The 57,671-nt window shown below is 27.8% G+C and carries 61 protein-coding genes (1 of these 61 running past the window's edge); 28 read left to right on the top strand and 33 right to left on the bottom strand.

Annotated features, from left to right (window positions below; genetic code table 11):
• The first annotated feature begins 174 nt into the window (after positions 1–174).
• Entirely contained in the window at positions 175–1,536 is a 1,362-nt protein-coding gene (locus ABJG40_RS03000; RefSeq protein WP_348023101.1) for a polysaccharide lyase family 7 protein, read from the top strand.
• A 141-nt stretch (positions 1,537–1,677) separates the two neighbouring features.
• Here ABJG40_RS03000 and ABJG40_RS03005 read toward each other — a convergent pair whose 3' ends face one another.
• The 7 genes from ABJG40_RS03005 to ABJG40_RS03035 are packed head-to-tail and all read right to left on the bottom strand — an operon-like array spanning position 1,678 to position 5,552.
• Positions 1,678–2,433: a LytTR family DNA-binding domain-containing protein gene (locus tag ABJG40_RS03005; RefSeq protein ID WP_348023102.1), complete on the bottom strand. Its 756-nt coding sequence runs from the start codon at positions 2,431–2,433 to the stop codon at positions 1,678–1,680.
• A 37-nt stretch (positions 2,434–2,470) separates the two neighbouring features.
• The gene (locus ABJG40_RS03010) at positions 2,471–2,785 is read right to left on the bottom strand and encodes a 2TM domain-containing protein (RefSeq protein ID WP_348023103.1); all 315 of its coding nucleotides are present in this window, start codon (positions 2,783–2,785) and stop codon (positions 2,471–2,473) included.
• Complete coding sequence (locus ABJG40_RS03015) at positions 2,785–3,123, bottom strand: 2TM domain-containing protein (protein WP_348023104.1); 339 nt, start codon at positions 3,121–3,123, stop codon at positions 2,785–2,787. Before ABJG40_RS03015 ends, ABJG40_RS03010 begins: the two co-directional genes overlap by 1 nt.
• The gene (locus tag ABJG40_RS03020; RefSeq protein WP_348023105.1) at positions 3,113–3,439 is read right to left on the bottom strand and encodes a 2TM domain-containing protein; all 327 of its coding nucleotides are present in this window, start codon (positions 3,437–3,439) and stop codon (positions 3,113–3,115) included. The genes ABJG40_RS03015 and ABJG40_RS03020 overlap by 11 nt, the downstream gene beginning before the upstream one ends.
• Positions 3,423–3,746: a 2TM domain-containing protein gene (locus ABJG40_RS03025; protein WP_348023106.1), complete on the bottom strand. Its 324-nt coding sequence runs from the start codon at positions 3,744–3,746 to the stop codon at positions 3,423–3,425. Before ABJG40_RS03025 ends, ABJG40_RS03020 begins: the two co-directional genes overlap by 17 nt.
• The gene (locus ABJG40_RS03030) at positions 3,746–5,107 is read right to left on the bottom strand and encodes a 2TM domain-containing protein (RefSeq protein ID WP_348023107.1); all 1,362 of its coding nucleotides are present in this window, start codon (positions 5,105–5,107) and stop codon (positions 3,746–3,748) included. Before ABJG40_RS03030 ends, ABJG40_RS03025 begins: the two co-directional genes overlap by 1 nt.
• A gap of 31 nt (positions 5,108–5,138) precedes the next feature.
• Positions 5,139–5,552 (bottom strand): DUF2141 domain-containing protein, encoded by a 414-nt coding sequence (locus tag ABJG40_RS03035; RefSeq protein ID WP_348023108.1) that lies wholly within the window; start codon positions 5,550–5,552, stop codon positions 5,139–5,141.
• Between the two features lie 603 nt (positions 5,553–6,155).
• Here ABJG40_RS03035 and ABJG40_RS03040 point away from each other — a divergent pair.
• From ABJG40_RS03040 to argH, 11 genes are all read left to right on the top strand, one after another.
• The gene (locus ABJG40_RS03040; RefSeq protein ID WP_348023109.1) at positions 6,156–6,776 is read left to right on the top strand and encodes a GNAT family N-acetyltransferase; all 621 of its coding nucleotides are present in this window, start codon (positions 6,156–6,158) and stop codon (positions 6,774–6,776) included.
• A 4-nt stretch (positions 6,777–6,780) separates the two neighbouring features.
• Positions 6,781–7,956 (top strand): argininosuccinate synthase domain-containing protein, encoded by a 1,176-nt coding sequence (locus ABJG40_RS03045; RefSeq protein WP_348023110.1) that lies wholly within the window; start codon positions 6,781–6,783, stop codon positions 7,954–7,956.
• Between the two features lie 2 nt (positions 7,957–7,958).
• A complete protein-coding gene (gene argC / locus ABJG40_RS03050) occupies positions 7,959–8,936 on the top strand; it encodes an N-acetyl-gamma-glutamyl-phosphate reductase (protein WP_348023111.1) in 978 nt (325 codons plus the stop codon).
• 105 nt (positions 8,937–9,041) lie between these two features.
• Positions 9,042–9,833 (top strand): pyrroline-5-carboxylate reductase, encoded by a 792-nt coding sequence (gene proC / locus ABJG40_RS03055; protein WP_348023112.1) that lies wholly within the window; start codon positions 9,042–9,044, stop codon positions 9,831–9,833.
• A 4-nt stretch (positions 9,834–9,837) separates the two neighbouring features.
• Positions 9,838–10,968 (top strand): aminotransferase class III-fold pyridoxal phosphate-dependent enzyme, encoded by a 1,131-nt coding sequence (locus ABJG40_RS03060; RefSeq protein WP_348023113.1) that lies wholly within the window; start codon positions 9,838–9,840, stop codon positions 10,966–10,968.
• Between the two features lie 12 nt (positions 10,969–10,980).
• Positions 10,981–12,174 (top strand): glutamate-5-semialdehyde dehydrogenase, encoded by a 1,194-nt coding sequence (locus tag ABJG40_RS03065; protein ID WP_348023114.1) that lies wholly within the window; start codon positions 10,981–10,983, stop codon positions 12,172–12,174.
• Position 12,175: 1 nt separating this feature from the next.
• The gene (proB, locus tag ABJG40_RS03070) at positions 12,176–12,940 is read left to right on the top strand and encodes a glutamate 5-kinase (RefSeq protein ID WP_348023115.1); all 765 of its coding nucleotides are present in this window, start codon (positions 12,176–12,178) and stop codon (positions 12,938–12,940) included.
• Positions 12,941–12,985: 45 nt separating this feature from the next.
• Positions 12,986–13,924 carry an N-acetylornithine carbamoyltransferase gene (locus ABJG40_RS03075; RefSeq protein ID WP_348023116.1) on the top strand — a complete coding sequence of 313 codons (939 nt, stop codon included), beginning with the start codon at positions 12,986–12,988 and terminating at the stop codon, positions 13,922–13,924.
• A gap of 39 nt (positions 13,925–13,963) precedes the next feature.
• The gene (gene argB, locus ABJG40_RS03080) at positions 13,964–14,740 is read left to right on the top strand and encodes an acetylglutamate kinase (RefSeq protein WP_348023117.1); all 777 of its coding nucleotides are present in this window, start codon (positions 13,964–13,966) and stop codon (positions 14,738–14,740) included.
• Positions 14,741–14,742: 2 nt separating this feature from the next.
• Positions 14,743–15,810 (top strand): M20 family metallo-hydrolase, encoded by a 1,068-nt coding sequence (locus ABJG40_RS03085; protein ID WP_348023179.1) that lies wholly within the window; start codon positions 14,743–14,745, stop codon positions 15,808–15,810.
• A gap of 115 nt (positions 15,811–15,925) precedes the next feature.
• Positions 15,926–17,203 carry an argininosuccinate lyase gene (gene argH / locus ABJG40_RS03090; RefSeq protein WP_348023118.1) on the top strand — a complete coding sequence of 426 codons (1,278 nt, stop codon included), beginning with the start codon at positions 15,926–15,928 and terminating at the stop codon, positions 17,201–17,203.
• A 28-nt stretch (positions 17,204–17,231) separates the two neighbouring features.
• On the opposite strand, the gene ABJG40_RS03095 is transcribed toward argH, so the two are convergent.
• The 14 genes from ABJG40_RS03095 to ABJG40_RS03160 are packed head-to-tail and all read right to left on the bottom strand — an operon-like array spanning position 17,232 to position 27,966.
• Positions 17,232–18,527 (bottom strand): deoxyribodipyrimidine photo-lyase, encoded by a 1,296-nt coding sequence (locus tag ABJG40_RS03095; protein WP_348023119.1) that lies wholly within the window; start codon positions 18,525–18,527, stop codon positions 17,232–17,234.
• Positions 18,520–19,002, bottom strand: coding sequence for an SRPBCC family protein (locus tag ABJG40_RS03100; RefSeq protein ID WP_348023120.1), 483 nt, complete (start codon positions 19,000–19,002; stop codon positions 18,520–18,522). The genes ABJG40_RS03095 and ABJG40_RS03100 overlap by 8 nt, the downstream gene beginning before the upstream one ends.
• Positions 18,999–19,487, bottom strand: coding sequence for a CIA30 family protein (locus ABJG40_RS03105; RefSeq protein WP_348023121.1), 489 nt, complete (start codon positions 19,485–19,487; stop codon positions 18,999–19,001). The genes ABJG40_RS03100 and ABJG40_RS03105 overlap by 4 nt, the downstream gene beginning before the upstream one ends.
• A 38-nt stretch (positions 19,488–19,525) precedes the next feature.
• Positions 19,526–20,203, bottom strand: coding sequence for an SDR family oxidoreductase (locus tag ABJG40_RS03110; protein ID WP_348023122.1), 678 nt, complete (start codon positions 20,201–20,203; stop codon positions 19,526–19,528).
• 13 nt (positions 20,204–20,216) lie between these two features.
• Positions 20,217–20,483 carry a TIGR03643 family protein gene (locus ABJG40_RS03115; RefSeq protein ID WP_348023123.1) on the bottom strand — a complete coding sequence of 89 codons (267 nt, stop codon included), beginning with the start codon at positions 20,481–20,483 and terminating at the stop codon, positions 20,217–20,219.
• 31 nt (positions 20,484–20,514) lie between these two features.
• On the bottom strand, positions 20,515–21,126 hold the full coding sequence (locus tag ABJG40_RS03120; protein ID WP_348023124.1) for a flavin reductase: 612 nt from the start codon (positions 21,124–21,126) through the stop codon (positions 20,515–20,517).
• Positions 21,126–22,436, bottom strand: a complete 1,311-nt coding sequence (locus ABJG40_RS03125; protein WP_348023125.1) for a lipopolysaccharide core heptose(II) kinase RfaY — start codon at positions 22,434–22,436, stop codon at positions 21,126–21,128. The genes ABJG40_RS03120 and ABJG40_RS03125 overlap by 1 nt, the downstream gene beginning before the upstream one ends.
• The gene (locus tag ABJG40_RS03130) at positions 22,433–23,089 is read right to left on the bottom strand and encodes a TetR family transcriptional regulator C-terminal domain-containing protein (protein WP_348023126.1); all 657 of its coding nucleotides are present in this window, start codon (positions 23,087–23,089) and stop codon (positions 22,433–22,435) included. The genes ABJG40_RS03125 and ABJG40_RS03130 overlap by 4 nt, the downstream gene beginning before the upstream one ends.
• A 5-nt stretch (positions 23,090–23,094) precedes the next feature.
• On the bottom strand, positions 23,095–23,568 hold the full coding sequence (locus ABJG40_RS03135) for a TspO/MBR family protein (protein WP_348023127.1): 474 nt from the start codon (positions 23,566–23,568) through the stop codon (positions 23,095–23,097).
• Positions 23,561–24,256 (bottom strand): lycopene cyclase domain-containing protein, encoded by a 696-nt coding sequence (locus ABJG40_RS03140; protein WP_348023128.1) that lies wholly within the window; start codon positions 24,254–24,256, stop codon positions 23,561–23,563. The genes ABJG40_RS03135 and ABJG40_RS03140 overlap by 8 nt, the downstream gene beginning before the upstream one ends.
• On the bottom strand, positions 24,253–24,699 hold the full coding sequence (locus ABJG40_RS03145) for a carotene hydroxylase (protein ID WP_348023129.1): 447 nt from the start codon (positions 24,697–24,699) through the stop codon (positions 24,253–24,255). The genes ABJG40_RS03140 and ABJG40_RS03145 overlap by 4 nt, the downstream gene beginning before the upstream one ends.
• Complete coding sequence (locus tag ABJG40_RS03150; RefSeq protein WP_348023130.1) at positions 24,699–25,541, bottom strand: phytoene/squalene synthase family protein; 843 nt, start codon at positions 25,539–25,541, stop codon at positions 24,699–24,701. Before ABJG40_RS03150 ends, ABJG40_RS03145 begins: the two co-directional genes overlap by 1 nt.
• 1 nt (position 25,542) lies before the next feature.
• The gene (crtI, locus tag ABJG40_RS03155) at positions 25,543–27,012 is read right to left on the bottom strand and encodes a phytoene desaturase family protein (protein ID WP_348023131.1); all 1,470 of its coding nucleotides are present in this window, start codon (positions 27,010–27,012) and stop codon (positions 25,543–25,545) included.
• A 60-nt stretch (positions 27,013–27,072) separates the two neighbouring features.
• The gene (locus tag ABJG40_RS03160) at positions 27,073–27,966 is read right to left on the bottom strand and encodes a MerR family transcriptional regulator (protein WP_348023133.1); all 894 of its coding nucleotides are present in this window, start codon (positions 27,964–27,966) and stop codon (positions 27,073–27,075) included.
• 119 nt (positions 27,967–28,085) lie between these two features.
• Here ABJG40_RS03160 and ABJG40_RS03165 point away from each other — a divergent pair, with 119 nt between their 5' ends.
• The 3 genes from ABJG40_RS03165 to ABJG40_RS03175 are packed head-to-tail and all read left to right on the top strand — an operon-like array spanning position 28,086 to position 29,699.
• On the top strand, positions 28,086–28,580 hold the full coding sequence (locus tag ABJG40_RS03165) for an RNA polymerase sigma factor (RefSeq protein ID WP_348023134.1): 495 nt from the start codon (positions 28,086–28,088) through the stop codon (positions 28,578–28,580).
• 3 nt (positions 28,581–28,583) lie between these two features.
• Entirely contained in the window at positions 28,584–29,198 is a 615-nt protein-coding gene (locus tag ABJG40_RS03170) for a hypothetical protein (protein ID WP_348023135.1), read from the top strand.
• 12 nt (positions 29,199–29,210) lie between these two features.
• Entirely contained in the window at positions 29,211–29,699 is a 489-nt protein-coding gene (locus tag ABJG40_RS03175) for a hypothetical protein (RefSeq protein WP_348023136.1), read from the top strand.
• On the opposite strand, the gene ABJG40_RS03180 is transcribed toward ABJG40_RS03175, so the two are convergent.
• Together ABJG40_RS03180 and ABJG40_RS03185 are read right to left on the bottom strand one after the other, a co-directional pair.
• On the bottom strand, positions 29,696–30,715 hold the full coding sequence (locus ABJG40_RS03180) for a GntG family PLP-dependent aldolase (RefSeq protein ID WP_348023137.1): 1,020 nt from the start codon (positions 30,713–30,715) through the stop codon (positions 29,696–29,698). The genes ABJG40_RS03175 and ABJG40_RS03180 overlap by 4 nt on opposite strands.
• Before the next feature lie 58 nt (positions 30,716–30,773).
• Positions 30,774–33,194, bottom strand: a complete 2,421-nt coding sequence (locus tag ABJG40_RS03185; protein ID WP_348023138.1) for a zinc-dependent metalloprotease — start codon at positions 33,192–33,194, stop codon at positions 30,774–30,776.
• Between the two features lie 87 nt (positions 33,195–33,281).
• Here ABJG40_RS03185 and prfB point away from each other — a divergent pair, with 87 nt between their 5' ends.
• The 3 genes from prfB to ABJG40_RS03200 all read left to right on the top strand — a co-directional run bounded on the left by prfB (position 33,282) and on the right by ABJG40_RS03200 (position 37,312).
• On the top strand, positions 33,282–34,382 hold the full coding sequence (gene prfB, locus ABJG40_RS03190) for a peptide chain release factor 2 (protein ID WP_348023139.1): 1,101 nt from the start codon (positions 33,282–33,284) through the stop codon (positions 34,380–34,382).
• Positions 34,383–34,411: 29 nt separating this feature from the next.
• Positions 34,412–34,753, top strand: coding sequence for an arsenate reductase (glutaredoxin) (arsC, locus tag ABJG40_RS03195; RefSeq protein WP_348023140.1), 342 nt, complete (start codon positions 34,412–34,414; stop codon positions 34,751–34,753).
• A gap of 99 nt (positions 34,754–34,852) precedes the next feature.
• A complete protein-coding gene (locus ABJG40_RS03200) occupies positions 34,853–37,312 on the top strand; it encodes a TonB-dependent receptor (protein WP_348023141.1) in 2,460 nt (819 codons plus the stop codon).
• A 136-nt stretch (positions 37,313–37,448) separates the two neighbouring features.
• Here ABJG40_RS03200 and ABJG40_RS03205 read toward each other — a convergent pair whose 3' ends face one another.
• Positions 37,449–37,622, bottom strand: coding sequence for a hypothetical protein (locus ABJG40_RS03205; protein ID WP_036821348.1), 174 nt, complete (start codon positions 37,620–37,622; stop codon positions 37,449–37,451).
• A gap of 161 nt (positions 37,623–37,783) precedes the next feature.
• Between ABJG40_RS03205 and fumC the strand changes: the two genes are divergently transcribed.
• Both fumC and ABJG40_RS03215 read left to right on the top strand, forming a co-directional pair.
• Positions 37,784–39,181 carry a class II fumarate hydratase gene (fumC, locus tag ABJG40_RS03210; RefSeq protein WP_348023142.1) on the top strand — a complete coding sequence of 466 codons (1,398 nt, stop codon included), beginning with the start codon at positions 37,784–37,786 and terminating at the stop codon, positions 39,179–39,181.
• 90 nt (positions 39,182–39,271) lie between these two features.
• Positions 39,272–39,745 (top strand): nucleoside deaminase, encoded by a 474-nt coding sequence (locus ABJG40_RS03215; protein ID WP_348023180.1) that lies wholly within the window; start codon positions 39,272–39,274, stop codon positions 39,743–39,745.
• Positions 39,746–39,785: 40 nt separating this feature from the next.
• Here the strand turns inward: ABJG40_RS03215 and ABJG40_RS03220 are convergent, their stop codons facing one another.
• The 3 genes from ABJG40_RS03220 to ABJG40_RS03230 all read right to left on the bottom strand — a co-directional run bounded on the left by ABJG40_RS03220 (position 39,786) and on the right by ABJG40_RS03230 (position 43,635).
• Positions 39,786–40,295: a DinB family protein gene (locus ABJG40_RS03220; protein ID WP_348023143.1), complete on the bottom strand. Its 510-nt coding sequence runs from the start codon at positions 40,293–40,295 to the stop codon at positions 39,786–39,788.
• Between the two features lie 65 nt (positions 40,296–40,360).
• Positions 40,361–42,838: a polysaccharide biosynthesis tyrosine autokinase gene (locus ABJG40_RS03225; protein WP_348023144.1), complete on the bottom strand. Its 2,478-nt coding sequence runs from the start codon at positions 42,836–42,838 to the stop codon at positions 40,361–40,363.
• Positions 42,839–42,843: 5 nt separating this feature from the next.
• Positions 42,844–43,635 (bottom strand): polysaccharide biosynthesis/export family protein, encoded by a 792-nt coding sequence (locus tag ABJG40_RS03230; protein WP_348023145.1) that lies wholly within the window; start codon positions 43,633–43,635, stop codon positions 42,844–42,846.
• 86 nt (positions 43,636–43,721) lie between these two features.
• On the opposite strand from ABJG40_RS03230, the gene ABJG40_RS03235 reads away from it, so the two are divergent.
• From ABJG40_RS03235 to secA, 4 genes are all read left to right on the top strand, one after another.
• Positions 43,722–44,498: a class I SAM-dependent methyltransferase gene (locus ABJG40_RS03235; RefSeq protein WP_348023146.1), complete on the top strand. Its 777-nt coding sequence runs from the start codon at positions 43,722–43,724 to the stop codon at positions 44,496–44,498.
• A gap of 57 nt (positions 44,499–44,555) precedes the next feature.
• Entirely contained in the window at positions 44,556–45,128 is a 573-nt protein-coding gene (locus ABJG40_RS03240) for a cob(I)yrinic acid a,c-diamide adenosyltransferase (protein ID WP_348023147.1), read from the top strand.
• Between the two features lie 171 nt (positions 45,129–45,299).
• Complete coding sequence (locus ABJG40_RS03245; protein ID WP_065318236.1) at positions 45,300–45,521, top strand: DUF2795 domain-containing protein; 222 nt, start codon at positions 45,300–45,302, stop codon at positions 45,519–45,521.
• Positions 45,522–45,669: 148 nt separating this feature from the next.
• Positions 45,670–49,011 carry a preprotein translocase subunit SecA gene (gene secA, locus ABJG40_RS03250; RefSeq protein ID WP_348023148.1) on the top strand — a complete coding sequence of 1,114 codons (3,342 nt, stop codon included), beginning with the start codon at positions 45,670–45,672 and terminating at the stop codon, positions 49,009–49,011.
• Between the two features lie 75 nt (positions 49,012–49,086).
• Here secA and folE read toward each other — a convergent pair whose 3' ends face one another.
• The 5 genes from folE to nadC all read right to left on the bottom strand — a co-directional run bounded on the left by folE (position 49,087) and on the right by nadC (position 53,724).
• Complete coding sequence (folE, locus tag ABJG40_RS03255) at positions 49,087–49,776, bottom strand: GTP cyclohydrolase I FolE (protein WP_348023149.1); 690 nt, start codon at positions 49,774–49,776, stop codon at positions 49,087–49,089.
• A gap of 85 nt (positions 49,777–49,861) precedes the next feature.
• Complete coding sequence (gene hisS / locus ABJG40_RS03260) at positions 49,862–51,229, bottom strand: histidine--tRNA ligase (protein ID WP_348023150.1); 1,368 nt, start codon at positions 51,227–51,229, stop codon at positions 49,862–49,864.
• Positions 51,230–51,350: 121 nt separating this feature from the next.
• Positions 51,351–52,289 carry a YihY/virulence factor BrkB family protein gene (locus ABJG40_RS03265; RefSeq protein ID WP_348023151.1) on the bottom strand — a complete coding sequence of 313 codons (939 nt, stop codon included), beginning with the start codon at positions 52,287–52,289 and terminating at the stop codon, positions 51,351–51,353.
• A 2-nt stretch (positions 52,290–52,291) separates the two neighbouring features.
• Positions 52,292–52,864: a pentapeptide repeat-containing protein gene (locus tag ABJG40_RS03270; RefSeq protein WP_348023152.1), complete on the bottom strand. Its 573-nt coding sequence runs from the start codon at positions 52,862–52,864 to the stop codon at positions 52,292–52,294.
• Complete coding sequence (nadC, locus tag ABJG40_RS03275) at positions 52,864–53,724, bottom strand: carboxylating nicotinate-nucleotide diphosphorylase (RefSeq protein ID WP_348023153.1); 861 nt, start codon at positions 53,722–53,724, stop codon at positions 52,864–52,866. Before nadC ends, ABJG40_RS03270 begins: the two co-directional genes overlap by 1 nt.
• A 62-nt stretch (positions 53,725–53,786) precedes the next feature.
• Between nadC and rlmH the strand changes: the two genes are divergently transcribed.
• Entirely contained in the window at positions 53,787–54,260 is a 474-nt protein-coding gene (gene rlmH, locus ABJG40_RS03280; RefSeq protein ID WP_348023154.1) for a 23S rRNA (pseudouridine(1915)-N(3))-methyltransferase RlmH, read from the top strand.
• A gap of 36 nt (positions 54,261–54,296) precedes the next feature.
• On the opposite strand, the gene ABJG40_RS03285 is transcribed toward rlmH, so the two are convergent.
• Entirely contained in the window at positions 54,297–55,088 is a 792-nt protein-coding gene (locus ABJG40_RS03285) for a helix-turn-helix transcriptional regulator (protein ID WP_348023155.1), read from the bottom strand.
• A gap of 225 nt (positions 55,089–55,313) precedes the next feature.
• On the opposite strand from ABJG40_RS03285, the gene ABJG40_RS03290 reads away from it, so the two are divergent.
• The 3 genes from ABJG40_RS03290 to ABJG40_RS03300 form a co-directional block, all read left to right on the top strand.
• On the top strand, positions 55,314–55,889 hold the full coding sequence (locus ABJG40_RS03290) for a non-canonical purine NTP diphosphatase (RefSeq protein ID WP_348023156.1): 576 nt from the start codon (positions 55,314–55,316) through the stop codon (positions 55,887–55,889).
• 75 nt (positions 55,890–55,964) lie between these two features.
• Positions 55,965–56,993: an iron ABC transporter permease gene (locus ABJG40_RS03295; protein WP_348023157.1), complete on the top strand. Its 1,029-nt coding sequence runs from the start codon at positions 55,965–55,967 to the stop codon at positions 56,991–56,993.
• A gap of 286 nt (positions 56,994–57,279) precedes the next feature.
• Positions 57,280–57,671 carry the 5' portion of an ABC transporter ATP-binding protein gene (locus tag ABJG40_RS03300; protein WP_348023181.1) on the top strand. It continues 304 nt past the right edge of the window, so 392 of the gene's 696 nt are visible here — the first part of the coding sequence; it begins with the start codon at positions 57,280–57,282; its stop codon lies beyond the right edge, outside the window.

Raw genomic sequence — 57,671 nt, forward strand, 5'->3', positions numbered from 1 at the left:
TATATTCATAAAAAAATGAATTAAAAAATATAATTTATTAATTAAAGTGTTAAATATTTATTAAATTATCATTATATTTGGAAAACCAGATTGGTTATCCAAATTGGATAACCAATAAAAATTGTATTTAGTATGAAAGAAAAATTAATTAAAATTTAAAAAAAACCCTAAAAAATGAAATTATTAAATTTAAAAAAAACAGTATATTTATTTTTATCAATTACAATCCTGCTTTTTTCTAGTTGTAATACAGAAGAAACAATTTTACTAGAAGAAGATGCTTCTAATACAGGTAAAAAAGAATTATTAAGTTCAGATTTATTAGCAAAATCTTCAAATTCTGTACAATTAAGTTACAATAGTATATCTGCTTCAACACAACAATCCGCTAATCCTATTGGAAATATAGATGATAATTCTATGTCTACAAGATGGTCTGGCTACGGTAACTCAGTTCATGTAGATATCGATTTTGGTACTGTTGTTAGAGTAGATTACATAAAACTAGCTTTACATAAAGGAGATGAAAGAACTACTTCTTTCGATTATCTAGAAAGTAGTAATGGATCTTCATATACAAAAAAAGGTGGTAAAACTTCATCAGGAAACACAGAGTCACATGAAGAATTTGACTTAAGCAATATGGATACTCGTTATTTACGACTTACTTTTAAAGGAAATAGCGTAAGTGATTGGAATAGTGTTTTAGACTTAGAAATTTATGGAACTGGCGGAACTACTGGTGGTGGTTCTGGTTCTGGAAGCGGTAATAGTAGTACTCCAGGAGGAGTTTTAAATATTGATAACGATGATTGGAAATTAAATGGATTTACAGCTACACCAAGTTCTTCTGCAACATATTATGACGATGTAATGAGCCAAGTAAATGGAAATATTTCTACATGGAGTAATAGTAACTACTTTTATGAAAATAACGGATGGGCATATTTTAAATGTTACCGTGGTTTAGGTGGATCTGCAAATTCTGGAAATCCTAGAGTTGAATTACGTGAACGTATTAACGGAAGTAATGCTAGTTGGAATGGTGATAATGGAACTCATACAATGTCATTTACAGTTCGAGTAGACCAATTACCAATTGGTTATGACTCTGATGATAATGAAGACAGAACTACTGGAACTTTATGTTTTGCACAAATTCATGGACCTAGTGGTACAAATAGTGATGGTGTAGATGTAGATGACTTAATACGATTACAATTTGACGGTTCTGCTGGTCAAACAAGTGGTTCTGTAAAATTAAAAATTAGTGGATACATTACAGAAACACAAGGTGGTGGTAGTGAAAGTTTTACTGGTTATTCTTTAGATACTTCATATGATTTTCAATTAATTTTTAGCAATGATAGAGTTTCTGTTAAAATTAATGGAAGTGAAGTTTTTGGAAGAACTTTAAATACAGCAGGTAATGGTAGCTACTTTAAAATAGGTAATTACTTACAATCTGTACAGGAAGGTAGTTTTAACGGTTCTTATGGACTAGTTGGAATTAAAAACTTAACAGTATCTCATTAAGTTTATATATAACTAAATAAAAAAATCTAAATACAATTTTAAAGCAGGAGAAAATCTCCTGCTTTTTTTTATAAGTTAGCGAATTTAAAAACAAACTCAATTCAAAACCAAAAAAGTAATAAAAAACAAAAACTGACTGTGTTAGTCAATCCAATTTTTAAAGTCTTTTACACGCTCTCTACTTACAATAATTTCTGAATCTTTATAAGAATGTAAAACCAATTTTAAACGCGAATTAGAATAGGCTATTATGTCTTTAATTGCATTTATATGCACAATAAATGTACGATTTACTCTAAAAAAATGCTCTGGATTTAATTGTTCTTGCCAGTTTTCTAAAGAATGATCTAACAAGTAATTTCGGTTTTCTTTGGTATGAATATAGGTTGATTTGTTTTCGCTATAAAAACAATCTACTTCATCAATATGAATAATTTTTATATGCTGACCAACTTTAATAGTCAATCGTTTTTTAAATTTTCTATCAACAGGATTAATTAATAACTTTCTAATATCATCTAAATTAACCTGCACATCTGTTTGCTTTGGCTGATTTTCTTTAAACTTATCTACTGCCACTTTTAACTCATCATCATCTAAAGGTTTCAATAAATAATCAATACTATTTAATTTGAATGCTTTTAATGCATATTCATCATAAGCAGTGGTGAAAATAATAGCAGATTTTACTTCAATTTCTTCAAAAATTTCAAATGATAAACCATCAGAAAGCTGAATGTCTAAAAAAATTAAATCTGGATGCTCATTGTTTTGTAACCAATTTAAAGATTCTTCTACAGAATGTAACATTTGCTGAACATCTATTTCTAATTCAGCCAACATTCTATTTAACCTTCTAGCAGCAGGTTTTTCATCTTCAATTATTAATACATTCATTTTTTTTATTTTGGTTGTTAGTTGTTTAAATAAAGTATTAATCTTTATTCATAAATTCTTTTATTTTTCTTTCTTCCCAATTTTTTCCAAAAATATTTAAATAGCCAAATGTTTTTAAACCACTAAATAGTAAGAAAAAACCCCAAATTAACCAAATTGGTATGTGTACAAATCCGTCTTCATTAAAATGATTACTTATTACAAAATCTCCAAATATTTTAAAAGAAAATTTCCAAACAAACGTTAAAAACATATTTACAATAATAAAAATAACAACGTTTTTATAAAACTCTTTAATTTCTTTTACTTTTTGTTCTGCTTTAAACAGTTTTTGTTCCGTTAGATTTTCCATTATTTAAAATTTTTACGTTTTTCATCTTCTTTATCCATTAATTCTTTAATCTTTCTTTCTTCCCAACCGCTGCCAAAACCAATAGATTTAAACCCAAAAACTCCTAACCAATGAAAAAACATTCCTATTCCCCAAAAAAACCAAGTAGAATAAACTCCGAAATTAGAAAACGTATCAACTAAATCATATCCACTTTGTGTTAAACCAAAAATAATAACACCGCTTATAAATATGTTTACAATTATAAAAACAATTAAGTGCACATAAAAACCTTTAATTGCTTTTACTCTTTTTTTTGCTCTAATAAAACTTTCTTCTTTTAAATAATTATTTTCCACGCTTGTTATATTTATTTTGTTCTTGCATAAATTCTTTAATCTTATTCTCTTCCCATTCTTTGCTAAAGCCTATTTTGTTAAATCCAAAAACAGCTAACCAATGAAAAAAGACACCTATAAACCATCCTAATACAGCAAACCAAAAGAAATGGAAGCCTGGTACAAACATTAAATTTACAATAATTACAATAGGCATTGTTAATAGATAAACAAACAAATGCACATAAAACCCTTTAATGTCTTTTACTCTTTTTTTTGCTTTTAAGTAATTGTGCTCTTTGGTAAAATTTGCTTCCATTTTAATTTCTGTAATCATTTTTGTTCATGTATTCTTTTACTTTTCTTTCTTCCCAATCTTTATTAAAAAACAGGTTTAAACCAAATGTATTTAAAGCTTGAAAAATAATTCCAATACCCCAATAAAACCAAATTTTATAATTGTTGTTGTAAAAAATTGCTTGGGTTAAAGAGTCTCCATCATTCATATCTCCTGCAATAAATATGCAACTTAAAAAGATATTTACTACAATATAAATTGCCAAATGCTTATAGAACTTTGCTATTTTTTCTACTCTTTTACGAGCCAAAACATATTTTTGTTCTTTAGAGAATTCTTTTTCCATTACCTGTTTCTTTTTTGATGACTCTCTTTGTCCATTAATTCTTTTATCTTTTTATCTTCCCAGTTTCTACCTAAGAAAATGTTGTAATTGTTTACTTCTAAGAAGTGAAAAACTAAGCCCATACCCCATCCAAATATTGGAAACCAAAACCAATGGAATTGTGGTGAAAATCTTAAATTGATAAATATTAAAAAAGGAATTACTAAACAGTAAGAAGCCAAATTTTGATAAAATTCTTTTAATTTTTCTACTTTTTCTACGGCTTTAACGTAGTTACTATTTTCTAAATCTTCTGAGTACATAATATTGTTCATTTTATAAAGGAGAGGTAAACTCACCTTAAAAGTTTTGTTATTATTTTCTATTTTAACAGATTTGTCTGTTATTAAACCATATCGATCTGCAATGTTTTGTAAACCTACTTTGGTACTTTTACCTATAGCTTCTTTAGGGTTAATATTATTTGCTATAATTAAATAATTATTTTCTTCGTAAATTGAAATTTCTAATGGTTTTGATGATGAAACCACATTGTGTTTTACCGCATTTTCTAATAAAAGTTGTAAAGACAATGGCACTATTTTTAATTCCGAATTACTTATCGAATCAGGAATATTAAATTTCACAGCATCTTCAAAGCGCATTTCTAATAATTGCATGTAAGTTTTTGCAAATTTTAATTCTTCTGCTACTGGTACTAAATCTTTATTTCTTTGTTCTAAAACATACCTATAAACTTTAGACAATTTGGTTGTAAACTTTTCTGCCTGATTTGGGTTTTCGCCAATTAAACTGGTTAACACATTTAAACTATTAAACAAAAAGTGTGGATCTAGCTGGTTTTTTAAAGATTCAAACTTTGCTGTTTCGGTTTTAGCTACAATTTCTTGTTTTGTAGTTTCTTTGGTCATAGCAGATTTCCAGTTAATCATAAAACCTCTAGCATGTAAAAAGGTAGAAATACCTAAAGAAAGTACAATGTAAAACAAATGAACCCACATAAAGTCTCCCTTAAAAAAGTTCTCTCCAGAATTGTTGTTAATTAAAACAAAAACTACATAATCTATTAATAATACAACTGGCACTGTATATAAAACAGTTCCTATAATACCTGCCCAAACTCTTTCATTTGTTTGTGTTATCCAATCCCACTTTACAGTTAAGTAATTGTTTATTAATCCATTTCCAAATCCAATTCCAAAAGAATACATTCCAGATATTAAGAAAGTCCACATAAAACCTTCTAAAGAAGTTTGCCCAAATATAAACCCGAAGATTAATCCAAAAATTATAGTTAACTTTAAACAAAGAATTGCTCCTTTTTTAACACTTCTTATGGTAAATATTTCTTGGTTTTCCATTGTCAATATACTTGTATTCTTAAATTGCTTACTAAAATCTAATTTCTAAAGATACATTTTTATCCTCAACAGCAAACTTAGCATCTTCAAATTTTGGTGGTCCAAAATTCATAACATTGTTTGATGCTCCATAATCTTCTAAAGGCATTCCATTAGATTGAAAATCCATTTTATTATTATCATTTTTATCATGATAACAAATAATTGCATATTCTCCAGCTTCAACATTTTTAAATTCTACAATGCTTTTTCCGTCAACAATTTTAGATGAAGTTGCTTTAATTGGTTTCAATCTAAAATTTGTTTTGTTATATAATGCAAATCCTACTTTACCAGAATCTGAAGATACATTTATTACAGTTGCTGTTATTGTTTTGGTCTGAGCTGTTATTTGATTCGAAATAAATAACATTGTTGTTGCTAAAAGAGCTACGATAAGTTTCATAATATTTTGTTTTTATTGGTTAATTATGGTACAAATATGCAACTGAAGTTTCCTTTTTTAAATTAAAGAGTACCGAATTGTATTTTTTTTAGGATGAATTGTAAATTTTATTAAAATTGATATGATTTCAATTAATTTATATTAAAACTAATTATGAAATAAAACCTTAAATTGGTTTTCAATAGAATAATTTTTAACTCAAAAACCAATTTTGTTAAAATTTGATAAAACTTCTAAAAAAATAGTAGACTTATGGTAATAGGTTTAAAAAAATATATACTTTAGCAACATGATTACTTCAAGAAGAAATAAATTATGTACTACAATAGTTCCCGTTTTGCGCCCACGCAATCGACGTAGCTAATATTCTACTTTAGCCTCCTTATTACCTATTATAGTATTTAACAATTTTTATTTTTTTATTTTGAATCTTTCTTACAAAACTTACTTACAAACTTTAGTTATTTTAAACAATAACAATAATGTACAACGCAGTTTTTCTATTCGCCCTTTGGGGTATTAGATATTTATGGAATTTAGGTGAGTCCGATTCTACTTTAAGACAAAAACAAACAACATTTTACAAAATAAAAACACAATGCAATGGAAATTGTAATTGCTAATAAATCACATACAGTTTACGCAGAAATTATTTGCAAAACCATAGAAGATGCCGCTCAAGTGAGAGGTACAGGTATTGCAAAAAGAAAACCTGCTTATGTTGCTGCCAAAATGGAAAATGGCAACGCTGTTATAGCTTTAGACAAAGGTAAATTTGCCGGATTTTGCTATATTGAAAAATGGGGTCATGGTAAATTTGTTGCCAACTCTGGTTTAATTGTACATCCCGATTACAGAGGTATTGGTTTAGCTAAAAAAATTAAACTTAAAATTTTTGAACACTCTAGAAAGAAATATCCAAATGCAAAAGTTTTTAGTATCACTACTGGTTTACCAGTAATGAAACTAAACAGTGACTTAGGATACAAACCTGTAACTTTCTCTGAATTAACAGACGACCAAAGCTTTTGGGACGGATGCCAAACTTGTAAGAATTATGATGTATTAACAAGAACAAACAGAAAAATGTGTTTATGCACAGGTATGTTATTTGATCCCAAAAAACAAAATGAAAAAGAAAAACCTGTAGAGGTCAAAGAAAATGTCTTTAAGAGACTTAAAAAAATGAAACAAAACTTATTTCTAAAAAAGAATAAAAAATAATATCATGAAAAAATTAGTTATTGCATATAGTGGAGGATTAGACACATCTTATTGTGCTGTAAGTTTATCTAAAGAATACGAAGTACATGCTGTAAGTGTAAATACAGGAGGGTTTACAACCGAAGAAATAAACCATATAGAAAGTAATGCTTATAAAATGGGTGTTACCACGTACAAAAATATTGATGCAGTTGCCACTTTTTACAACAAAGTAGTTAAGTATTTAATCTTTGGTAACGTTTTAAAAAATGCTACTTACCCACTTTCTGTGAGTGCAGAAAGAATTATTCAAGCAATAGAAATTGTAGAATATGCAAAAAGTATTGGTGCAGAATATATTGCTCATGGAAGTACTGGTGCCGGAAATGACCAAGTACGTTTTGACATGATTTTTCAAACTTTGGCTCCAGGTATAAAAATTATTACGCCTATTAGAGATCAAAAACTAACTAGACAAGAAGAAATAGATTATTTAAAAGCTGAAGGAATTAACATGAATTGGGAGAAGTCTAAATATTCTGTAAACAAAGGCCTTTGGGGAACAAGTATTGGGGGTGTAGAAACTTTAAAATCAGAAAAACCTTTACCTAGTGAAGCATATCCTTCTCAATTAGAAAAAGAAGGTGAAGAAAAAGTTACATTAACTTTTAATAAAGGTGAATTTGTTGCTTTAAATGGTCAAAAAAATGCACCAGAAGTTAATATTGAAAACTTAAACAATATTGCATCTGCTTATGCTATTGGTAGAGACATTCATGTAGGTGATACAATTGTTGGGACAAAAGGAAGGGTTGGTTTTGAAGCTGCTGCTGCTTTAATCACCGTAAAAGCGCATCATTTATTAGAAAAACACAACTTAACAAAATGGCAGTTACAACACAAAGAATATTTGTCTAGTTTCTACGGAATGCATTTACATGAAGGCCAATATTTAGATCCTGTAATGAGAGATACAGAAGCTTTTTTACAAAGTTCTCAAAAAATGGTTTCTGGTAATGTTGTAGTTACTTTAAAACCTTATCATTTTTCTTTAGACGGAATTGTTTCTGATCACGATTTAATGTCTAGTGCATTTAGTACATATGGTGAAGAAAATAAAGCTTGGACAGCTGATGACGCAAAAGGGTTTATTAAAATACTAGGAAATCAGAACAAAATATATCAACAAGTAAATAAATAATTATGTTAGAAGTAGGAATTATTGGAGGTGCTGGTTATACTGCAGGAGAATTAATTAGATTATTATTAAATCACCCAGAAACAAATATCAATTTTGTGTACAGTACTTCTAACGCTGGTAACAAATTGTATAAAGTACACCAAGATTTAATTGGTTCTACAGAAATCAGTTTTACAAATGATATTAACCCTGATGTTGATGTATTATTTTTATGCTTAGGCCATGGAAATTCAACTGCTTTTTTACGAAAAAACAGCTTTTCTGATAATACAAAAATCATTGATTTAAGTAATGATTTTAGACTAGTTGCTGATAAAAATTTTGAGGGAAAAGAATTTGTTTATGGTTTACCTGAACTAGATAAAGAAGCTATAAAAACAGCTCAATATATTGCTAATCCAGGTTGTTTTGCAACGGCTTTACAATTGGCTATTTTACCTTTAGCAGCAAACGGTTTGTTAAAAGATGATATTCACATAAATGCTGTTACAGGTGCAACTGGTGCAGGAACTTCACTTTCTGCAACAACACACTTTACTTGGAGAGATAATAATTTTTCTCATTACAAAGCATTTAATCATCAGCATTTAGGAGAAATAAATCAGACTGTTAATCTTTTACAACCAAATTTTAATTCAGAAATTAACTTTATGCCAAATAGAGGTGATTTTTCTAGAGGAATTTTTGCAACTACATACACAAAGTTTGATGGTTCTCTTGAAGAAGCTAAAAACATTTATAAAGATTTTTATAAAGATGCAGCATTTACAATAGTTTCTGATGAAAGCATATTTATGAAACAAGTAGTAAATACAAATAAATGTTTGGTACAATTAGAAAAACACGGAAATAAATTATTAATAACAAGTACTATAGATAATCTACTTAAAGGAGCTTCTGGTGCAGCAATACAGAACCTAAATTTAATGTATGGTTTTAAAGAAACTCTTGGTTTAAATTTAAAAGCAAATTATTTTTAATAGTAAGCAATTGCGTTAGCGATTGAAAAGACATCCTTTTTGGAGGTACGAAAAAAAAAATATAATGTAAAGCGCGACCTTTAGGTAACGCGAAAAAAAAAAATTATGAAAGTAGCAATTATTGGAGCAGGAAGTTTAGGTCAATCTATAGCAAAAGGTTTGTTAAAAAACAACGTTGTACATACTTTGTATTTAACAAAACGAAATACAGATTCTCTTAGTGATTTTAATGTTTACAAAGAAGTAATTATTACTTCTGATAATGTAAAAGCTGTAAGAAATTCTGATATTTTAATTTTTGCTGTTCAGCCAAGACACTTAAAAGATATTTTAGATCATTTAAAATATAAATTTAAAAAAGATCAAATTGTAATTTCTGTTATTACTGGTTTTTCATTAGCTAAAATTGAAAATATAATTGGAAATAAGCATTATACAATTAGAGCAATGCCTAATACAGCTGCTTCTGTTGGGCAATCTATGACTTGCCTTTCTGCAAATGAAAAAGGAAAACAAAAAATAGAATTAGCCAAAACTATTTTTAATAGTTTAGGTCGTTCTATGGTAATTCCTGAAGAACAACTGCAAGCTGCTACAGTTATTTGTGCAAGCGGAATTGCTTTTTGGATGCGTTTAATACGTGCAACAACTCAAGGTGCAATTCAATTAGGTTTTGAGGCAGATGAAGCACATGAATTAGCTATGCAAACTTGTTTTGGTGCTGCAACCTTATTAAAAGAATCTGGCAAACACCCAGAAGCAGAAATAGATAGAGTTACAACTCCTGGAGGTTGTACAATTGAAGGTTTAAATGAAATGGAACACCAAGGTTTAAGCTCTTCTTTAATTCAAGGAATTAATAAATCTTTTGATAAAATTAACCAAATAAAAAACTAAAGCTATGCCATTATTTAATGTTTATCCTTTGTATGATGTTACTCCTGTAAAAGGAAAAGGAGTATATGTTTACGACGAAAATAAAAGAGAATATTTAGATTTATATGGAGGTCATGCTGTAATTTCTATTGGACATGCACATCCAAAATATGTTGATGCTATTTCTAACCAAGTAAAGAAATTAGGTTTTTATTCAAATGCAATCCAAAATCCTTTACAAAAAAAACTTGCAGATACTTTAGAAAATGCTTCAGGTTGTAAAGATTATGAGTTATTTTTATGTAATTCTGGTGCAGAAGCAAATGAAAACGCATTAAAATTAGCTTCTTTTAAAACAGGGAAATCTAGAGTTGTTGCCTTTAAAAACGGTTTTCATGGTAGAACTTCTGCGGCTGTTGCTGCAACAGATAATAAAAATATTATTGCGCCAATTAACGCACAACAAAAAGTTACTATTTTAAATTTAAATGATATTGATGGCGTAAAAACAGAACTTGAAAAAGGCGATGTTTGTGCAGTTATTGTAGAATTTATTCAAGGTGTTGGTGGATTAGATGAAGCTACAAAAGAATTCTTTGAAGAAGTTGATTTACTGTGCAAAGAAAATAATACTTTTTTAATTGCTGATGAAGTACAATCTGGTTATGGAAGATCTGGTAAATTCTTTGCTTTTCAACATTACAATGTTACTCCAGAAATTATTTCTATTGCAAAAGGAATGGGGAATGGTTTTCCTATTGGAGGAATTTTAATTCATCCAAGTATTGAAGCAAAATTTGGAATGTTAGGAACAACATTTGGAGGTAATCATTTAGCTTGTGCTGCTGGTTTAGCTGTTTTAGATGTTATTGAAGAACAAAAATTATTAGATAATGTAAATGAAATGTCTTGTTATTTTATAAAAATTGCAAAAACAATTCCGCAAATTAAAAAAGTTAAAGGAAAAGGTTTAATGTTAGGATTAGAATTTGATTTTGAAGTTGGAGATTTGCGCAAGAAATTAATTTACGATTATCAAATCTTTACTGGTGGAGCAATGAATAAAAAATTATTACGAATCTTACCTCCACTAACTGTAAGAAAAGATCATATCAATCAGTTTTTTGAAGCATTAGTTGATGTCTTAGAAGATTAGAAAAGAAAAATAATGAATACACTATTGTCTATAGAAACTAGAAATGCTGTTTTACTAACAATGGCAGAACTTCTTGATAAAGAAAGAGAAGCTATTATAAATATTAACAAAACAGATTTAGAAGCTTATAAAGGAAATGACATTTCTATGTTCGATCGTTTAAAAGCTGATGATGTAAAAGTTGATGAAATGATTAAAGCTGCTAAACATTTAGCATCACAAGCAGATCCTGTTGGTGTAGAACGCTTTCGTTTTAAGCATGATAATGGTATGCAAGTTTATAACAAAACTGCTTCTTTTGGAACGGTCTTAATCATTTATGAATCTAGACCAGATGTAACAGTAGAAGCTGCAGGAATTGCCTTTAAATCGGGTAATAAAATTCTTTTAAAAGGTGGTAAAGAATCTTTACATTCTAATTTAAAAATTGTTGAATTGTGGCACAAAGCTTTAAAACAACACAATGCGAGTACTGATTGGGTAGAATATTTACAATTTAACAGAACAGAAACGCAAGCTTTTTTAGAAAAACCAACGCAAAAAGTCGATTTAATTGTGCCAAGAGGAGGAGAACGTTTAATTGCTTTTGTAAAACAACACGCAACTTGTCCTGTTATTATTAGTGGTCGTGGAAACAATTTTGTGTACGTTTCTAAAGAAGCCAATTTAGACATTGCAATTGACATCATTTTAAACGGAAAATCGAAAATTTCTGCTTGTAATGCTGTTGATAAAGTTTTAATTGATGAAAATTTGGCTGATAAATCAACTTTTATCAATCAGTTAAATTTAAAACTACAAGAAGCTAAAATAAAAGTTTTAGGTGATGAAATTGTGGCTAGAAATCATCAATTAGAACAAATTTCATCCAACGAAGTTTGGTACGAAGAATTTTTAGATTACAAAATTGTAATTGGTGAAATTTCATCCAATGAAGCTGCAATTTCTATGATTAACAAATATGCTGGAGGTCATTCTGCTGCAATCATTACTAAAGATGAAACCGAAGCAAAATTATTTATGGAAAACGTAGATACTGCTGCTGTTTATCATAATGCATCTACGCGTTTTACAGATGGTGGTCAGTTAGGTTTAGGTGGAGAATTAGCAATTAGTACAGATAAATTACACCAACGTGGACCAATTGGTTTACAACATTTGGTAACTAATAAGTGGTACATTCATGGAAATGGACAAATAAGATAATATGCAAAAAAAGAAGCGAATTTTACTTAAAATAGGCTCTAATACTTTAACTAAAGAAACCAATAATATCTCTAGAGGTAAAATTGAAGATATTGCTAGTCAAATTGCAAAACTTAAAGATTCTTGCGAATTTATTATTGTAAGTTCTGGTGCTATTGCAGTGGCCAAACAGTTTGTAAAATTAGAAAGTAAACAAGAAGATGTCTTTGTAAAACAAGCTTTGGCATCTATTGGTCAGCCTCATTTAATCAGAATTTATCAAGAAATTTTTAGAGAATATGGTTTATTAAGTTCTCAATGCCTACTCTCCTATTCAGATTTTGAAAAAAAAGAAAGTAAAACTAATATTGTAAATACCATTAATGTTTTGGTAAACAATAATTACATTCCTATCATTAATGAAAATGATACTGTTGCCACTGATGAAATTAAATTTGGTGATAATGATAAATTGGCAGCTTTAACTGCTACTTTGTTAAATGTAGATTTGTTGATTATTGCTACAAATACAAACGGAATTTACACAAAAGAGTCTTTCAAAAATAATAATCCAGAAACTATAAAAGAAGTTACTAATTTTGAAGATTTAAGAAATGAAGTAGTTAGTTCTAAATCTTCTCATGGAACTGGAGGAATGGAATCTAAAATTGAAGCTGCTGCATTAGGAAAACGAGCAAATATAGAAACATGGATTGTAAACGGTCTAGAAGATAATTTTATAGTGAATGCTATGAATAATACAGCTCCGTTTACCAAAATAAAATAAAACTATCAATTGCAATGGACTTAAATCCATTGTTAAAATAAAAACATGAAGAATTACACATCCATAAACGACATAGACAATATTAATTCTTGGATTGAAGAAGCCAAAGAAATTAAAGCAAATCCGTTAGCAAACAAAGAATTAGGTAAAAACAAAACTTTAGGTTTATTATTTTTTAATTCAAGTTTACGTACACGTTTAAGCACCCAAAAAGCGGCTTTAAATTTAGGAATGGATCCTATAGTAATGAATGTTTCTGGTGATGCTTGGGGAATAGAATTTGGAGATGGAACAATAATGAATGGTAATACTGCAGAACATATTAAAGAAGCTGCACAGGTGGTTTCTCAATATTGTGATGTAATTGCTGTTAGAGCTTTTCCGAGTTTAACAGACAAAGAAAAAGACGAATCTGAGCAAATTTTAAATTCGTTTGTAGAATTTGCTTCTGTACCAATTGTTAGTATGGAAAGTGCAACTGGTCATCCTTTACAAGGATTAACCGATGCAATTACCATTGCAGAAAATACTGTAAAAAACAAACCGAAAGTGGTTTTAAGTTGGGCGCCTCACGTAAAAGCGTTGCCACACGCAGTTGCCAATAGTTTTACCCAAGCAATGCAAAAAATGGATGTTGATTTTGTAATTGCAAATCCAGAAGGATATAATCTAAATCTGGAAATAACAAAAGACACACCTATTTATCACAATCAAGAAGAAGCTTTTAAAGACGCTGATTTTGTGTATACAAAAAACTGGAGTTCTTACGAATCTTATGGTCAAATATTAGATGTTGATGACAATTGGACCATCACAAAAGATAAAATTAGAGATGCTAAATTTATGCATTGTTTGCCTGTTAGAAGAAATGTTGTTGTTGAAGATGCTGTTCTAGATTCTGATAGTTCTTTGGTTATTGAACAAGCAAATAACAGAAGTTATGCTGCGCAATTAGTATTAAAGAAAATATTAGAAAATAATTAGGAGATCGCTTCGTAAACTCGCAATGACGAATACAAAAAAATGAAAAAACTATCAATCATAAAAATAGGAGGAAATATCATTGAAGATGAAACTTCTTTAAATGCTTTTTTACAACTATTTTCTAACCTTGAAGGACATAAAATTTTAGTTCATGGTGGTGGAAAACGTGCTACACATATTGCATCAAAATTAGGTATTGAATCTAAAATGATAAATGGTAGACGTATTACTGATGCTGAAACTTTAGAAGTAATTACAATGGTTTATGGAGGTTTAGTCAACAAAAATGTGGTGGCTAAATTACAAGCTTTACAAGTAGATGCAATTGGTTTAACTGGTGCAGATATCAACAGTATAAAATCAGACAAAAGACCTGTAAAAGATATTGATTTTGGTTTTGTAGGTGATGTAAAAAAAATAGCTTCTAACTCTATTGACAAATTAATTCAGGCAGATTTTACACCTGTTTTTTGTGCCATTACTCACGATGGAAATGGACAATTATTAAATACAAATGCAGACACAATTGCAAGTACCATTGGTGTTGGAATGAGTGATATTTATGATACATCAATATACTATTGCTTTGAATTAAATGGTGTTTTACAAGATTTTGCTGATAAAAATTCGGTAATTAAAAACATCAATTCTAATACCTATAAAGAGTTATTAGAAAACGGAATTATTTCTGATGGAATGATTCCGAAATTAGACAATTGTTTTGATGCGCTTAACAATGGCGTGCAAAAAGTTCATATTGGTAATACAGCAATGCTAACAAAAGAAAACGATAATTTTACAACAATTACATTATAATGATGACTATTGAAAAATTAACAGAAAAAGCAATTTCACTTTTAAAAAGTTTAATTGAAACGCAATCTTTTTCTACAGAAGAAGACAAAACTGCGGCCTTAATTGAAGCTTGGTTTATTGAATTTGAAATTCCGTTTAAAAGAACTAAAAATAACGTTTGGGCAACCAACAAATATTTTGATGAAAGCAAACCAACTTTATTATTAAACTCGCATCACGATACTGTTAAACCCAACTCAGCTTACACAAACGATCCTTTAAAAGCATTTGTAGAAGATGGTAAATTATTTGGTTTAGGTTCTAATGATGCTGGTGGATGTTTGGTATCTTTAATTGCAACTTTTACCAATTTTTATGCTCAAGAAAACTTGAAATACAATCTGGTAATTGTAGCTTCTGCAGAAGAAGAAAATAGCGGACCAAATGGATTGAATAGTATGTTGCCAATAATTCCACATATTGATGTTGCTATTGTTGGTGAGCCAACTTTAATGAATTTAGCGGTTGCAGAAAAAGGTTTGGTGGTTTTTGATGCAGTTGTAAAAGGAACTCCAAGTCACGCTGCTCATCCAAATGATAACAATTCAATTTATAATACAATTGAAGTTTTACAGTGGTTTAAAGATTATGAATTTGAAAAATCTTCTGATGCTTTGGGTGATGTCAAAATGACAGTTACTCAAATAAATGCGGGTAAACAGCACAATGTAGTTCCTGCTCATGTAGATTTAGTAGTAGATGTTCGTGTAAACGATGCGTATTCTAATCAAGAAATTGCAACAATTTTACAAGAACAATCACCTTGCACAGAAATAACACCAAGAAGTGTAAGATTAAATTCGTCTTGTATTTCTACAGAACACAATTTAGTAAAAGCCGGAATTGCAATGGGAAGAGAAACCTATGGATCGCCAACACTTTCAGATCAAGCAGTATTATCTTGTCAGTCTTTAAAATTAGGTCCTGGAGATAGCACACGTTCTCATTCTGCAAACGAATTTATATATTTGGCAGAAATTGAAGAAGGAATACAGGTTTATGTTGAATTATTGAATCGTGTAATTGCTTAAATAGATATAAAATAATATAAGTTGTCATTTCGACCTTGTGGAGAAATCTAAATTAAAAAGATTTTTCGACTTCATTACATTTCGCTCAAAATGACAGCAAAAAACAATAAAAAATATGAAACTTTGGGACAAAGGATTTTCAATAGATAAACAAATAGAAAACTTTACAGTAGGTAACGATAGAGAAATTGATATTCACATTGCAAAATATGATGTTCAGGCTTCTTTAGCACACGCAATTATGCTAGAATCTATAGGAATTATTACTACTGATGAATTAACAGATTTAAAAAGAGGTTTGCAAGAATTAGCAACGGATATAGAAAACGGAACCTTTGTAATTGAACCTTCTTTTGAAGATGTACATTCTAAAATTGAATGGGAATTGACCAATAAATTAGGCGAAGTTGGTAAAAAAATTCATACTGCTCGTTCTAGAAACGATCAAGTTTTAGTGGCTTTACAATTGTATTACAAGGAGAATTTAGCCGTTGTAAATGATAAAGTAAAATCACTTTTTGATACTTTATTAAACCTTGCAGAAACTCACAAAGATTCATTATTACCAGGTTATACACATTTGCAAGTTGCCATGCCATCATCTTTTGGATTGTGGTTTTCTGCGTATGCTGAATTATTAATCGACGATGTTTATGTATTAAATGCAGTTTCTAAAGTTGTAGACCAAAATCCTTTAGGTTCTGCTGCTGGTTATGGTTCTTCTTTTCCTATTGATAGAGAATTAACTACTAAAGAATTAGATTTTGAAACTTTAAAATACAACGTAGTTGCTGCTCAATTAAGTAGAGGGAAAAGCGAACGCTCAATTGCTGCTGCTTTAGGCGGATTGTGTAATACAATGGCTCGTTTTGCAATGGATGTTTGTTTGTATATGAGTCAGAATTTTGGTTTTATAACTTTTCCTGATGAATTAACAACCGGAAGTAGCATTATGCCACATAAAAAAAATCCTGATGTTTTTGAATTAATCCGTGGAAAATGTAATAAAATTCAAGCTTTACATTCAGAAATGTTATTAATTACGAATAATTTACCAACAGGATATCACAGAGATTTTCAATTATTAAAAGAGAATATTATTGCAGCTTTTGAAGATGTTAAAGATATTTTAGACATTTTTAATTATTCTATACAACAAGTAATTGTAAAAGATATTGATTTGAATGATGAAAAATATCAATATTTATTTACGGTTGATAGCATCAATAATTTAGTAGTTGAAGGAATGTCTTTTAGAGAAGCCTATCAACAAATTGGTGGTCAAGTACAAGCAGGAACGTATAAGCCAGATTTAGGAAAACAACATTCTCATGTAGGTAGTATCCATAATTTATCTTTAGATAAAATTGCTGAGAAATATCCTAAAAATTAAAAAACTCATTTTGAGTTAAAATTTCTACTTATAAGAAGCTATTTAATGCCTTTTTATAAGTAGAAATTGCCCTTTCTCTAGCAAACTTATGCTCTACAATTGGTTTAGCATAGGTTAACTCATCAAAATCTAACACCCATTTTCTAACATATTGTAAATCTTTATCAAACTTTTTTAATTGTGTTTCTGGATTAAAAACTCTAAAATAAGGAGCTGCATCACAGCCTGTTCCTGCAGCCCATTGCCAATTTCCGTTATTAGCAGATAATTCATAATCTAGTAACTTTTCTGCAAAATAAGCTTCTCCCCAGCGCCAATCAATCAATAGGTGCTTACATAAAAAGCCAGCAGTTATCATTCTAACTCTATTATGCATGTAACCTGTTTCATTTAATTGTCTCATTCCTGCATCAACTAAAGGATAACCTGTTTCTCCTCTACACCATAATTTAAATTCTTCTTCATTATTTCTCCAAGGAATTACATCATATTTCTTCTTAAAATTATGAGTAACTACTTTAGGAAAATGAAATAAAATTTGCATGAAAAATTCTCTCCAAATGAGTTCATTTAAAAAAGTAGCATTTGTTTTTAAAGCTAATTGAACCATTTTACGAACACTTACCAAACCAAATCGTAAGTATGGAGATAAATTAGATGTTTTATTTAAATATGGAAAATCTCTAATTTCATCATAATTATAAAGATTGTGTAAATTGTATGGTTTTAATTTTATTAGACTTTCTACAAAACCTATTGTTTCTATCTGTGGAAAATTAGTAGAAAACTTATAAAAACTAGAAAAATCTATTCTAAAATCTGTAGTATCATTTAGTTTATCAAACTTTTGAAGCCATTTATTTTTATATGGTGTAAAAACGGTATATGGCAAACCATCATTTTTTAAAACTTCATTTTCTTCAAAAATAACTTGATCTTTAAATCTTAAAAATTTAATGTTATTAGAGTTTAAAAACTTACGTATTTTATCATCTCTTTTTAAGGCATAAGGTTCGTAATCTTTATTTGTATAAACAGAATGAATTGTAAATTCTGATGCCAGGTTTTTCCAAATCTCTAAGGGATTTCCTTTTTTTATTAATATCGATGATCCTTTTTCTTTTAATTTTAAGTCTAGTTCTAATAATGCTTTATAAATTAAAGAAACCCTTGCATCATCTTTGGGTAATTTATCTAAAATTTCTTCATCAAAAATAAATATAGGAATTACTTTGTTTCCTGATGTTAGGGCTTTATTTAAAGCTACATTATCTTCTAATCTTAAATCTCTTCGAAACCAAAAAAATGTATTTTTTTTATTCATTAAAAAGTTTTTCTAACGTTATGAATCGATGTTCGAAAATTGTTTTTAATTGTTTTTTTATAAATAAAAACTGAGCAAAATGGCCTAAAAATCCAAATGGAATTTTATATGAAATTTTATCTTTCATTAATGTTTTACCGTTTTCTAAATCCTCAAACCAATGTTCATGATGCCACATTTTATAAGGTCCGAATCGTTGTTCATCAATAAAAAAACTTTTATCTTTTACTTGTGTAATTTCAGTTACCCAATTTGTTTTTATCCCTGGTAAAATACCAACTTTATAAGTAATAATTTGGCCTTTATATGCCTTTTTATCAACTTTAGAAGTTATGGTAAACCCCATATGTTTTGGAGTAATATTTTCTAAATTTTGGGGAGCACTAAAAAAACACCAAGCTTCTTTTAAAGGCACATTTAAAATTTGTTCTGTAGTTAGGGTATAAATACCCGAATGTTTTTTTAATTGAATCATTTAATATAAATTTTTTCTATTTCTAAAGCAAATTTTTCGTTTTTCTTGTTTCCTATAAATATGGCAATTTCTTTAATAGTATTACCTGAAAAATTTTCTTTATTTAATTTACAACCTCTAAATGAAGGATAAAAATCTAATAAATTTAAAGTTATTTCTTCTATTTCTTTTTGTGTTTGAAAAGATTGTATATACCAATATTTCTGATCTATTTTTGATTTAATTCTAAACTGATATTTTTTACCATCTCCTTTTAACTTTATAATGAGTTGAGAGTTTTTATCAGAAAAATCAATATTTAAAGGCATTTTAATCATTGTAAAACCGCCATTATTTTCTATTGAAACATCCCCAAAAAAAATAAGATTCCCTTTTTCTGTTATTAAAGATTTAGAACTAGAAATACCTCCCATTACTGTGTCGTTTACAGTAAACCAATTATTATTTTTATTGCTTTCATCAAACAATATTGTGTCATTATTCATAAATCAAAATGTTATAATTATTAATAATTGATTCATCTTTACATTTTAACACTCACTATTCCTGCATCTATTGGTATTATTTGTCCTGTAATAGCAGAAGATAAGTCTGATAATAAATAACTAGCTAAATTTGCTACCTCTTCTGGTTTCAAATATTTTTTTAATGGATGTCTATTTTCTAAATTTTCTTTTTGTTTATCATTTCTTAACAAACGTGCAGCTAAAGGTGTATCTGTTACTGTAGGTGCAATTACATTAAATCTAACTTTAGTAGCATATTCTGCTGCTAAAGATTTGGTTAGACCTTCTACTGCAGATTTACTTGTTGCAATACTTGCATGAAAAGGCATCCCTAAAAAAGAAGCAACTGTACTAAATAAAACAACACTTCCATTATTTTTTATTAATAATTTTTCATAGGCTTTTAAAACTTTTATTGCTCCTAAAACATTAATATTAAAATCTTCTGTAAATTCTTCTATTTTTAATCTAGAAAACGACTTTAAATTAATACTTCCTGGGCAGTAAACTAAACCATCTAATTCTTCTAAATCAGGAAGTTCATCTATTAAAACATCACAAGAATAATGTGTTAAATTTAATTGCTCATTTGGTTTAGATCTACTAATATTTATAATTTTATGCGTATCTATTAAATTATTAATAATTGCTTTTCCTATACCACTACTACCTCCTACAACAAGAATAGTTTTCATATTTTTTTCGTTTTTATCTTTTAGAAATTTTGTTGTTAGAAATTGTGTTTTGCCTAGAACATTTAAACCTTCCTTTTATAAATGTTCTTTTTGCTTGATGCTTTGTACTTCTTCCTTGACCCCTTTTTCTCCACAAACGAAAACTAGATGGTTTTAAATTATTTCTCATTAAAATAATGACCTTAACTTCTGAAATTCTAAATTGATGTTGAATAGCATCAAAAGTTGTTCTATCTTCCCAAGCCATCTCTATAATTCTATCTATTTCTTTTGCTGTCATATCTATATAAAATAGTTGTAATAAGCTTTAATTATCTAGGTCTTTGGTAACTTAATTTTATTTTTTCTTTTGGAATTAAATAGGTATCTAAACCATTAATTGTGGTTATTTTTTTTGCTGATAAATCTAACATTCCATCCTTAAGAATCAAATCATCATCAAAATGTAAGTCTATAACTTCTCCTAAAACTAAGATTGTTCCATTTGCTTTTATAAAGTATTCTTCTAAAAACTTCATTCCTATTTTTAAAGGAGATTCTTTTACAAAAGGTGCATAAAACTCATTCTTATATTCAGAATTTAAATTGGTTTTATCAAACTCAGATATTTCAGAAGGATATTTAGCAGATGTATGATGCGCATCATCAATAATACCTCCATTAATAGCATTAATTGTATAAAAACCAGTTTCTTTAATATTGTTATAGGTATTTCTAGCTACAGTTGTGGGTCTTAAAACAAAACCTAAAATTGCTGGACTAGATCCATAATGCATTACAGAACTAAAAACAGCAACATTGGTAAAATTGTCTTTAGATTTTGTAGCAATTAGGTTTGCAGATTTAAATCCAGAAATACTATTCATTAAATTAATTTTAAATAAATGCGGAAATTCTGCTATTTGTTTTTTGTTATAATGCATTAAAAGTTTTTAAAATTATTTACAAGTATGTTGTTTGCTTTTAAATCGTGCATTAAATTATACAGCCCAAAAAATGTTCTGTTTATATAAATAAAATGTTTAGAACCTCTGTTACCATTCAATTTTTTTAACTCAGTACTTTTTGCATATTTTTGCCCTAAATCTGAAATACTTTTAAAAAATTCTTCATCAGAAAAATTGAAAGATTCTTGATGAAATGGTTTTGTAAAAAGAGAAAGCATTTCATAAAACATATTTTTAAAGAATATTATTTCTTCTTTAGAATCATCTGTTCTTAAAATTTCTAATTCGTACAATTTTTCTTCAAAAAATTGAGGATTATCTATATTTTCTTTTTCTGCTAATTCAAAATAAGGTTTGTAAAAGGTTTCTGGAACCTCTTTCATACAACCAAAATCTATCACAATTAATTCATTATTTTTAGAAACTAAAAAATTTCCTGGATGAGGATCTGCATGTACTTTTTTTAACACATGCATTTGATACATATAAAAATCCCACAAAGCTTGTCCTAATTTATTTGCAATCTTTTCATCATAAATTGTACTTGTAAATTCTGATAAATGAACACCATCCATCCAATCCATTGTTAAAATTCTATCCGAAGAAAATTTATTGTAATATTTTGGAAATTGTAAATTAGGTATGTGCTTACAAGCATTTGCAATTTCATTACTTTGTGCTAATTCTAATTTATAATTTGTTTCTTCTAAAAGTTTATTTTCTACTTCTTTAAAATACTCATCAGAACCTTCTCCTTTTATATTAAACATTTTCATTGCAATTGGTTTTACCATTGCTAAATCTGATGAAATACTATTTGCAATACCTGGATACTGAATTTTAACAGCAAATACTTTTTCTTTTAAAGTTGCTTTATGCACCTGACCAATACTTGCTGCATTTACAGATTGTGAGGTAAAAGAATCGAATACTTCTAAGGGAGTTTTTTGAAAATAATTTTTAAAAACCTTAACAACTAACGGTCCAGATAAAGGTGGTACAGAAAATTGTGATAGAGAGAATTTTTCTACATAAGCACCAGGAAGTATGCTTTTTTCCATACTTAACATTTGTGCTACTTTTAATGCAGATCCTTTTAATTCTTTTAAACCATCATAAATATCTGTAGCATTAGATTTATCTAGATTTTCTTTTGCTTCTTCTTCTGATTTTACAATTTTTTCTCCATAATACTTTGCATAATTTACACCAACTTTTAACCCTGTTGAAAATAATTTAGATGCTCTTTGTATTTTAGATGTAGGTATTTTGTTTAATGTTTTCATGAAGCTGGCATTTTTTCTTTCCACATAAATTTTGCAAAATCAAACACACTTTTTAAAGGTGTTAAGTCTTTTAAGTCGAAACTTGCTGTAATTGATTTTTCTATAAAAACATCTGTTTTTTCAAAGTTCTGAGATTCATCATCTAACCAAAACTGAATAGTAAATAATAATTGTACCCAAGCAGCTTCATTAATTCCTTTATCTTGAATTTTATTTATTGTTTTATTTTTAAAATCGAAATTATCAGAATAAATTTCTGCAGTTATGAACATTAAGAATTCTTCTCTTAATTTAGAAAGCAATTTTAAAGACTCTAATTTATTTTTATTCTCTTTTAATTTTAATATTACATAAGACCTATTTAATGTTAAAATTTCGAAGAAAGTATAATAAAAACTTAACAGTTTTGTTTTAGAATCATACGTTTTATAGTCTTCGTTTTCTACCAATAAATGAATTGTATTGGTACAAAAAAGTTGAAAAATTTTTTTCTCTAATATTTTGAAATCTTTAAAATATTTATAAAAATCAGATTCTTCAAAATTATGTGTTTTTGAAAACTCATAAACGGTTGATGATTTTTTTCCCATTAAAACTTCATCCATATAAATTTCTATAATCTTTTTTGCTGTAATATTTTTTTTTCTTGCCATAATTTTTAATTATAAAATACGATGTATGCGTTTAAACTTGTTGCAATAGTCATCCAAATTAAATATGGTACTATTAATACAGTATACCATTTTATTTTTTTTAGATAATTAAAAGTAAAATAGCCAATTAACAACCATAATAAAATGATTACAACCAAACCTAATTCTGTTAAATGTTGATTAAAAAAAACAAAATTCCAACAAACATTTAAAAACCATTGTACTGTAAACAACGTTATTAACCTCTTATCTAAATAGTTAAACTCTAAAGTTAGCTTTGTTATATAAAATGAAAAACAAAACATAATAGTAGACCAAGCAACACCAAAAACCCAATTTACAGGTGTCCAAGGAGCTTGATTTAAATTAGTATACCATTCTGTTTTTGGACCATTATTCATCAATAAAACGCCTAAACCTAATGCTAAAAAATTAACAATAAAGAATATTATAAAACGTAAGTATTTATTCTTAAACATATTTTTTAGTTTTAAAACCATTAAATATTAATTGTATAGAAAACAATAGATTAAAAGCATAAAAAATATCTTCAAATGGTATTGTAAACAGCCTAAACCCCATGTTTTCATTATTATTATACCAAACAATTGGTTCTGCAATAAAGCTTCCTGTTAAAACCCCGTTTACAAGTAAAAAAGGAATTAAAATGATAAGGAAACTTGGTAAATATTCTTGTAGAATATTTAATTTAAATTTTAATCCAAATACCATTAATGGTATAAATAATAAAAAATTTATTGTTGTATATAATTTTCCGAAATTTAAAAAAAGTATAAAAATCCCTATTAAAATTAGTGCATAACTAACTATTTTAGTGCTGTTTTTTTTTAACCTAAACTTTGGAAATAAATATTTTAAAACTTCATGCGTAAACAAACAAGCATAAGGAATACAAAAGAAAAAAAGCCATTCTTCTAAAGGCATTTTAAAAAATTTAATTCCTATAAAATAATCTGAATTAAAGCCCCAAACACCATTTTTTGTAAAAATTCCATCCCAAATTAAAAAAGGGATAGCAACTAATAAAATACTTAAAAAAGCAATTTTGAAATATTGTATAAAATGAAATTTTTTTTCAAAAATACTATACAATAAAGGTACACTTAAACTACCCAATGTTAATATGAGATATAAGTATTTACTCATTGTTTTTTCTTAAAATATTTAAAAGGCACAAACAACATTCCAAAGCACTCTCCTTCTTCTTTACCTAAATGTTTGTGATGAATTTTATGCGCTTTTCTTAAACCTTTTAAATACCAATTATTAGTTCTTTTAAACCATTTAAAACGTTGATGAATAAGTACATCATGTACTAAAAAATAAGCTATTCCATAAAATAAAATACCTAAACCTATAAAGAATAAAAATGTATATTCTGTATATGTTCCAAAATAAAATAGTAAAATACTTGGTACTGCAAAAACCACAAAAAATGCATCGTTTTTTTCGAAAACACCTTGGTATTTTGGTTGATGGTGATCTTCGTGTAAATACCATCCAAAACCATGCATTACAAATTTATGTGTACACCAAGTTACACACTCCATAAATAAAAAAACTGCTAAAGTAATTAAGGCAAATACCATTAAATTATATTTAATTTATATTTTACATAACTTCTAGCTAACAAATTAATTTTCATCGGATTTGAAATTCGAATTCTAGTATCCATAATTTTTTCAGATGGCACTTTTTTGAGCTTTTTTAATAACCTTTTATAATATCTATAAGCAATATAAACACCAAATTTAGCTTCTATTGGTAATTTATGAATTCCGTTTTTAAAAGCAAATTCAAAATCTTCTTCAATCTCGTTAATAATTATTTGTTTTGAGTCTGCATTTAATTCTCCTAAATCTATATTCGGAAAATAAGAACGATTTAAAACTTCATAATCATCTTTTAAATCACGTAGAAAATTTACTTTTTGAAAAGCAGAACCTAAACGCATTGCTGCATCTTTTAATTCATTATAACGTTCTACATCTCCATCAACAAAAACCTTTAAACACATTAAACCTACTACATCTGCAGAACCATAAATATATGCATCATACTCTTCTTTTGTTTGGTAAGTAGTTTTATATAAGTCTGCTTTCATACTTTTTAAAAAAGCTTGCACCATATTATCTGGAATGTGATATCTTTTTACTGTTTGCTGAAAAGAATTTAAAATAGGATTCAGGCTAACTCCTTGTTCTATAGCTAAATAATAATCTTTTTCAAAGTTATTCATTAATAATTCTTTATCATACTCATGAAAAGAGTCTACAATTTCATCTGCAAAACGTACAAATCCATAAATATTATAAATGTCTTTTCTAATTTTAGGAGATAATAAATTTACTGCCAAAGAAAATGAAGTACTATATTGTTTTGTAACTAATTTACTACATTCAAAAGAAACTGTGTCAAATAATGCTTTCATATTAATTTTGGTTTTTAATGATTAATTCTGATGCTATTTTTCCTGAAATTAATGCAGGTGGCACTCCAGGACCAGGAACTGTTAGTTGTCCTGTAAAATACAAATTATTTACTTTACTACTTTTAATTTTTGGCCTTAAAAAAGCTGTTTGAAACAATGTATTTGCCATACCATATGCATTACCTTTATAAGAATTATATTCATTTTTAAAATCCTCTACACAAAATGATTTTTTAAATAACACATGTCCTTTTACTTTTTGGTTTGTTAATTTTTCAAACCTATCCATAATTTTATGGAAATATTGTTCTCTTAACTCTTCTGTATCTTCTATACCTGGAGCTAAAGGTATTAAGAAAAAACCTGCTTCTTTACCTTCTGGTGCTGATGTTTTATCTGTTATCGAAGTAAAGTTTGCATAAAAAAGAGGTGCTTTTGGCCATTTAGGATTGTCATAAATCTCTTTTGCATGTTCATCAAAATCTGTGTCAAAAAATAAAGTATGATGACTTACATTTTCAATTTTTTTATCAAAACCAACATAAAATAAAAGTGATGATGGTGCAAAAGTTTTCTTATCCCAATATTTTTCTGAATATTGTTTATAATCTTCATTTAATAAAGTTTCTGTATGATGATAATCTGCACCACTTAAAACTAAATCAGATTTTAACTCTGTACCATTTACTATTAGATATTTTACAGCATTGTTTTTATCATCAACTATTATTTTATCAACATTTGCATTCGTTGTAAAATGAACACCTAAACTTTCTGCTAGAGACACCATACCTTCAATAACTGTATACATTCCTCCTCTTGGATGCCAAGTACCTAAGCCAAAATCTGCATAATTCATAAAATTATAAAAAGCAGGTGTATTACTTGGTTTTGCTCCTAAAAATAATACAGGAAATTCTAATATTTGAATTAATCTTTTACTTCTAATATTCTTTCTAACTTGTTTTCTAATTGTAGAAAAAAATTGAGAAACTCTAGATATAGTTGTTGTATTTACTAACTCTAAAGGAGAAATACCTGGTTTATATACCAAATCTTTAATTGCTGTATCGTAATTAGATTTAGCGGAATTTAAAAATTCTTTTAAATATTTAGCACTACCTTTTTCTTCTTTTTCAAAAAGTGAATAAATATCTTTTAAACTGCTAGAAATTTTTACAGAATCTTTTTCATCAAAATAAACTTCATAACCAGGATTAAGCTTATCTAATAGGTAATAGTCTGATGGTTTTTTGCCAAAATCTGCAAAAAAACGTTCAAAAACATCTGGCATCCAATACCAAGAAGGACCAATATCAAAAGTAAATCCGTCTTTTTTATATTGTCTAGCTCTACCACCTAAGGTAGAATTTTTCTCTAAAACACTTACCTTATAACCTGCTTTTGCTAAGTAACAAGATGCTGCTAAGCTAGAGAAACCAGAACCAATTATGTGTATGTGCTTTATCATGTTTTATTTTGTTTAACAAATATAGTAAAAAATTAAACAAAAAATATTGATAAAATAAAATTATAATTCTTTTAACAAATTAGTTACAGTTTCATAAAATTGAAAATTAGAATTATAAGTATTATTTTTTACCAAAGTAGTTTTTGCTCCTATTGCAATTAATTGATGTTTTGTATCTTTTAAAAGAGTATCAAAATTGTTAAAAAAATCTTCCACTTTATTGTCATAAGGCATCACTGTTAATGATGTAATAAAACAAATTTCATTTTTATTTTTTATAAAATAATCTAAATTACTTAAGGGTAAACTTTCTCCTAAATATATAGTAAAATTTCCTCTTAAAGACAATTCGTAGTTTAAATATAATAATCCTATTTCATGAATTTCATTTTCTGGTAAAAACAAAACATATTTTTTACTTACATTAGAAATATTATACTGTAACTTTTCTGTATTAATTAGTATTTTTTGAGATATTAAATTTGAAATAAAATGCTCATGAGCAGGCATTAATGTATCTGTTTGCCACAATAAACCAATATGATTTAAAAAAGGAATAAATATATCTTTAAAAATATCTCTAAAACTTTTTGAGTCTAAAAGACTATTATAAGTAGTATTAAACAAATTCTTATCAAACTGAAACATTGCTAATTTTAAAGAGTTAATTGCTTCATCATTTAATGCATCTTTAAGTGCTAACTCTCTAGATTTTAAAAATATCTCTTCTTCAGACATTAAAGCTATTTTAGAAATCTTAAAATTATTTTTATTCAATAAAACAATATTTAAAAGTTTTATTAAATTCTCATTACTATACAACCTTATATTGGTATTTGTTCTTTTTGGCTTTAATAAATTATACCTTTTTTCCCAAATTCGAATTGTATGTGCTTTTATTCCAGAAATATTTTCTAGATCTTTTATGGTAAATTCTTCCTTAATATTGTTCAACTTATTTATTATTTAGTTCAACAAATTTAATAAAAATATATTACTGTAATTTTTTTTATATAAAAATGTAACAATTCTTACTTTTACACTACTTATAGTTAACTAACTAATTTACACAAGTGCAAAAAGATTTAGAAACTAAATTTTTATCGGACTTTGAAAAAAATCAGAATATAGCACATAAAATTTGTAGACTTTATACTACAAACCAAAGTGCGCATAATGATTTATTTCAAGAAATAACTATTCAGCTTTGGAAAAACTATCCAAAGTTTAGAGGAGATTCTAAATTTAGCACATGGATGTATAGAGTAGCTTTAAACACAGCAATTTCGCTGTATAGAAAATCTACTAGAACTGTTAAGACTCAAGATATTAGTGATTTTGCTTACAAGATAAAAGCTACTGATTATGATGATACAGAAGAAATTCAATTAAAAGCATTGTATAAAGCAATACATAAATTGAATGATATAGACAAAGCACTTATTTTCTTGTATTTAGAAGATAAACCTTACAAAGAAATTTCTGAAACATTAGGTATTTCTTCTGTAAATGCAAGAGTTAAGATGAATAGAGCAAAAGAAAAATTAAAAAATATTTTAAACCCATAACTTATGGATTTATTAGACAACTATAAAAAAGCCTGGGAAAATCAACCAGAAGATACTAATAAAGTTTCTTCTCTTGAAATCTATAAAATGGCACAATCAAAATCTTCATCCATTGTAAAATGGATATTTATAATAGGAATTTTAGAATTTATAATTTTAAACTCAATGTACTTTTTCATGGACATGGATGAAGCTGTGATAGAATATAAAAAGTTAGGATTAGAAAATTTTATTTTATATTCTCAAATTGCAGTATACATTATTTTGTTTTACTTTTTATGGATGTTTTATCAGAATTACAAAAGAATTTCTACCATAGAATCTACTAAAACTTTAATGTCTAAAATTTTAATGACTAGAAAAACAGTAAGAAACTATGTGTTATTTAACTTAGGTTATATTACTTTATTTATGATAGTCACTACAATTGCAAAAGTAAATACCAATTTAGACGATTTTAACAACAAACAATTACTCATATTAATTATAGTAACTACCATTGCAACTCTTTTATTTTTAGGAATTGTTTGGTTATTCTACCAATTGTTATATGGAATTTTATTACGAAAATTAAATAGAAATTATAAAGAATTAGCTAAATTAGACAACACTAATTAACATCTTGTTTTTATGAAAAAAATTATTACTATTTTATTTTTATGCTTTTCTTTTACTATAGTAGCACAAGAAAAATCTGATTTTTGGGAACATGTTAGATATGGTGGTGGTTTTAGTTTAAGTTTTGGAAATCAAACCACAATTGGTATTTCTCCAAGTACAATTTATGATTTTGATAATGGATTTTCTTTAGGAGCAGGTGTTAATTACATATACAATGAAGTAGCATCTGTAACAACAAATGTATATGGAGCAAGCATCATTTCTCTATATCAAATACCCAAAATAGATATTCAACTTTCTGGTGAATTTGAACAATCTTTTGCCAATCAAAAAGATAATTTTGGCAACTCTAATTCTACTAATTTTCCTGCTTTATATTTTGGAGCAGCATACAATAAAGGTAGATTTGCTTTAGGTTTTAGATATGATGTTTTATATGATAAAAACAAAAGTGTTTATGCTTCTGCTTTTTCTCCTATTGTAAGATTCTATTTTTAGCAGTTTTTCAATTCTTTTAGTAAGGTTTCATGCATTTCATTTGTATAAACTAAATGCGTAACAATTCTTATTTTACCTTCTCCCATTGGTGTTAATAAAATATTTTTATTCTCCATTAGTTGAATAAAATTAACATCACCTATTTTATCATCAACATAAAAAATAACAATATTTGTTTCTATTGGTTCTACTTTTGTAACATAAGAAACAGATTCTAAAACGGCACCAATTTCTTTTGCTTTTTGATGATCTTCTGCTAATCTTTCTATGTGATTATCAAGTGCATAAATTCCTGCAGCAGCTAAAAAACCAACTTGCCTCATTGCTCCTCCAAACAATTTTCTAACCCGTAATGCTTTTGAAATATGTTCTTTAGAGCCTAATAAAATAGAACCAATTGGGGCACCTAATCCTTTAGACAAACAAATAGAAATTGTATCAAACAAAGCTCCATACTGTTTAGGTGATTCGTTTTTTGCAACTAAAGCATTAAATAAACGAGCCCCGTCTAAATGAAAAGCTAAATTATTTTCTTTAGATACTTTTTTAATTTTTTCTAATTCAGAAAAATCCCAACAAGCTCCTCCTCCTTTATTTGTTGTATTTTCTATACAAACCAAACTTGTAAACGGAACATGAATATCATTTCTACCTGCAACTGTATCTTTTAATTGTGCTGCTGTAAACATACCTCTTTTACCATCTATTAATTTACAGGTAACTCCAGAATTAAAAGCGGCTCCTCCACCTTCATAATTATAAACATGTGCATATTTATCGCAAATTAATTTATCTCCTGGTTGTGTATGTAATTTAATGGCTGTTTGATTTGCCATGGTTCCAGAAGGAAAAAACAAAGCATCTTCCACGCCAAACATAGCTGCAGCTTTTTCTTGCAATTTGTTAGTTGTTGGATCCATTTTAAAAACATCGTCTCCAACTTTAGCATTTATCATAGCAGCTAACATTTCTTTTGTTGGTTTTGTTACTGTGTCTGATATTAGGTCTATTATCATTATTTTAAAATTTAATTACAGAAAATTTATTATTAATAAAAGTGTTTTGTATTAATAATTAATATCTAAAATCACTTCCTATTGGAGATCCATCAGGAATTTTTGGTGCACTTTTTTTCTTGAAAACAGATGGTTTTTTAACAAAATCTTCAATCATCTTTATCATTGATAAATCATATATTTTCTGAATACCAACTGATTTTTTATCTCTAATTATTTTTTTGATTTCTTCTAATTTATAAAAAACAATTGCATTAACTTGTTTGTATTGCTTTTGATAAGCTGCTAAATAAAATAATTGTTCTAATACTTTTATATTTATTATATTTTGTAATTCTTGAGAATAAGTATCCTTATGTGTTTTCTTGATAGATTTTACAACTAACTCATCAATTAATTCAACTAAACCAAGTTGCCTGTTATTTAAACTTTTATGTGAAATTAACCTTGAAACTCTTTGAGGGTTTAATAATAAATTTAAAGTCATTTCACTTGCAGTTTCTACGGCTCCAAAAGCATCAAACTCTACTCCTATTTCACTTTTAAAAGACTCTCTTGTTCTTCCATAACCGATAGCTCTTGGCGGAAATAATACCAATTTTTCTTTAGGAATGGCAATTTCACTCACAGAAATAGTTTGTAAAACTGCTTGTAAAGCAATTCTCTCTGTTGTACCATCTACTCTTTTTACAATGGTTTGGTTTCCTCCTTTAACAGCATAACTATATTCTAAACCTCCTATTAGTTTTACAGCTGCTTCTGTTTGAAATCTATGGAAAAAATATAACGGAACAAATACATCTTCTAAAACAGAATAAGGCTGACCTGTTTTAATATTATCAGTAGAAAAATTAGCAATTGCTGTTTTTCTAATTTTTAAGATGTTGTATAATTCATCATAAATATTACCTCCATTATCCCATAAATGAGCAGAAACACTTGCACTTCCTTGAGCTCTCGCATCAGAATCTGATAAATATTTTAATCCGCTAGCAAAAGCATTTTCTAATATTTTGTTGAGTTCTTTTTCTTCATCTTTCTCAAAATCTTGATAAAAATACGCCACAGTAACTTTGTCCCAAACTCCTATTTTATCATCATAAGCCTTAGAAAAATCAATTTTATCATTTTTTATAGTAAACTTTGGATGTGGATAATCCATAACAGAAGCTCTACCATTTGTACTCGCTGAAAAATTATGTGCAAATCCTAAAGTATGTCCAATTTCATGTGCAGATAATTGTCTGATTCTTGCAATTGCCATTTGCAGAGCAAAATCATCATCAACTGAATTATTTTTATAAGGAGCTTGTAAAGCTTGTGCAATTAAAAAATCTTGACGAATTCTTAAACTTCCCAAACTAACATGACCTTTAATTATTTCTCCTGTTCTTGGATCAGAAATACTACCACCATAACTCCAACCTCTAGTTGAACGATGCACCCATTGTACCATGTTATATCTTACATCTAAAGGATCTGCGCCTTCTGGCAACATTTTCATTTGAAATGCATTTTTGTAACCAATGGCTTCAAAAGCTTGATTCCACCATCTTCCTCCATCTAATAAAGCTGAACGAACAGGTTCTGGAGTTCCTCTATCTAAGTAGTAGATAATTGGTTCTTTTGCTTCAGAAATTGCAGCTTTTGGATTCTTTTTTTCCAATCTATGACGACGAATAAATTGTTTTTTTATAGCTTTATTTACAGGAGTTGCATAATCTAAATAAGACATTGGATAACCTCCAGAACGTGGATCGAATTTTCTTGGTTTGTAATTATTATCTGGTAATTCTACAAAAGAATGATGTTGATGAACCGTTACCAAACTTGCATTTGGTGTTACACTTCTAATACTTGATCCTTTAGCAGTTCCTTTAAAAGTTAATAAAACATCAAACTCTACATTTTTAGGAAATGCTTTTGTTCTATTTAAATTAAATGCAGATTTACTTTTATCTAAACTATAATTTCCTTGTTTGGTTCTCGCTAATTTTGCAGAAACACCATGTGCATCTCTCAAGAAAAAATCTGTAGCATCAACTAAATACTTGCCATTTTTCTTTTCTTTTATTACAAAACCATGCAAAACCGATTTTGCAAAGGCTTCTTTAATGGATTGTTTTTCTTCTTTATTATGAGTAATTGCTCTAAAATCTAGATTGGGTTGAATTAATAAAATTTTATTACCAGCTTTTTTAAAATATACTACTACACCACCACCTAATTGACCTCTATCTAAACCAATGTCATTAGAACCTACACCTTCAGAAAGTGAACGTACATAAAGAAATTCTTTGTCTAAATCATCAATCTGAAGAAATATTTTATCATTATTTTCATTATAATAAAAAGTAAAATAACCTTCGTGTTTTGTAATTTCCTTTAGTAATTTCTTGCCTGATTTTTCAATAAAGAATTGCGAAAATCCATCAAAAGAAAAAATTAAAATAAATAGAATAAGTAGTATTTTTTTCATGATTAGTTTATTTCGTATAAATCTATAAAATAAGAATCATTATTTAAAACAAGAAATCCTAAATTTTAATTTATTTTTGTTCAACTTATGATAACACAAGATCAACTAAAAGATATTGCTACTAGAATTAAAAAATTAAAAACTTATTTAGAAATAGATAAAAAGTTAATTGAAATTGCTAACGAAGAAGAAAAAACGGCAAATCCAGATTTTTGGAACAATCCAAAAGCAGCAGAAGTAATTTTAAAAGAGTTACGCTTTAAGAAAAAATGGGTAGAAGATTACAACAAAACCATAACTTTAAATGAAGATTTAAATGTATTGTATGAATTTTACAAAGAAGGCGAAGTAGATGAAAATGAAGTAATAGAACAATTTGAAACTGCAAGTACATTTTTAGAAGATTTAGAATTTAGAAACATGCTTTCTGAAGAAGGAGATTCTCTTTCTGCAACCATACAAATAACAGCTGGTGCTGGAGGAACAGAAAGTTGCGATTGGGTAGAAATGCTTTCTAGAATGTATACAATGTGGGCAGAAAAACAAGGTTTTAAGCTTAAAACATTAAACTATCAGGCAGGAGATGTTGTTGGTATTAAAACTATAACCATAGAAATTGATGGAGATTATGCTTTTGGATGGTTAAAAGGAGAAAATGGTGTACATAGATTGGTACGTATTTCTCCTTTCGATTCAAATGCAAAACGTCATACAACTTTTGGTTCTGTGTATGTTTTTCCGGTAGCTGATGATTCTATAGAAATTGATATAAATCCTGCTGATGTAGAAATTGTTACAGCAAGATCTAGTGGCGCAGGAGGACAAAATGTAAACAAAGTAGAAACTAAAGTTCAGTTAACACATAAACCAACAGGAATACAAATTTCTTGTTCTAACTCTCGTTCTCAGCACGATAATAGAGCTACTGCAATGAAAATGTTAAAATCTCAATTATACGAAATTGAATTACAAAAACAACAAGCTGCAAGAGATGATATTGAAGCAAGTAAGTTAAAAAACGAATGGGGAAGCCAAATACGTAATTATGTTATGCATCCTTATAAATTGGTCAAAGATGTTAGAACTGCTCATGAAACAGGAAATGTAGATGCTGTTATGAATGGAGACATAAATCCGTTTTTAAAATCTTATTTAATGCTAAATGGACAGAAGAATAGTAATCAGTAATCAAAATTAAAAACTTTGAAACTTAAATTATGATAAAAATATACCACAATCCACGTTGTTCTAAATCGAGACAAGGTTTAGCAATTTTAGAAGATTCAAAAAAAGAATTTGAAATTGTTAAATATTTAGAAACAATACCTACAAAAAAAGAACTAACAGAAATAATTAAAATGTTAGGCATCTCTCCTATACAATTAGTTAGAAAGACAGAAAAAGTTTGGAAAGAAGAGTTTAAAGGAAAAGAAATATCTGATTCAGAAATCATAGAAGCAATGATTCAAAATCCTAAATTAATAGAACGTCCAATTGTAATCAATAATAAAAAAGCTGTTATAGGTAGACCTCCAGAAAACATCTTAACAATCATTTAAAAACATTTTTAAATTTTCTTTAACTTTTATTTAACTAAAGCTTCTTAAACTTAACAAGAACTTTGTAGTCTTAGAAAAAATAACAATTCAAAGACCCAAATGAAGAAAATTACTTTACTATTTTATTTATTAACATCAACATTATTTTTTGCACAAAAACCAGGTAATAAACCTGTAAATACAGTATCAGGAAAAGTCGTTGAAGCTAGTACAAATCAACCTTTAGAATATGCTACTATTGTTTTAAAAAACTCAAAAACTCAAAAAATTTCTGGTGGTATTACTAATGAAAAAGGAGAATTTAGTGTTTTAGCTACAAAAGGTACTTATGAAATAAGTGTAGAATTTATATCTTTTAAAACCAAAAAACTTCCTTCTCAAAATATTACTTCAAGTATAAATCTAGGCATAATAAAACTTGAAGAAGATGCAAGTAGCTTAGATGAAGTTGTAGTAATTGCAGAAAAATCTACAGTTGATATCCGTTTAGATAAAAAGATTTATAATGTTGGTAAAGACATGACTGTAAAAGGTGGTACTGCTTCTGATGTTTTAGATAATGTACCTTCTGTAGATGTAGATGCTGAAGGAACTGTAAGTTTACGTGGAAGCGAAAATGTACGTATTTTAATTGACGGAAAACCTTCTGCTTTAGTTGGCTTATCTGGTACAGATGCTTTAAGACAATTACCTTCTGACGCTATTGAAAGAGTTGAAGTGATTACTTCTCCTTCTGCTAGATATGATTCTGAAGGAACAGCGGGTATTTTAAACATTATTTTAAGAAAAGGAAAAGCAACAGGTTTTAATGGTTCTGTAAACGTAACTGTTGGTGATCCTAAAAATTATCAAGGAGCTGTAAACTTAAATTTACGTACAAAAAAAGTAAATATTTTTTCTAATTTTGGTTATAGTGACAGAGGTGGACCTGGAGTTTGGAATTCTGATGTTACTTACCTAAGCAATGGTATTATAGATAGTATAAGAGTTGAGAATAGAGATAATGATCAATTCAGAAAAGGTTTTAATGGTAATTTTGGCTTAGAATATTTTTTAAATAAAAAAAGCTCTATAACGGGTACTGTTTTTGTTAGAGATACAGATGGCAACAACATATCAACAAATAATATTAGTTCTTTTAATCCTTCAAATGTAAATTTGTATAACTCTACTCGTATTCAAGACGAAGGTGAATCTGACAAAACTTTTCAAACCTCTTTAAATTATGTTAATAATTTTAATAAAGACGGTCATAAATTAACATTAGATTACCAATATAGTTCTAGTAAAGAAAATGAAGATGCAGTTATTATAGATATCAATCCAGAAACAAACTCTACAAAAGAACATTCTATTAGAAACTTATTTCAAGCAGATTACGTTTTACCAATTGGTAAAAACTCTCAATTAGAAGCTGGTTATCGTGGGAATTTTGAAGATTTAACTTCAGATTATTTAGTTACAGCAGCAAATTTAGACCCACTTTATAACCCTTCTAACAATTTAGAATTTACTCAAAATGTAAATGCTTTTTACACACAATTTGGAAGTAAAATTAATAAATTCTCTTACCTTTTAGGATTAAGAACAGAAATAACCAATATAGATATTAAACTAACTAATACCAATGAAGAATATACAAAAAACTATACAAACCTTTTTCCAACAGTAAATTTTGGTTATGAATTAACAGAAAATCAAAGTTTTACTTTAGGATATAGCAAAAGGTTAAGAAGACCACGTTCTAGATATTTAAACCCATTTGAAAATAGAACAAGTGAAACAATTATTTCTAAAGGAAATGTAGATTTAGATCCAACATATACAAATTCTTTTGATTTAGGATATTTAAATAAATGGGGAAAATTCACTTTAAACTCATCAATTTACTATCAACACTCTACAAATAACATTACCCGAGTTAATAGTGAAGAAATTAGAATTATTAACGGAAAAGAAACAAGCGTTCTAATTAGAAAACCTATTAACTTATCTTCTGAAGATAGATCTGGTTTTGAATTTACAGCAAATTACAATGCAAGTAGAAAAGTACGTTTCTCTGGAAGTTTTAATTTTTATCAGTTTGAAACACAAGGAGAATATACGTACAATGTTACAGACCCAACAACAAATACTGTAACAGCAATAACACAAAATTTTGACACTAAAAACAACTCATGGTTTACTCGTTTTGATGCAAAAATTACTCTTCCTTGGGATATTCAATCACAAACAAGAATATTTTATAGAGGTCCAAAAAATGATGCACAAAGTGACATAAAAGGAATTTTATCTACCAATTTAGCATTTAGTAAAGACATTTTAAAAGATAAAGGAACCATTGTTTTAAATGTAAGTGATGTTTTTAACTCTAGAAAATACCAAGTTACTAGTTATACACCAAGTAGAGAAAACCCAACAAATATTTCAGATCAAACTTTTCAAAGAAGAATGCGTCAAGTTTCTTTAAATTTTTCATACAGATTTAATCAAAAGAAAAATCAAAGAAAAAGAAATTCTGAACCTAAAGAAGATTCTGGTGATGATGGAGATTTTTAAAATCTATTGTTTTATAAAAATTAAAAGGTTAAGAATAATATTCTTAACCTTTTTTTAATTTAAAGCTCTATACTCAAACCCATAAAAAAACTCGTTTAAAAAATTAAACGAGTTTTTTTAATAAATATATTTAAAACTACTTTCCTTCAGCAGCTTTTCTTGCTTCCTTCTTTAATTTCATATTTTCCCAAATAGTTCCACCAATCCAATAAGGAACTACAAACGTTAATAAAAATATTAACAACCAAAAACCAGCTGTAAAAATAAACATGAATAAAACTAATCCTGAAAATTCTGAAAAATCTAACATTTGTATTTTTTTGAAAAAATTATTAAAGCAAAAATAATACTTATTTTCAAAAATAACCGTCAAAAAAATATTTTTTTTAACAAACTAAAAATCATGATTATCAACTTAGAGTAATCATAGTTTTTTGTAAATTTGTTTTATCTAAAATTTACATTATAATTATGAAATATAGAATTGAAAAAGACACAATGGGGCAAGTAAATGTTCCTGCAGATAAATATTGGGGCGCCCAAACAGAACGCTCTAGAAACAACTTTAAAATTGGTCCTTCTGGTTCTATGCCATTAGAAATAGTATATGGTTTTGCATACCTTAAAAAAGCTGCGGCATTTACAAATGAAGAACTAGGTGTTTTAACAACAGAAAAAAGAGATTTAATTGCACAAGTTTGTGATGAAATTTTAGAAGGAAAATTAGATGATCAATTTCCACTAGTAATTTGGCAAACAGGTTCTGGTACGCAATCTAACATGAATGTAAACGAAGTTATTGCCAACAGAGCACATGAAATTGCTGGAAAAGTAATTGGTGAAGGAGAAAAAACAATTCAGCCAAATGATGATGTAAACAAATCTCAATCATCAAACGATACTTTTCCAACAGGAATGCACATTGCTGCTTATAAGAAAATTGTAGAAAACACAATACCAGGAATCACACAATTAAGAGATACATTACAAGCAAAATCAGAAGCGTTTAAAGATGTTGTAAAAATTGGTAGAACGCATTTAATGGATGCTACTCCACTTACATTGGGTCAAGAATTTTCTGGTTATGTAGCGCAGTTAAACTTTGGTTTAAAAGCATTAAATAATACTTTAGAACATTTATCTCAATTAGCTTTAGGAGGAACAGCAGTAGGTACTGGGTTAAATACTCCTGCAGGTTATGATGTATTAGTTGCTAAGTATATTGCAGATTTTACAGAAATGCCTTTTATTACTGCAGAAAACAAATTTGAAGCCTTAGCTGCACATGATGCTCTTGTAGAAACTCATGGAGCATTAAAACAAATTTCTGTTTCTTTAAATAAAATTGCTAACGATATTCGCTTAATGGCCTCTGGACCAAGATCTGGAATTGGAGAAATCATTATCCCTGCAAACGAACCAGGTTCTTCTATAATGCCTGGTAAAGTAAACCCTACTCAGTGTGAAGCTATGACAATGGTTTGTGCACAAGTTATGGGTAATGATGTTGCTGTTACAATTGGTGGCGCACAAGGTCATTATGAATTAAACGTATTTAAACCAGTTATGGCAGCAAATGTTATACAATCTGCTCAATTAATTGGAGATGTTTGTAAATCTTTTGATGAAAATTGTGCTGCTGGTATTGAGCCAAATCATTCTAGAATTACAGAATTAGTAAATAATTCTTTAATGTTAGTTACAGCTTTAAATACTAAAATTGGATATTATAAAGCTGCAGAAATTGCAAATACTGCTCACCAAAACGGAACCACTTTAAAAGAAGAAGCTGTACGTTTAGGATATGTTACTCCAGAACAATATGACGAATGGGTAAAACCAGAAGAAATGATTGGAGCTTTAAAATAAAAACTATATTTTTATAAAATCTAAAAGAGCTGCATAATTTATGCAGCTTTTTTTGGCTCAAAGAACTAATCATAATATTAGAAAATGAAGATGAATAAACACGAAGAATTTATGAGTGAAGCTGTAAAAGCAGCTTTAAAAGGAATGAACAATAATGAAGGTGGACCTTTTGGATGTATAGTTGTTAAAGACGGAAAAATTATAGGTGAAGGAAATAACAAAGTTACTTCTACAAACGATCCTACTGCCCATGCAGAAGTTACAGCAATTAGAGATGCATGTAAAAATTTAAACTCTTTTCAATTAGATGGATGTATCGTTTATACTTCTTGCGAACCTTGCCCAATGTGTTTAGGTGCAATTTATTGGGCAAGACCAGATAAAGTCTATTATGGTAGTAACCAAGAAGATGCTGCTAATATTGGTTTTGATGATGAGTTTATTTACAAAGAAATACCATTACCATATGAAAAAAGAAGTATTCCTTTTGAACAAATTGGAAGAGAAATTGCTTTAGAGCCATTTAACAAATGGTCAGAAAAAGAAGACAAAACTGAATATTAAATTCATAAAAAGATCCGAAGTTTAAACTTCGGATTTTTTATTATAAATATCTTTCTTTAACAACATTTAAATGATGTATTTGATGTCCAGAAAACAAATAACCTAATGCTCTAACTGACATTTTATTCCCTGATGCAACCCCATTTCTTAACAAAGCTTCATCAGAAAAACTCTTAAAAAGAATTATTGTTCCCTTTCTTAAAATAGCCATTTCATCTAACAAATTATAATAATCTCTAGAATTAGCATCTACATTATCAACAAAAACATCTTGATCAAAACCTGGCAATTCAGTTTTATCATTTCTAGCAAAACAAAGTGCTCTATAACAAAAGACGCGTTCTGTATCAATTATATGTTGTATCAATTCTTTTAAAGTCCATTTAGAATCTGCATAAGAAAAATTATGTTTTTCTTTTGGCAAATTTCTTAGTAAACGTTCAAATTCTTTTTGAGAGTCTTCTAAGTTTTCTATAATAGATTTTCCTTTTTTAATAACAAGTTTTAGATATTGCTCAAAGTAAGAAGCGTATTCTGTTTTAGAAATCATATTTTTTTATTCTAAAAAGTTTATTTATTCTTAAAAGCATCATTAAATGATGCTTTTAAATTATTCTATTTTGAAGTAAAGAAATTTTTTATTCTTGAAAAGATGTTTTTTTCATCTTCATTTTCATGATATCCGTAACCATATTTACCATAACCATAGCCATAACCGTAACCATAGCCGTAACCATAACCGTAACCATAACCGTATTTATTTGTTATTGTAAAGTCGTTTAATACATAACTAATGTTAGTAACTTCTTTATTCTTGTATTTGTCATCAATCATTTTCATCATTCCTTTTTCAGAATAATTTTGACGAATTACATAAATAATTGCATCACCATATTTAAACAACTCTAAAGCATCAGAAACTAAACCTACAGGAGGTGTATCTATAATTACATAATCATATCTTTCTTTAAGACTTTTAATCATTTTGTCTGCAGTATCATTCAACAATAATTCAGAAGGATTAGGAGGAATAGGACCTGATAAAATTAAATCTAAATTAGGTACTTTAGTATTAATAATTATTTCATCTAATGTTTTTTGATTAATTAAATGATTTACTACACCAATATCATTTTTTAAATCAAAATCATCATAAATTTTAGGCTTTCTTAAATCTAAACCTATAAGCACAGTTTTCTTTCCACTTAAAGCAAAAACGGTTGCCATATTAATAGACACCATTGTTTTACCCTCTCCACTTACAGAAGAAGTTAAAATTAATGTTTTAGACTCTTCTTCATTTTGAGCATTTTTAAATAAAAATTGAATATTAGATCTTAATGCTCTAAAAGACTCAGATACAGAAGACTTTGGTCTATCAAAAACTGCTAAATTATTTTTACCTTGATTTCTACCAACAACACCTAAAACTGGTATTGCATAATTATTTTGTATTTCTTCTGCGGTATGAATTTTATTATCTAAAATCTCTTTAACAATGATGTAAAATAAAGGAAAAATAATTCCCATCATTAAACCAACTAGATAGTTAAATTGTGGTTTTGGATAATTTGGGCCTTCACCTAAATCTTTAGCTTCATCAATAACTTTAACATCAGAAACATTTGCTGCAATTGCTGTACCTGCCTCGTAACTTTTTTGTTTTAGGTAATTATAATTGGCTTCTGAGATTTCAAAATTTCTTTGGTATTTCATTAAACCTTGCTCTCTAGAAGGAAATTTTTTTAATTTAGAATTAGCAGATAAAAGTCTTTTTTTAATTTTACTTAATTTATCATTATTTATATTTTTTAAATTATATATATTCTCAAATAAATTATTTTTAGCTATTGTAATTTCATTATTCAAACGTTTTAATTCAGGGTAATTTTCTGTTACTCTACTTTTTAATGTCTCTCTTAAAGTAGATTTTTGTATCAAAATAGTTATTTCTTCTGCTATTTTTGCATCTTGTATAGTTACTAATGCAGGTACAGGAATACCTTCTGAATATTGATTATGTGTTAAAATATAAGTTCTTAAGTTCTTTAAATAATCATTAAATTCTAATAATTCTTTTTTACTTTTTTCTAGTTCTAATATTTCTTCATAAACTTGAGTACCTTCGGTAGATAAGTCATAAATATTATTTACCTCTTTATAAACACCAAGTTCTTTTTCTATACGATTAAGACTGTCTTGCTCCTTAATAAACAGTTCGTCAATGTAACTTTTAGTTTTCTTAGCATATAAAATTTTCTGCTCTTTTTTATCTGCTTCTAAAACCTGTACAGTAGCATTTAAGTAAGTTACAATTCTATTTTTATTTGGCCCACTCATAGACAAACTTAAAAGTGAAGCAGCATCTGTTAAAGTTCCTACGCTAACTCCTCTATAGGCGCCTACAGTACCATCAAAACTTCCAAAACTAATAAAATAAATCTCACCAATATTAAACTTCTTTTTTTTATCTACAGTAAAGTTTAAAAATTCAGTTTCAATTTTTTCATTTACAGTGTACTCTTTTGAAAAATCTGGAGTATTAGATATATATTCACTTACTGTATTAGAATCATAAATAATTAAATTATCTGAACCTAAATTATTAAAATCAAAAGATAACTTAAACTTATTTTCACCTGTTATTTCAACTTTTATAAGCTTATTATATAATTGTGGTTTATCAGTTTTAAGGTTTATAGAAAAAGGAGTATACCCATATACATCTTCCATTCTATATCTACCTTCTTTTAAATAATTAATATAAAAATCTAATTTTTTTACTACTTTTTCATTATGAGAACGAGAACCAATAATAACTTTTATTGTTTCTATCTCATCACTTGCTCCTCCCCAATTAAAAGCAATATTTGTACCTGTAGAAAATAATGGATTATTTTCCTCTTTTACGGAAATAACAGTATTTAAACTAAACCTTTTTTGTTTATAACCATTCATAAATTTAGCTATAATTAAGGCAATTGTTATGGTTACAAAAAATAATTTCCAGTAAGAAATTATTTTAAAAACATAACTTTTTATGTCTATATTATTTTGAATCTCTGAAGTGTTAAAACTTATTTTATTATTCATAAATACTATATATTTCTAGCTAAGATAAAAGTTGAAGTTAATAAGGTGAAAACTGATATTATTGTGGTAAAAGTCTGTAAACCAGTTGTACCTGTTCCCCATGATTTCTGTTTTAAAGGAATGATATTAATTATATCATTGGGTTTTATATAAAAAACATCAGAATAAAAAGCATCTATATTCGTTAAATCTATTAAAAATTTTTCTGTTCCATGAATAGAATTTCTTATAACCTCTACTTTTTTTCTGTTTCCTACAATTGTAATATCTCCTGAATTTGCAATAGCATCTATAATAGAAACTTTGTTCTGAAAAATAACCCTTGGTCCAGGGCTATTAATCTCTCCAATAATTGTATATTTTATACCAGACAGTTTTACAGAAACATAAACATCTTCATTATTCTTTATATATTTTTTTAACTCATTTTCAATTTTTTTTCTAACTTCTACAGTTGTATAACCTAAAACATTAATTTCACCTAAAGTTGGCATTCTTATGTTTCCATAACTGTCTATACTATAATCTGAAAAATATCCAGAACCAGATACAAAACCTTGCCCACCAGAATTTACATTACCATTAGATCCTTTCTTAAAAATTGCAACTAATTCTTCTTCATTAGATTTTATATCAATATTTAACATATCATCAACCTGTAACTTGTACGGAATGTCATTTATTCTTTTAATTTCCTTTTTTTGAATAGGTTTTCCTTGTAAATAAATTAAATCTTTACTAGGCACACAAGAAAATAAAACAGAGAGAGTTAAGAGTAATAAAAGGTATTTTTTCATATTAATTTTAATGAACAATAAGTACAAATATACTTTTTAAAAGTGATTTGATATAATTTTATTTTATTTTCGTTTTTTTATAAAATATGATACATATATTAATTGAATATTTTAAGTTTATTTCAAAATCATCTAATCAACATGGGGTACATTCTCCTTTTATTTACAATCTAATTACTAAATGTTTTTACAAAAAAATAGATGCTAATTTATGGAGTAGATTTAAAGAAATAAAACAACAATTATTAGACAACAAATCTTTTATAAAAGTTACAGACTTTGGAGCTGGTTCTAAAATTTTTAAAACAAATAAACGTCAAGTTTCTAAAATTGCTAAAGTTGCTGGTATAACTAATAAAAAATCAAAATTATTAATCCGTTTAATAAAATATTTTAAACCAATTTATGTTTTAGAAATAGGTACTTCTTTAGGTCTTGGCACAACAGCAATTAAAATTGGTAATAAAAATGCAATAATAACATCTCTAGAAGGTTGTGTAGAAACTAGTAAAATTGCTCAAGAATTATTAAAAAACAATAATTTAAAAAATATTACAATAAATACAGGTGATTTCAAAAAAACACTAACAAAATCAATTGAAAAGCAAAGTTTTGACTGTATCTATTTTGATGGAAATCACACAAAAAAAGATACTTTAAATTATTTTAATACATGTTTACCAACCATAAAAAATGATTCTTTTTGGATTTTTGACGATATTTATTGGAATAACGAAATGAAAGAAGCTTGGACAGAAATTAAAAACCACCCTAAAGTAAAAGTTACTGTAGATGTTTTTTATTGGGGAATTGTTTTCTTTAGAAAAGAACAAGAGAAAGAACATTTTAAAATTAGAGTTTAATTATACTAAAATTTAAACTTTGTAACTTTACTCCTTTCAAAATTTGAAACTCATAAAATGAAAATTTACACAAAAACAGGCGATTCTGGAACCACAGCTCTTTATGGTGGAACAAGAGTAAAAAAATATAATTTACGTATAGAAAGTTATGGAACTGTAGATGAACTTAATTCTTATATAGGTTTAATTAAAGACCAAGAAATAAGTGATTATATAAAAAATTCTTTATTAAAAATTCAGAATGAATTATTTATTGTAGGCTCAATGCTAGCTACTCCTAAAGAAAAAGAAACCTTAAAAAACGGAAAAGAAAGATTAAATATTCTAAAAATTGATGAAAGTTCTATTTTATATTTAGAAAAAGAAATAGATAAAATGGATAAAGAACTTGCTCAAATGACACATTTTATTTTACCAGGAGGTCATCAAACTGTGTCATTCTGTCACATTGCAAGATGTATTTGCAGACGTGCAGAACGCTTATCTGTTGAGTTACAAGATCAAGAAACAATTAATAACAACATCATAAAATATTTAAACAGACTTTCTGACTTTCTTTTTACGCTGGCACGAAAATTGTCTAAAGATTTATCAGTAGAGGAAATTAAGTGGATTCCTGAAAAAAAATAACAAGTTCTTTATTTATCGATTTTGAATAAAAATTTAAATACTCCCCTAACCTTAAAACACTAATTATAAAGGTTTAGAGAAATTTAATAATAAGTTCACAGTAAATTTCTTAAAAAAGACTTGCATAATTGCGTAAAAAAATTATTTTTGCACAAAATTAAACAATAAGAAATGTATTGGACATTAGAATTAGCATCTTATTTAGCAGATGCACCTTGGCCAGCAACCAAAGACGAGTTAATAGATTACGCTATTAGAACTGGATCTCCTTTAGAAGTAGTAGAAAACCTACAAGATATAGAAGACGAAGGTGATGCATATGACTCAATTGTTGAGATTTGGCCAGATTATCCAACTGAAGATGATTATCTTTGGAATGAGGATGAATACTAAATTAAAATTAAAAAAATATAAAGTCTCTAAAGAGGCTTTTTTTTTGTTTTTTTTTAATCGATAAAATGTTTTTTTCAGGTTATTATAACTTGATCTCAAATCCAAATAACACAGTTACGTAAGTAACTAAAAAACATAGATATATAAAATGAATATTTTAAATTCAGTTATTAAACTTTTTGTTGGAGATAAACAACAAAAAGATTTAAAAGGATTACAACCAGTAGTTGAAGATGTAAAAAAATTCGAACTTGCTTTTTCTAAACTTTCTCACGATGAATTACGTGCAAAAACCATAGAATTTAAAGAAAGAATAAAAGATGCAACTAAAGAATTTAATGATAAAATTATTTCTTTAGAAGAAGAAGCTAAAACTGTAGAAATAGATCGTCAAGAAGATATTTATACAGAAATAGACTCTTTAAATGATGAAGCCTATAAAGTTTCAGAACAAACTTTAATTAAAATAATGCCAGAAGCTTTTGCTGTTGTCAAAGAAACTGCAAAACGTTTTGTTGAAAATGAAGAAATTGAAGTAACTGCTACCCCTTATGATAGAGAATTATCTGCAGAAAGAGAAAATGTTATTTTAGAAGGAGATAAAGCCTTTTGGGCAAACTCTTGGGATGCATCAGGTAAACCTGTTACTTGGGATATGGTGCATTATGATGTGCAATTAATTGGTGGTTCTGTATTACACCAAGGTAAAATTGCAGAAATGATGACAGGAGAAGGTAAAACATTAGTTTCTACATTACCTGTTTATTTAAATGCTTTAACAGGTAAAGGGGTTCATTTAGTAACTGTAAATGATTATTTAGCAAAACGTGATAAAGCTTGGATGGGACCAATTTTTGAGTTTCATGGTTTTACAACTGATTGTATAGATTATCATCAACCAAATTCAGACGAAAGAAGAAAAGCATACAATGCAGATATTACTTACGGAACAAATAACGAATTCGGATTCGATTATTTACGAGATAATATGGCTAATTCTAAAGACGATTTAGTTCAAAGAGCTCCTAATTATGCTATTATAGATGAAGTAGATTCTGTTTTAATTGATGACGCTAGAACTCCATTAATTATCTCTGGAGCTGTACCACAAGGAGATAGACATGAGTTTACAGAATTAAAACCTTTAGTAGCAGATTTAGTTACGTTACAAAAAAATCATTTAGTTGGTGTTTTGGCTGAAGCCAAAAAACTAATTAAAGAAGGAAATGATAAAGATGGTGGTTTTTTACTTTTAAGAGTTTACAGAGGTTTACCTAAAAACAAAGCCTTAATAAAGTTTTTATCGCAAGAAGGTGTTAAGCAAATATTGCAGAAAACTGAGAATTATTATATGCAAGATAACAACAAATTAATGCCAGAAGTAGATGAAGATTTATGGTTTGTTGTTGAAGAAAAAAATAATCAAATTGATTTAACTGACAAAGGAATTGCAGATTTATCTAAAAGAACAGATAATGAAAGTTTCTTTGTTTTACCAGATATTGGGGTAAAAATTGGAGAGATTGATAATTCTGAAATTCCTACAGAAGAAAAAGCTTCTCAAAAAGAAGAACTTTACAAAGATTTTAGCGTAAAAAGTGAACGCATTCATACAATGAATCAACTTTTAAAAGCATACACTGTTTTTGAAAAAGATGTTGAGTATGTTGTAATGGAAAACAAAGTAATGATTGTTGATGAACAAACGGGTCGTATTATGGACGGTCGTCGTTATTCAGATGGATTACACCAAGCAATTGAAGCAAAAGAAAATGTAAAAATTGAAGATGCTACTCAAACTTTTGCTACTGTAACATTACAAAATTACTTTAGAATGTACAGAAAACTGTCTGGTATGACAGGAACAGCGATTACGGAAGCTGGTGAGTTATGGGAAATCTACAAATTAGACGTTGTAGAAATTCCAACAAACAAACCAATTCAGAGAGATGATAAAGAAGATTTAATTTACAAAACTGCTCGTGAAAAATACAACGCAGTTATTGAAGATATTGTAAAGTTAGTTGAACAAAAAAGACCTGTACTTGTTGGTACAACATCTGTAGAAATATCAGAATTATTAGGACGAATGTTACAAATGCGTAAAATTCCTCATAATATCTTAAATGCAAAATTACACAAACGTGAAGCAGATGTTGTTGCTGAAGCTGGTAAACCAGGGATTGTAACCATTGCAACAAATATGGCAGGTCGTGGAACAGATATTAAATTATCTGACGAAGTAAAAAATGCTGGTGGTTTGGCTATTATTGGTACAGAAAGACATGATTCTCGAAGAGTAGACAGACAGTTAAGAGGACGTGCTGGTAGACAAGGTGATGTTGGTTCTTCTCAATTCTATGTTGCTTTAGATGACAATTTAATGCGTCTTTTTGGTTCTGATAGAATTGCAAAAATGATGGATAGAATGGGGTTAAAAGAAGGTGAAGTAATCCAACATTCTATGATTACCAAATCTATTGAAAGAGCACAGAAAAAAGTAGAAGAAAATAACTTTGGTATTCGTAAACGTTTGTTAGAATACGATGATATTATGAACTCTCAACGTGAATTTGTTTACCAAAGAAGACGACATGCTTTAGATGGAAAACGATTACAAGTAGATATTGCAAATATGATTTATGATACTTGCGAATCTATTATCAATGCGAACAAACCTACAAAAGATTTTCAGAATTTCGAATTTGAATTAATTCGTTTTTCATCTATGACTTCTCCATTTTCTGAAGAAGAATTTGATAAGTTATCAGAAAAAGAGTTAACAGATAAATTATACGATTTAGTAACTGAACATTACAAAAACAAAATCGAAAGAAATGCGATTTTAGCATTTCCTGTAATTAAAGATGTTTTTGAAAATGAAGGTGATAGATATGAACGAATTGTAGTTCCTTTTACAGACGGAATTAAATCTTTACAAGTTGTTACCAACTTAAAAGAAGCTTATGAAAGTGAAGGAAAAAGTTTAATTACAGATTTCGAAAAAAACATCACATTAGCAATTATAGATGAAAACTGGAAAGATCATTTACGTAAAATGGATGATTTAAAACAATCTGTACAAAATGCATCTTATGAGCAAAAAGATCCTTTATTAATTTATAAATTTGAAGCTTTTGAATTATTCAAACAAACAGTAGATGATATAAATAAAGAAGTTTTATCTTTCTTATTTAAAGGAGAACTACCTGCACAAGATACAACACAAATATCTGAAGCACGTCAACAAAAAAGAGAGCGTTTAAATACGAGTAAAGCTGATGTACAAAACACTACAGAACAAGCTATCGAAAACTCTCGTCAACAATCTTCTGAACCTGTAGAAACAATTGTACGTGATCAACCAAAAATTGGTAGAAACGAACGTGTTACCATTAAAAATGTAATGAGTGGTGAAGAAAAAGTTGTTAAATTTAAACAAGCAATTCCTTTAATTGAAAAAGGAGAATGGGTTTTAATTAATAATTAAATCACAATTTAATATACTAAAAAACCGTTTAGAAATTTCTAAACGGTTTTTTTTATTTGTATGAGAAAAAAACTTCTAATCAAAATCTGTATCCATTTTTAAATAATCTAAAAACTCTCTTTTAGTTTCTTTTTCTTTAAATTTTCCACCAAATTCTGCGGTAACAGTAGAGCTTTCAATATCTTTAATTCCTCTAGAATTTACACATAAATGTTTTGCATCAATTACACAAGCAACATCTTGTACTCCTAAAGCTTCTTGCATTGCTTGTACAACTTGCATTGTTAAACGCTCTTGAACTTGTGGTCTTTTAGAAAAGTACTCTACAATTCTGTTCATTTTAGACAAACCAATTACTTTTCCATCAGAAATGTAAGCAACATGAGCTCTACCAATAATAGGTAATAAATGATGCTCGCAAGTAGAATAAACAACAATGTTCTTTTCTACCAACATTTCACCATAATTATAATTATTGTCAAACGTAGATGCTTTTGGTTTATTTTTAGGATTTAACCCCATAAACAATTCATTTACAAAAGCTTTAGCAACTCTTTTAGGTGTGCCTTGTAAACTATCGTCTGTTAAATCCATACCTAAAGTTTCAAGAATATCTTTAACACTGTCTTGGATTTTATTAATTTTTTCTGCGTCAGAAATATCAAAAGCATCTGCTCTTAATGGAGTTTTGGCTGATGTACCAATGTGATCTTCTCCTAATTCTTCAATTCTTTCGTCATTCATTTTGCTGCTCAATTCAAACATTTCAATCTATATTAAAGTGCAAATTTACGTGTTTGCAACGTATTATCTTAGTTTAATAATCGATAAAAATTATAAAACCATAATTTTATGCTTTTAACTTATTTACTAATTCAGATAACGAACAATCTTCTTGTTCTCCAGAATTCATGTTTTTTAAAGTAAAATCATCGTTTTCTACTTTAGAAACCACAAATTCTATTGCTCTGTTAGTTACATATTTCCATTGTCGTTTTTGTGCTTTATTACTTGCACCCAAATCAGGATAAAATTCACTTTTAACGTTATTTTCTCTTAAAACTTTAATAGCTTTCATTTTGATAACATCTGTAGAAGCATCAAAATTTAAGAAAATAACTTTAGGTTTTGGTAAATCAACTGTTTTAAACAAACCTAATTCTTCTAAAACCAAATAAATTCTGTCCAATCCAAAAGAAATTCCTACACCAGAAACATCTTTTAATCCAAAGATTCCTGTTAAGTCATCATATCTTCCTCCACCTCCAATAGAACCCATTTTTACACCTTTTGGTGCAGATACTTCAAAAATTGCGCCTGTGTAATAATTTAAGCCTCTTGCTAAAGTTACATCTACTTCTAAAGCTGCAGTTTCTAAACCTAATGCTGAAATAGAATTAATCACAAAACGCAACTCTTCTACTCCATTGATTCCTTCTTCAGAAGAAGCTAACATCTTTTCTAAAGAAGCTAACTTATCTAAATTAGAACCCGTAAAATCGAACAAAGGTTCTACTTTTTTAATAGCTTCTTCCGTTATTCCTTTAGCTAACATTTCTTTTACAACACCTTCTTTACCAATTTTATCTAACTTATCTAAAGCTACTGTAAAATCGATTAATTTATCTTGTGCACCAATAACTTCTGCAATTCCAGATAATATTTTTCTGTTGTTGATTTTGATAGTTGTTCCAGATAAACCTAATTTACTAAAAACAGTATCATACAATTGAATGAACTCAACTTCTTGCCAAAGCGATTTACTTCCAACAACATCTGCATCACACTGAAAAAATTCTCTAAAACGTCCTTTTTGCGGTCTATCTGCTCTCCAAACGGGTTGCACTTGATATCTTTTAAAAGGAAATGTAATATCATTTTGATGTTGTACAACGTATCTTGCAAAAGGTACTGTTAAATCGTAACGAAGTGCTTTCTCTGATATTTGAGAAGTAACTTTTAAACTGTTTTTTTCTGATAAAAGCTGATCATCTGCTTTCTTTAAAAAATCACCAGAATTTAAAATCTTAAAAATAAGTCTATCCCCTTCTTCACCATATTTTCCCATTAAAGTTGATGAATTTTCAAAACTTGGTGTTTCAATTGGTTGAAATCCGAAAGTTTCAAAACTAGTTTTAATCGTATTCATTATATAGGTACGATTTGCTACTTCTGTTGGCGAAAAATCTCTTGTTCCTTTTGGGATGCTTGGTTTCATTAAAATAGTTTTTAGTTTTTAGTTTTTAGTTTTAAGTGATATCACTTAAAACTCATCACTTAAAATTTAACACTTGCAATTGAAAATTGCGCGTGCAAATATCGTTAAAAACTTATAAATGTTATAAAGTTGAATCGATTTTATTTCTTTGTCTTAATGCATATAAAGAAGCATTTAATTCAAACCCCAATAAAAGAATAATTGCATTTAGCCAAACAAATAACATTAAGATTAAAAGTGTACCAATAGAACCATATAATTGATTGTATTGTGCAAATTTAACAACATAAATACCGAATAAATAAAACGTACATAAAGATACAACAGTTGTTAAAATTGCTCCTGCAGAAAAAAACTTCACTTCTTTTCCTTGCTTTGTTCCATATCTAAATAACAAAGAAACAATGGTGAAAATCATCACTAAGAAAACTGCATTTTTACCAATATAAAACAAATTTAAGTCACTGGTATTAAACCAACCAATTTCATCAATTTTAGACAAAGCAACTTGATATAATATAAGTGTTGTTATGGTTACAATTAAGAAAAGTGACATTAATAAAGAAACTCCAAGAGAAACAAAATACGATTTAAAAACATTTCTAACATCAGTAATATGATACGAATATTCAAATCCTCCAAAAATGGCATTCACACCATTTGTCATTAAAAATATGGACAATAAAAAACCAAAAGAAAGCAAACCTCCATATTGGTTGTTAATAATATCTCCTAAAACAACATTAACAGCGTCAAAAGTTTGTGGTGGTAAAATTTCTTTGATAAATGAAAACAATCCATCCTGGAAACCTTCTATTGGAATGTAGGGAATTAACGTTAAAATGAATAGCATAAATGGAAAAACAGCCATAAAAAAACTGAAAGCAATTCCTCCTGCTCTAGTTGTTAAAGCGCCTTCTACAATACCAATAATGTACATTTCTAATACATCATATAAAGACATACCTTCTAAACCTGGAATTTTAATTTTCTTTCCAAATTTTACCAAAAGATTTATAATTGGTATTTTTTCTAATTTGTCTTCTATTTCTTTACTCATTTCTATTCAACTACAACTTTAAATTCAGTCAGTAATCCAACTACATTTTCTTTACTAAATTTTGCCCCTTTTACCTTACTTTCTATGGGATTGATATTAAAATTATATGCAGTTCTAAAATCTACATTTTCAAGTATAGTTCTATCAAAAGTAGCTAATTTTAAATCGCAATCATCAAATACAGAATTCAATAAAATCGCTTCTGTAAAATCTACTTCTTGTAAATTACAATTACTAAATTTTGTATTCGGAATTTTTAATTGATAAAAAGACGAAAAATTTAATTGACAATCTTTAAATGAAAACTGTAATAAAAAAGGATCGCATTTATTAAATCTTAATCCTATCATTTTACAATTTATAAACTGAGCATCTTTAAATGCAGTATTGTCTAAAATTGCGTTGCTAAAATTACAATCTACAAATTCGCATTCTACAAACTGAATATTTGATGCATGAACGTTTTCTAAATTACAATTTGTAAACGTACAATTATCATATTCACCTTTTTTGATTGTTGATTTTGTAAAATCAACTTTTAAAAAAGTTTTACTATCAAAGTAATTATCAAGCATTAATCTATCGCTTTTAAACTCAAATCTAAATTATAAACAGAATGCGTTAAAGCACCTGAAGAAATAAAATTGACACCACATTCTGCATATTTTCTAATGGTTTTTTCATTAATTCCACCAGAAGATTCTGTTAAACATGTATTACCAATTAAAGCTACAGCTTTTCTAGTATCTTCATAATTAAAATTATCAATTAATATTCTGTAAACCCCATCTACAGAAAGAATTTCTTTGATTTCTTCTAAACTTCTGGCTTCTACAATAATTTTAATATCAATATTTTTTTCGGCTAAATAATTCTTAGTTTTTGTAATTGCAGCAGTTATTCCACCTGCAAAATCTATATGATTATCTTTAATCATAACCATATCATACAATGCAAAACGATGATTCTCTCCTCCTCCAATTTTTACAGCCCATTTTTCTAGAGCTCTAATTCCTGGGGTTGTTTTTCTAGTATCTAAAACTTTGGTTTTTGTCCCTTTTAATAAATTTGCAAAAAAAGCAGTTTTAGTAGCAATAGCACTCATTCTTTGCATTGCATTTAAAACCAAACGTTCTGCCATTAAAATGGATTGAGATTTTCCTGAAACATAAAAAACTACATCTCCATATTTTACTTTTTCTCCATCATTTATAAATGTTTCTACTTGTAAATCTGCATCAACATATTTAAAAACTTGTTTAGCAAACTCCACTCCTGCAATAATTCCTTCATCTTTTACTAATAACTTAGCTTTACCTGTTGCATCTGCAGGAATACAAGAAAGAGATGTATGATCTCCATCTCCTATATCTTCTCTAATTGCGTTTTTTATAATTAAATCTAATTCGTTTTGAAATTGTGCTTCTGTAATCATACTTAAATTTTATTCTGATGTAAAAATAGGAAATCATACTACATAATTCGTAATTTTGAAGCATGAAAATTAAATTACTTGCCATTGGAAAAACTGATAATAAAAATTTGATTCAGTTAATTGATGAATATCAAAACCGATTAAAACACTATATAAAGTTTGAATTAGAAATTATACCCGATATTAAAAATGTAAAGAATTTAAGTGAAGTGCAACAAAAGGAAAAAGAAGGCAATTTAATTTTATCGAAACTACAAAACACAGATCAATTGGTTTTGTTAGATGATAAAGGGAAACATTTTACTTCTATCGAATTTTCTCAGTATTTACAAAAAAAAATGAATTCTGGTATTAAACAATTAGTTTTAGTAATTGGTGGTCCTTACGGTTTTTCTGAAGCAGTTTATAAAAAATCTGTTGGGAAAATATCATTATCTAAAATGACATTTTCCCATCAAATGATTCGTTTATTTATTGTTGAACAACTCTACAGAGGTTTTACAATTTTAAAGAATGAACCTTATCATCATGAGTAAAAGAGAAACTTTACTAAAAGAATAAATTCTTACTTCCTAGCTTTTGATTTTAATTATTTTATACAATAAAATAATTTCTAAAAGTTGAAGCGGAAATATAGTTGCTACACCTAATTCTACAAGAAAAAACATTAAAAAAATTCCAGCAATAATTTCTAAAACCCCTACAACCAAAGGAAGGTTCCCTAATTTTTCTTTGAGTTTTATCATTCCAACTCCTAACAAAACACTTAATACTCCAAAAGATATTATTCTTGCTACAATTAAAAACTGAATAATTTCATCAAAAAAGAAAAGAGAAAAAACATCATAAACACCAAAAAGGAAATAAGTTATTAAAACAATAAACGCTATTATCTCTAAGAAGTAATTCTTATAAATATTACCCACAATTATAAAACCACGAATAAAAAAAGTAAATGATAGAATAGAAATAAATTTTACTAAAATATAAACTGAATTCTCTAATAAAAACCTATTATCTGTTACTCTATAATATTCTGTTGCAATTTCTATAAAACCAATAACAAAATATATAATTCCAAAAATAACCGCAAGATTTAATTGCTTATAAATTTTATCTTTATTGATTCCTAAAAACTTATCGAATTTACCTGAAACGTAAATTTCTTGAAAAATTTCATCATAATTAAAGCCTAAAACTTCTAAAATTGTTTTTATTGTATAACTTCTAGGGGAAACTTCTCCTGCTTCAATTCTTTGAATTGTTCTTACATTGATATTGCATTGTTCTACCAACTCTTCTTGCGTTAATCCTTTTTCTTTTCGTAATTCAGAAATTCGTTTTCCTAGTTCTGGCTGCTTCATTGTATATATATTTTTATTTATCATACAATGTTACTTTAGATTTTTACTTTTGATAAACATTTTCATTGATTTTAACCCGACATTTACACGACAAACCAATAATAACAATAGTTTCAGCGTTTTTAAGTTTTTGCAATTTACAGTATATTTTTGATTAATTAATCAGTAAAACCAATAAAATAACACCTATAAAATGATTACATTTGCTGTAAATCTATTCTTTTGATGAAACTCGTCTTTGCCACTAACAATTTAAATAAACTAAAAGAAGTACAAGAAATGTTACCAAAATCAATTGAATTATTGAGTTTAAAAGACATAAATTGTTTTGATGAAATTGATGAAACAGCAACTACTTTAGAAGGAAATGCAAAATTAAAAGCAGATTATATTACTAATAAATTTGGTTTTAATTGTTTTGCAGACGATACAGGTTTAGAAGTAGAAAGTTTAAATGGTAAACCCGGAGTTTATTCTGCTCGTTTTGCTGGAGAACCTGCAAATTCTGAAAAAAATATGCAAAAATTGTTAGCTAGTTTAGAATATATAACAAACAAAAAAGCTCAATTTAGAACAGCGATTGCATTAAATATTGATGATAAAAAATTTATTTTTGAAGGAATTTGCATAGGAGAAATTTTAACTAGAAAACAAGGAGAAAAAGGCTTTGGTTACGATCCTATTTTTAAACCAGAAGGTTATAATCAATCTTTTGCAGAAATGACTTCAGAAGAAAAAAACAGCATTTCACATAGAGGTGTTGCAATTCAAAAATTAGTTGCTTTTTTAAATGATTATTAAGTTAAATTACACTCTAGAAAGCATTTGATAGATTAAAATAAAATATTGATTACTCTACACCAGAAAAATCTATAAATGAAACAAAAAAAAATTACAAAACAATTTATAATTCTATCAGCTTTACTGATTGTTTTGTTTTTTCTAAACATAAGTTTTGGGTCAGTTTCTATACCTTTTAAAGATATTTTTAACAGCATTTTTGGAGGCAATGTAATCAAAGAAAGTTGGGAAACAATTGTCATCAATTTTAGGTTACCAAAAGCAATAACAGCAGTTTTAGTGGGTTCTGGTTTGTCTATTTGTGGCTTGTTAATGCAAACATTATTTAGAAATCCTTTAGCAGGCCCTTTTGTATTAGGTATTTCATCTGGCGCAAGTTTGGGTGTTGCTATTTTAATATTAGGTTCTTCAGTTTTTGGTGGCTTTTTATTAACTAGTTCTGTTTCTAGTTGGTCTTTACCAATAGCTGCAAGTTTAGGAGCTTTTTTAGTTTTGTCTGCAGTAATTATTGCTGCCAATAAAGTAAGAAATACCATGTCTATTTTAATTATTGGATTGATGTTTGGTTCATTAACATCTGCTATAATAAGTGTTTTAGCTTATTTTTCTGAAGCAACTCAAATTCAGCAATATTTATTTTGGAGTTTTGGTAGTTTAGGAAATTTAACTTGGAATGAAATCACCGTTTTTGCACTAATTTATACCATAGGAATTCTAGGAACAATTTCCGTTATAAAACCTTTAAACAGTTTTTTATTGGGAGAAAATTATGCAAAAAGTTTAGGGATTAATGTAAAAAAAAGTAGAAATATTATACTACTAATTACTAGCATTTTAACAGGAGTAATTACTGCTTTTTCTGGCCCAATAGCTTTTGTTGGTTTAGCAGTACCACATATTGCAAAAATGCTATTTTCTAGTTCAAATCATAAAATATTATTACCAGCTGTTGCAATTATTGGTGCCATTGTTTTATTAGTTTGCGATATGATTGCACAATTACCAACTAGCGAATTTACGCTTCCAATTAATGCAATTACATCATTATTTGGTGCACCTGTAGTTATTTGGTTGTTAATCAGAAAGAAAAAGATATTTGTATAAAGAAGTTGCAAAGTTAAAATTAGTTGCAAAGTTGCAGAGTGAAAAGACTTCAACAAGCTCAGTCTAACATTCGTTAAATAAATTGAAATAAGTGGTAAATTGAAAATAAGTAATAAAATAACAGTGTAAAAAAAGCAAACAAGTTAAACTTTTGAGCCTTTGAACCGCTAACAAAAAAATAAAAGTCATTAAAGAAATAAACAAACATATCATCTTAAAAACTGAAAATCTCTCTATAGGTTATCAACAAAAAAAGCAGGATAAAATCATTGCTTCTAATATCAATATTGAATTTGAAAAAGGAAAACTAATTACTATTTTAGGTAAAAATGGTATTGGTAAATCTACACTTTTAAAAACATTTTCTAAAGTGCAAAAACCAATATCTGGCACAATCTTTATCAATAAAAAAAACATTGAAAAGTTCACTGAAAAAGAACTTTCTATAAAACTAAGTTTGGTATTAACAGAACGTTTACATGAAAGTCAATTAACTGTTTATGAACTTATTGCATTAGGAAGACAACCTTATACAAATTGGATTGATAAATTATCTAAAGAAGATATACAAAAAGTAGAAACCGCCATTCAACAAACAGAAATAGAACACCTTAAAAACAATCGTTTTTACGAGTTAAGTGATGGTCAGTTACAAAGAGTTTTAATTGCAAGAGCATT

The organism is Polaribacter sp., assembly GCF_039939415.1.
In the GTDB taxonomy this organism is placed as follows: Bacteria; Bacteroidota; Bacteroidia; order Flavobacteriales; family Flavobacteriaceae; genus Polaribacter.

Bases quoted from the DNA above. Each gene is read 5' to 3' on its own strand.
- ABJG40_RS03130 (WP_348023126.1), bottom strand. From the start codon at position 23,089: ATGGCAAGAAAAAAAAATATTACAGCAAAAAAGATTATAGAAATTTAT.
- ABJG40_RS03230 (WP_348023145.1), bottom strand. From the start codon at position 43,635: ATGAAAAAATACCTTTTATTACTCTTAACTCTCTCTGTTTTATTTTCT.
- ABJG40_RS03220 (WP_348023143.1), bottom strand. From the start codon at position 40,295: ATGATTTCTAAAACAGAATACGCTTCTTACTTTGAGCAATATCTAAAA.
- ABJG40_RS03295 (WP_348023157.1), top strand. From the start codon at position 55,965: ATGAAACAAAAAAAAATTACAAAACAATTTATAATTCTATCAGCTTTA.
- folE (WP_348023149.1), bottom strand. From the start codon at position 49,776: ATGTTTGAATTGAGCAGCAAAATGAATGACGAAAGAATTGAAGAATTA.
- ABJG40_RS03290 (WP_348023156.1), top strand. From the start codon at position 55,314: ATGAAACTCGTCTTTGCCACTAACAATTTAAATAAACTAAAAGAAGTA.
- ABJG40_RS03140 (WP_348023128.1), bottom strand. From the start codon at position 24,256: ATGAGTAAATACTTATATCTCATATTAACATTGGGTAGTTTAAGTGTA.
- arsC (WP_348023140.1), top strand. From the start codon at position 34,412: ATGATAAAAATATACCACAATCCACGTTGTTCTAAATCGAGACAAGGT.
- crtI (WP_348023131.1), bottom strand. From the start codon at position 27,012: ATGATAAAGCACATACACATAATTGGTTCTGGTTTCTCTAGCTTAGCA.
- ABJG40_RS03095 (WP_348023119.1), bottom strand. From the start codon at position 18,527: ATGAATAAAAAAAATACATTTTTTTGGTTTCGAAGAGATTTAAGATTA.
- ABJG40_RS03075 (WP_348023116.1), top strand. From the start codon at position 12,986: ATGAAGAATTACACATCCATAAACGACATAGACAATATTAATTCTTGG.
- argC (WP_348023111.1), top strand. From the start codon at position 7,959: ATGTTAGAAGTAGGAATTATTGGAGGTGCTGGTTATACTGCAGGAGAA.
- argB (WP_348023117.1), top strand. From the start codon at position 13,964: ATGAAAAAACTATCAATCATAAAAATAGGAGGAAATATCATTGAAGAT.
- rlmH (WP_348023154.1), top strand. From the start codon at position 53,787: ATGAAAATTAAATTACTTGCCATTGGAAAAACTGATAATAAAAATTTG.
- ABJG40_RS03100 (WP_348023120.1), bottom strand. From the start codon at position 19,002: ATGATTCAATTAAAAAAACATTCGGGTATTTATACCCTAACTACAGAA.
- ABJG40_RS03020 (WP_348023105.1), bottom strand. From the start codon at position 3,439: ATGATTACAGAAATTAAAATGGAAGCAAATTTTACCAAAGAGCACAAT.
- ABJG40_RS03265 (WP_348023151.1), bottom strand. From the start codon at position 52,289: ATGAGTAAAGAAATAGAAGACAAATTAGAAAAAATACCAATTATAAAT.
- ABJG40_RS03170 (WP_348023135.1), top strand. From the start codon at position 28,584: ATGGATTTATTAGACAACTATAAAAAAGCCTGGGAAAATCAACCAGAA.
- ABJG40_RS03060 (WP_348023113.1), top strand. From the start codon at position 9,838: ATGCCATTATTTAATGTTTATCCTTTGTATGATGTTACTCCTGTAAAA.
- ABJG40_RS03200 (WP_348023141.1), top strand. From the start codon at position 34,853: ATGAAGAAAATTACTTTACTATTTTATTTATTAACATCAACATTATTT.
- ABJG40_RS03150 (WP_348023130.1), bottom strand. From the start codon at position 25,541: ATGAAAGCATTATTTGACACAGTTTCTTTTGAATGTAGTAAATTAGTT.
- ABJG40_RS03065 (WP_348023114.1), top strand. From the start codon at position 10,981: ATGAATACACTATTGTCTATAGAAACTAGAAATGCTGTTTTACTAACA.
- ABJG40_RS03225 (WP_348023144.1), bottom strand. From the start codon at position 42,838: ATGAATAATAAAATAAGTTTTAACACTTCAGAGATTCAAAATAATATA.
- ABJG40_RS03120 (WP_348023124.1), bottom strand. From the start codon at position 21,126: ATGCATTATAACAAAAAACAAATAGCAGAATTTCCGCATTTATTTAAA.
- ABJG40_RS03110 (WP_348023122.1), bottom strand. From the start codon at position 20,203: ATGAAAACTATTCTTGTTGTAGGAGGTAGTAGTGGTATAGGAAAAGCA.
- ABJG40_RS03240 (WP_348023147.1), top strand. From the start codon at position 44,556: ATGAAAATTTACACAAAAACAGGCGATTCTGGAACCACAGCTCTTTAT.
- proB (WP_348023115.1), top strand. From the start codon at position 12,176: ATGCAAAAAAAGAAGCGAATTTTACTTAAAATAGGCTCTAATACTTTA.
- nadC (WP_348023153.1), bottom strand. From the start codon at position 53,724: ATGATTACAGAAGCACAATTTCAAAACGAATTAGATTTAATTATAAAA.
- ABJG40_RS03270 (WP_348023152.1), bottom strand. From the start codon at position 52,864: ATGCTTGATAATTACTTTGATAGTAAAACTTTTTTAAAAGTTGATTTT.
- ABJG40_RS03175 (WP_348023136.1), top strand. From the start codon at position 29,211: ATGAAAAAAATTATTACTATTTTATTTTTATGCTTTTCTTTTACTATA.
- ABJG40_RS03035 (WP_348023108.1), bottom strand. From the start codon at position 5,552: ATGAAACTTATCGTAGCTCTTTTAGCAACAACAATGTTATTTATTTCG.
- ABJG40_RS03125 (WP_348023125.1), bottom strand. From the start codon at position 22,436: ATGAAAACATTAAACAAAATACCTACATCTAAAATACAAAGAGCATCT.
- hisS (WP_348023150.1), bottom strand. From the start codon at position 51,229: ATGAAACCAAGCATCCCAAAAGGAACAAGAGATTTTTCGCCAACAGAA.
- ABJG40_RS03215 (WP_348023180.1), top strand. From the start codon at position 39,272: ATGAATAAACACGAAGAATTTATGAGTGAAGCTGTAAAAGCAGCTTTA.
- ABJG40_RS03025 (WP_348023106.1), bottom strand. From the start codon at position 3,746: ATGGAAAAAGAATTCTCTAAAGAACAAAAATATGTTTTGGCTCGTAAA.
- ABJG40_RS03105 (WP_348023121.1), bottom strand. From the start codon at position 19,487: ATGAATAATGACACAATATTGTTTGATGAAAGCAATAAAAATAATAAT.
- ABJG40_RS03180 (WP_348023137.1), bottom strand. From the start codon at position 30,715: ATGATAATAGACCTAATATCAGACACAGTAACAAAACCAACAAAAGAA.
- ABJG40_RS03085 (WP_348023179.1), top strand. From the start codon at position 14,743: ATGACTATTGAAAAATTAACAGAAAAAGCAATTTCACTTTTAAAAAGT.
- ABJG40_RS03135 (WP_348023127.1), bottom strand. From the start codon at position 23,568: ATGTTTAAGAATAAATACTTACGTTTTATAATATTCTTTATTGTTAAT.
- ABJG40_RS03010 (WP_348023103.1), bottom strand. From the start codon at position 2,785: ATGGAAAATCTAACGGAACAAAAACTGTTTAAAGCAGAACAAAAAGTA.
- ABJG40_RS03115 (WP_348023123.1), bottom strand. From the start codon at position 20,483: ATGACAGCAAAAGAAATAGATAGAATTATAGAGATGGCTTGGGAAGAT.
- fumC (WP_348023142.1), top strand. From the start codon at position 37,784: ATGAAATATAGAATTGAAAAAGACACAATGGGGCAAGTAAATGTTCCT.
- argH (WP_348023118.1), top strand. From the start codon at position 15,926: ATGAAACTTTGGGACAAAGGATTTTCAATAGATAAACAAATAGAAAAC.
- ABJG40_RS03235 (WP_348023146.1), top strand. From the start codon at position 43,722: ATGATACATATATTAATTGAATATTTTAAGTTTATTTCAAAATCATCT.
- ABJG40_RS03005 (WP_348023102.1), bottom strand. From the start codon at position 2,433: ATGAATGTATTAATAATTGAAGATGAAAAACCTGCTGCTAGAAGGTTA.
- ABJG40_RS03145 (WP_348023129.1), bottom strand. From the start codon at position 24,699: ATGGTATTTGCCTTAATTACTTTAGCAGTTTTTTTATTTATGGAGTGT.
- ABJG40_RS03000 (WP_348023101.1), top strand. From the start codon at position 175: ATGAAATTATTAAATTTAAAAAAAACAGTATATTTATTTTTATCAATT.
- prfB (WP_348023139.1), top strand. From the start codon at position 33,282: ATGATAACACAAGATCAACTAAAAGATATTGCTACTAGAATTAAAAAA.
- ABJG40_RS03285 (WP_348023155.1), bottom strand. From the start codon at position 55,088: ATGAAGCAGCCAGAACTAGGAAAACGAATTTCTGAATTACGAAAAGAA.
- ABJG40_RS03245 (WP_065318236.1), top strand. From the start codon at position 45,300: ATGTATTGGACATTAGAATTAGCATCTTATTTAGCAGATGCACCTTGG.
- ABJG40_RS03040 (WP_348023109.1), top strand. From the start codon at position 6,156: ATGGAAATTGTAATTGCTAATAAATCACATACAGTTTACGCAGAAATT.
- proC (WP_348023112.1), top strand. From the start codon at position 9,042: ATGAAAGTAGCAATTATTGGAGCAGGAAGTTTAGGTCAATCTATAGCA.
- ABJG40_RS03030 (WP_348023107.1), bottom strand. From the start codon at position 5,107: ATGGAAAACCAAGAAATATTTACCATAAGAAGTGTTAAAAAAGGAGCA.
- ABJG40_RS03045 (WP_348023110.1), top strand. From the start codon at position 6,781: ATGAAAAAATTAGTTATTGCATATAGTGGAGGATTAGACACATCTTAT.
- ABJG40_RS03205 (WP_036821348.1), bottom strand. From the start codon at position 37,622: ATGTTAGATTTTTCAGAATTTTCAGGATTAGTTTTATTCATGTTTATT.
- ABJG40_RS03185 (WP_348023138.1), bottom strand. From the start codon at position 33,194: ATGAAAAAAATACTACTTATTCTATTTATTTTAATTTTTTCTTTTGAT.
- secA (WP_348023148.1), top strand. From the start codon at position 45,670: ATGAATATTTTAAATTCAGTTATTAAACTTTTTGTTGGAGATAAACAA.